Source organism: Paracoccus sanguinis (assembly GCF_012689545.1).
GTDB classification, from domain to species: Bacteria; Pseudomonadota; Alphaproteobacteria; order Rhodobacterales; family Rhodobacteraceae; genus Paracoccus; species Paracoccus panacisoli.
Genome location: NZ_CP051543.1, coordinates 57,672 through 113,442 on the forward strand (window position 1 = coordinate 57,672; position 55,771 = coordinate 113,442).

Genomic DNA, 55,771 nt, shown 5'->3' on the forward strand with positions numbered 1-55,771 from the left:
CGGGCGTATGTCGCCTCGTCGATCCCGGGGGGAAGGTCGTTCTCGTTGCCGATTTCAGGCGCCGAGAATGCGCCGGCCCGGTCCGACATGGCAGTAACGGTCGCTACGCGCGGCATGGACCGCGCGGCGGCCAGCATGTTGGGCAGCCAGCGGGGAGTCACCCGGGCATCGCTGTTCAGGATGACGACGTCGCGCATCCCGCTTTCGACCAATCCGCGATTGACCGTACGGGTGAACCCGAGGTTTTCGTCGTTCCGGAGAATCCGGAACCGGGCATGTCGGGACGCATCCTCGAGTATGGTGGCGATCCGCGGATCCGGGGAGCAGTCGTCGATCAGGATCACTTCGACTGACGCGTCGGTATAGTCCAGCAGACGTTGGATGCAGATCTCTACGTCATCGGCTGCGTTGTAGATCGGCACGACAATAGCGGTTCCCTCGGGTGAGAGGTTGTCGGCCACCAGTTCAGCGGGTTTGTGATCGCGATGTGCGACGATTGGCTTGGTGCAACTTGTGCCATCCGGCGCAATCACCGTTACCGTATGCGAGCCCGTTTCCAGATAGCGGACCGGCAGCTGCAGCTCAAAGCCGCCCTTGCCGTCCGTTTGGAAGCCGCGAAGAAGGTCCTTGCGCTCCCCGGTGTTCCTGATCGACGCATAAGGAACATCGTCGATCAAGACCTCGAGCGCGAATTGCGTCGTCGGTGCCGCCGGGTCCAAGGACCAACCGCCCAACCGGCCTTCCGTCGTCAGCTTGTCGATGTGGACGCGGAAGCTTGGCTTTATTTCCTGGGCAGGCGAGGGTTCCGGAAGAGAAATGACCGAAGCCGTGTCATCATCAACACCAGGCTCTTCAGCCACAGGGATGGAAGGCGATTGATCGTCAAGCATTTTGCTGAGGAGCATGGCTCCCGACACGCTGTCACGGATGTAAACCGTCAACTCGGAGGCGGGCTCGATGTCAGAACGCAGCCAGCCTGGATCGAGCGTCACATCGAATCCGTGTCGGCCATTGCCTACACCCGCGGCTTCCAAATCCTGGCGGTGGAGATCGGCAACGACATTTCTGGCAACGACCTGATCACCGATCAGGACATCGACTGTGATCGGCGCGTCGCTGCCTGGCCACCGCACCCATCCGTTGATCCGGCCGCGATCGGCGAAGTCGATGGACCCCTGAGGTGACTGCAATACCGCTCTGCGGGACAATCTCGGCAATAAGGTTCCGATAGCGCGTTTCACGACAAGAGTACCTTTCCAAAAGCTCGGAATTATAGGCGACACGGGCTCAGGTTCCGGCGCAGAATCTCTGACCTGCCACTGAACTTTCATCCAACGGCGACCTGAGCCCGGTTTTTGTTTACGCCTGTTGGCGCGGGTTGAGCAATCGCCCGGCGCGCGGAGCTTTCATCTCGCGCAGCGGGGCGGGCGATTGCGGGGTTCAGGTTCGCGGCAAACCCTACAGGGGTCTGGTAGCCCAAGGCCGAGTGGGGCCTTTCGGTGTTGTAATCCGTGACCCAGGCAGCGATCAGGTCACGGGCATGGGCGATGTTGCGGAACAGGGCCTCGTTCAGAAGCTCGTCCCGCATCCTGCCGTTGAAGCTTTCGACGAACCCGTTCTGCATCGGCTTGCCCGGCGCAATGTAATGCCATTCGACCTTGTGCTCGGCGCACCACTTCAGGATCGCGTTCGATGTCAGCTCTGTCCCGTTATCGCTGACAATCATTCCAGGCCTGCCGCGGCGTTCGATCAGCGCCGTCAGTTCCCGAGCCACGCGGCGGCCCGAAATCGAGGTGTCCGGGATCGCCGCCAGACATTCGCGGGTGACGTCGTCAACCACGTTCAGCACCCGGAAGCGCCGCCCGCAGGCGAACTGGTCATGGACGAAGTCCAGCGACCACCGTGCATTGGCTCGTGTCTCGATCAGGATCGGTGCCCTCGTTCCGAGGGCCTTGCGGCGCGCTTTGCGTTTACGCACGGTTAAGCCCTCTTCTCGGTAAAGCCGATAGATGCGGTTGATCCCGGATGGCTCTCCCTCGCGCCTGAGCAGCACGAACAGCCGCCGGTAGCCGAACCTGCGCCGCTCGTTGGCCAGATCCCGCAACCGCCCGCGCAGCGCCGTGTCCGGCGCTCGCTGGGACTGGTAGCGCACCATCGTCCGGTCCGCCCCGGCAATCTGGCACGCCCGCCGCTCCGACAGCCCGAGATGGGCCTTCAGGTGCGCGACAGCCTCGCGCTTCACGGCGGGCGTTACCACTTTTTTGACAGCAGTTCTTTCATCGCAGCCATGTCGAGCATCTGGTCAGCCAGCAAGCGCTTCAGCCTGGCGTTCTCGTCCTCGAGTGCCTTCAGCCGCTTCGCCTCCGACACCGTCATCCCGCCATACTTCGCCTTCCAAGCGTAAAATGTGCCTTCCGACATGCCGTGCTTGCGGCACAGATCTGCGCACTTCGCGCCGGCATCATGCTCCTGAAGGATACCGATAATCTGTTCCTCGGTCCGTCGTGCCTTCTTCATCTTCGTCCGTCCTCTCGTTGGGCCGGACTCTAGTCACAGATGGAGGAAAAAGCCCGTGGCAGGTCATCCCAGGCTGGTTTTTCTTTGTGAAATACAGCGATGGGCTACAGCCAGTGGCGCAAAGCTTTCCCGATGCCTGATACTCCCGTCAGCGAGTCGATTTTCAAAGCGAGGCAAGAGGTTGCGGCAAACTACAGTCTCAGGTCACTGGCCTGCATGTCATAGGCAGCCTTCATGTCGAAGAGCACACCTCCGTGCCGGAGCAGCCCCCGCAGCAGGTCAGGACCGGCGCGCACGATATCGTCATGGGCAACCGCCAGGATGACGGCATCATACTCCCCGGCCGTGGGCATCGTCGTCTCCAATGAAACGCGATATTCTGCCGCCGCCTCGACCGGGTCGGCCCACGTGTCGACGATGTCGACCTGCATGCCGTAGCTCTTCAGATGCCCGACCAGATCGACGACCTTGGTGTTACGGGTGTCGGGGCAGTTTTCTTTGAAAGTGAAGCCCACCACCAATACCTTCGCATCCTTCACAGGCAGGTTGCGGTGGATCATAGCCTTGACCAGCCGCGTGACTGCGTTGCGGGCCATGCCATCGTTGATCTCGCGGGCAGTGCGGATGATGTCGGGAATGAATCCGGCAGCGGTGGACTTGTGTACGAGGTAATACGGGTCCACGCCGATGCAGTGCCCCCCGACCAGTCCGGGCCGCATGCGGATGAAGTTCCACTTGGTCGCGGCTGCATCGAGCACCTCGTTGGTGTCGATGCCCAGGTGCGAGAAGATGATCGAAAGCTCGTTGATCAGGGCGATGTTCACGTCGCGCTGCGTGTTCTCGATGATCTTGGCGGCTTCAGCAACTCGGATCGAACTTGCCTTGAAGGTGCCGGCCTCGATGATGCGGGCGTAGAGTTCGTCGACGAACGAGGCGACTTCCGGCGTGGACCCGGAGGTGACCTTGACGATCTTCGTCAACGGCCGGTCTTTGTCGCCCGGGTTGATCCGTTCGGGGCTGTAGCCGGCGAAGAAATCCGTATTGTAGCGGAGGCCTGACACCTGCTCGACCACGGGAAGGCAATCTTCCTCGGTGGCGCCGGGATAGACGGTGGATTCATAGATTACGACGCCACCTTTTCCGATCACCCTCCCCACCGTGTTCGAGGCCGATATAAGCGGCCTCAGGTCCGGCTGGCGGGAGGCGTCGATGGGCGTCGGAACGGCGACGATGAAGACGTTGCAGCCTCTGAGATCCGCCTCGTCGGCGCTGAACGTCAGCCGCTCTGCCTGAGCGAGCCCGGCGCCATCGACTTCACCGGTGCCGTCCTCGCCATTGCGCAACTCATCAACGCGGCGGGCATTGAGGTCGAAGCCGATCGTTTCAAATACGCCCCCCAGTGCTACCGCCAGCGGCAAACCGACATAACCTAGGTCATGTTGACAAATGGCGGAGCCAGAGGCGGATCGACGTGATGTCGATGAAGCCCAGGAAGCTTTCGGCGGTCTTGTCGTAGCGGGTGGCGACGCGACGGGCATTCTTGAGCTTGTTGAAGCACCGCTCAACGAGATTGCGCAGGCGGTAGAGCCTGCGGTCAACGGCGACCCGTAGCTTCCGGGTTTTGCGCATGGGGATGACCGGCACCACGTCGCGCACCTCCATGGTCTTGCGGATGTTGTCGGAGTCGTAGCCGCGGTCTGCGAGCAGAACGCTTGGCTCGGGCAGGTTGTCAGCCATGACCAGATCGAAGCCGAGGTAGTCCGATGTCTGCCCGGCCGTGATCTCGGTTCTCATGGGCAGGCCTGCCGCATTGACCCGCAGATGGATCTTGGTCGTGAAGCCACCTCGCGAGCGGCCGAAACCTTGGCGCGGAGTCCCCCTTTTGCGCCCGCTGCCTGATGATGAGCGCGAACCACGGTGCTGTCGATCATCTGCAGCGCATCCGGCACGATCCGGCTCTCGTTCAGCGCCTCCAGGATCTGTTCCCACAGCCCCGCCAACGTCCAGCGCCGGAACTGCCGATAGACAGACGACCATTTGCCGAACTCTTCCGGCAGGTCGCGCCAGGGCGACCCCGTTCGGGCGATCCAGAAAATCCCATCCAGAACAAGCCGATGGTTCGTGGGCTTGCGGCCGTTCGGAGAACGGACAGCCAGGATGAAGCGTTCAAAGAACGCCCACTCGTCGTTCGACATCAGGTTTCGTGCCACGCTGGTCTCCATTGCAGATACCAGCTTGAATCACGATCACCGCGCCCGGTGAATCCCTTTTGTCAACACGCCCTAGCCCAATTACGGCCACACGCGGCGTTGCCGGTGGAATGAATTTCGTCATGAAAGCTGCCTAATTGTTTAAAGGGAACGTGATGCGGCTATGGCAGCCGGCTGCCGTTCGGTCGGCCGGACCATATACTTGGAGTGTGACGATCTCAAGGCAGCGGCGACTCGGCCCGGATCTGGAAGAAACGGGGTAGTCTGAGCGGGCTGGTTTGGCAGAACTTGCGGGAGGATTTCCGCGCGTATGCGGAGGGTTGTAGCTCGGCTACATGAGCATTCCGACACCGCCGACCTGCAAGCCGATAAGCTGATCCGCCCGAGACGACGCGCCGAAGTGCCAAGCAGTCCCGCAGCAGGTGACCGAGACGCGCCGCCCGCGATTCCCGTCTGGTGACCGAAGTCGCGAGCAGCCGCGCCATGAGCTCCCGGCACTCGATCATGGACTCCCCGTGATGGGACAGCGCTCGAGGTGGCGATGACTGCTCATAAAAATCAGTCCGACCGCCCCATGACGCGAAACCCACCGATATTCCCCTCACAATCACCTTGTTCGTGAGCCGAATACGCCCCACAATCCCCTCATGGAGATCTGGGACACCCCCGCCTGGCCGCGCTTCACCCACGACCCCGCCCGGACCGAGGGGCCGCTGGCGGCGTTCTCCGCGCGGCTCGGGGCGATGTCCGGCCTGCACGAGGCGCTCTCGGCCGACGAGCGGCGCGAGGCGTTCCTGCGCGCCGTCACGCATGAGGCCGTCTCGTCCTTCGCGATCGAGGGCGCCACGCTGCCCGCCGCCCAGATCGAGGCCTCGGTGGTGGCCTCGCTGGCGCATCGCGGGCGCGAGCCGCAGCGGCGAAGCGATGCCATCGCCACGCTCATGCTCGAGGCACGGGCGGGGCAGGGGGTGCTGGACGCGCCGACCCTGTTCCACTGGCACCGGCTGCTCTTTCACGGCACCGAGGTCGAGGACAAGGGCCGCTGGCGCAGCTTCGCCATGGTGATCGCAAGGACCGCCGCGGCCGGGCGCGACGAGGTGCTGTACCGCGCGCCCCCCGCCGCGCAGGTGCCCGCGATGATGGAGGATTTCCTCACCGCGCTGCCCCGCGACACCCGGCCGCTGCCGATCCGCGCGGCGCTGGCGCATCTGTGGTTCGAGTCGATCCACCCGTTCTCGGACGGCAACGGCCGGCTGGGCCGCGCCATCGTCGAGCACGTCTTTGCCCGCGATTCCGCGCTGCCCTTCTCGCTCTCGCGCTCGATCGAGGCCGACAAGCGCGGCTATTACGCGGCCCTGCAGGCCGGCCGCACGGTCGCCGGCGACCGCATCGATGCGACCCCGTTCGTGCTGTGGTTCCTCGAGCGCCTGATCGCGGGGGTCGAGGACGCCATGGCCGAGGCGCGCTTCCTCGTCGCGCGCAACGGCTATTTCCTGCGCTTCCCGGACCTGCCCCCGCGCGGGCAGGCGGTGCTGCGCCGCCTCTTCGCCGAGGGCCCCGACCGGGTCGCCCAAGGCATCAGCGCTGCGCCTTACGCGCGCATCGCCCGGGTCTCGCCCGCAACGGCCACGCGCGACCTCGCCGAGCTGGAGCGCCTCGGCGCGATCCGCAAGGGCCCCGAGGGCGGGCGGTCGACGCGCTATCATATCGCCCATGATTCACGCGCTCGCGCGCCGGACAGGCCGTGACGAGAAGGAGACGAGGCCATGACCAACCACCTTCATGACGCGCTGCTCGGCGCGCGGGCCGGATCGGACCGGGCCTTCCTCATCGCCGCCGACGGAACCGAGACGAGCTATGCGGCGATCGAGCGCCAGTCGGCGCGGCTGGCCAACGCGCTCGTCACGGCCGGGGTGGCGCCCGGCGACCGGGTCGCCATGCAGGTCGAGAAATCGGCCACCGCGCTCACGCTCTATCTGGCCGCGGTGCGGGCGGGGGCGGTGTTTCTGCCGCTGAACACGGCCTATACCTCTGACGAGGTCGGCTATTTCCTGAACGACGCCCGCCCGGCGCTGGTCGTCTGCGACCCGGCGCGGGAGGCGGCGACACGGGCGCTCGGCGGCGCGGGGCAGGTGATGACGCTGGCCGCGGACGGCCTGTCGGGCAGCCTCGTCGACGCCGCGCGGGCCGAGCCCGAGAGCCACACGCCGGTTCCCCGCGGGCCCGACGATCTGGCGGCGATCCTCTATACCTCGGGAACCACGGGCCGGTCCAAGGGCGCGATGCTGAGCCACGCGAACCTGCTGTCGAACGCCCGGACGCTCTGCGACTACTGGCGCGTGACGGGCGACGACGTGCTGCTGCACGCGCTGCCGATCTTCCACACCCACGGGCTCTTCGTGGCGACCAACACGCTGATGCTCGCCGGCGGGGCGATGATCTTCCTGCCCCGCTTCGACGCGGCCGAGGCGGTCGCGCTGATGCCGCGGGCCACGCTGATGATGGGGGTGCCGACCTTCTACACGCGGCTGCTCGACCGTGCCGACTTCACCCGCGACGCGGCCGCGGGGATGCGGCTCTTCATCTCGGGCTCGGCGCCGCTGCTGGCCGAGACGCATCGCGCCTTCGAGGCGCGGACGGGGCACAGGATCCTCGAGCGCTACGGCATGACCGAGACGAACATGAACACCTCGAACCCCTATGACGGCGAGCGCCGGGCCGGGACGGTGGGGTTCCCGCTGCCGGGGGTCGAGCTGCGGATCATGGGCGAGCACGGCCCGCTGCCCGACGGCGAGATCGGGATGATCGAGGTGCGCGGCCCGAACGTCTTTCAGGGCTACTGGCAGATGCCCGAGAAGACCGCCGAGGAGCTGCGCCCGGACGGCTGGTTCATCACCGGCGACCTGGGGCTGCGCGACGGCGACGGCTATGTCTCGATCGTGGGCCGCGGCAAGGACCTGGTGATCTCGGGCGGGTTCAACGTCTATCCGAAAGAGGTCGAGCTGCTGATCGACGAACTGCCCGGGGTGCTGGAAAGCGCGGTCATCGGCGTCCCGCACCCCGACTTCGGCGAGGCGGTGGTGGCGATCGTCGCCCGCGCCCCGGGCGCCGACCCCGATCCGGACGCGATCCGCGGGGCGCTCGACGGGCGGCTCGCGCGGTTCAAGCAGCCGAAATCTGTGGTGATCGTCGACGAGCTGCCCCGCAACACCATGGGCAAGGTGCAGAAGGCCGCGCTGCGGCAAGCCCATGCGGGGATGTTTGCGGCAGGGTAGGGGGGCGCGCGCTCTTCGCGCCTTCGGTGGCGACGTCAGCCTAACCGCGCTGACGCCCCAAGCACCTCGAGCGCCCCAACCACCAGTCCGCCGATCACCGCCGGCAGTTCGCCAGCTGAGCCTCGCCGGCCGCACTCTCCAGCGTGGCCTCGTCGCCCTTGGTCAAGAGCTGCGCCGACCCCTCCGGCCCGTAGATGGCGCCCGAGGCCGAGACGACTTGCGGCAGCGCCGTCAGCCGGCCGTCCTGCAGCAGCACCGCGAAGTTGGTGCCGTCCGCGCCCAGCACATAGGCCACCTGCAACCTCTGATCCCCGTCGCAGCGATACTCGACGATCTCGACCGAGGTGGACGCGGTCGCGCCGGCGGCCTGCTCCGGCGCTGCCGCAGGATCGGGCGGGCAGTTGCCGAGGCTCACGTTGGGATCGCATTGCCCCGCGATGCCGGTGTTCTCGGCCGACGTTCCCCCCGTCCGCTCCGCCAGCGGGATCACCGGGGCAGGGTTGGTGGTGGGGATCGAGGTCGACGTGCCGGGCCGCGGGTTGCCGCGCTCGGCCGTGGGCGAGCCGGCGGGTCCGCCGCTCAGATCCCCCATCATCTCGTGCGGGTTCGGCTGGCCGGTCGCGGCGCCCGGCGCGGCCTGCGCGGCAGGGGGCGGCACCTGCACGGCGGGCGGCGCGCCCGGGGCAGGGGCCGTCTGGGCCACGGCCGCTCCGGCGGTCAGGGTGGCCAGAAGCGCGGCGAGACCGAGGTTCCGTGTGACGATGCGTGACATGACCGCTCCTCTATCGGCTGGGGTTCCGGCGCCGCCTCAACGGCAGGGACGGGTCGGGGACACTGAACCTTACACCCGTTTTACGGTCCTTGACCTGTATCAATGCCAGCATAGCGGTCGCCCTCCATACCGCGTCAATAGACTGAGCGAGGTATTCGGAAATGACTGTTCAATTCTCCCGCCGCGGATTCCTGGGTCTGGGTGTGGCCGCGGTGACGGGCGTCACCGCCGCGCGGCTGATGAGCAGCACGGCCCTTGCGGCCATCGACCCGAACTCGTTCTCCGAGGGGCGGATCTTCCACGCCTCGCACTTCGGCCCGTTCGAGGCGATCGTGAAGGATGGCCGGATCGTCGACCTGAGCCCGGTCACGCAGCTCGACCGCCAGCCGACCGACATGCTGATGCTGGGCACGATCGACCGGGTCTATGACGAGACGCGGATCCTCTATCCGATGGTCCGCAAGTCCTATCTCGACGGCTGGCAGACCGGCGACACCAAGCCCGAGCTGCGCGGGAGAGAGGAATTCGTCCGCGTCGACTGGGACACGGCGCTGGCGCTGGCCGCCCACGCCATCGTCACCACCGCCGAGAAGCACGGGAACGAGGCGATCTTCAGCTCGTCCTACGGCGGCTGGTCGAACGCGGGCTCGTTCCGCCCCAACGTGCTGCAGCAGCGGTTCTTCAACCTCATCGGCGGATGCTCGATCACCCAGGGCGACTTTTCCGCCGGCGCGAGCCAGGTCGCGCTGCCCCACATCATCGGCGACATGGAGGTCTATTCCCCCCAGACGGCGTGGGAGGTGATCCGCGACAACACCCAGGTCTTCGTGCTCGTCGGCTGCGACCCGATCAAGAACAACCGGATCGAGTTCACCGTCGCCGACCACGGCATGTACGGACCCTGGGCCGAGATCCGCGACGCAGGCTGCCGCTTCGTGTCGATCAACCCGCAGCGCACCGCCTCGGACCAGTATCTCGACGCCGAGTGGGTGCGGATCATTCCGAACACCGACATCGCGCTGTTCCTCGGGATGGCGCACCATGTGCTTGAAAAGGGCCTCGAGGACCGGGACTACCTGGCGAAATACACGGTCGGCGCCGACCGCTGGATCGCCTACGTCAAGGGCGAGGACGACGGCACCCCGAAGATGCCCGACTGGGCGGCCGCCATCACCGGCATCCCGGCCGACAAGATCCGCGAGATGGCCGAGCTCTTCGCCAGCTCGCGCACCCAGTTCGCAGGCGCGTGGTCGCTGCAGCGCGCCCACCACGGCGAGCTGGTCCACCACGCGATCATCAACTTCGCCGCGCTGACCGGCAAGATCGGCAAGCCCGGCGAAGGCGTGGGCTTCAGCTGGCACTATGGCAACGGCGGGATGCCGCAATCGGGGCAGCCGACGCCCACCGGGCTTTCGGCGGGCAAGAACCTCGTGGACAAGCTCTGCCCCGCCAGCCGCATCGTCGAGATGCTGGAAAACCCGGGCAAGGAGTTCTTCTACAACGGCCAGACGCGGACTTATCCCGACGTCCACATGATCTACAACGCCGGCAACAACTTCATGTCCCACCAGCAGGACCTGAACCGGCTCGTCAAGGCATTCGCCAAGCTGCACACGATCGTCAGTCAGGACGTCTGGTGGACGGCCGCGGTCCGCTGGGCGGACATCGTGCTGCCCGCCTCCTCGACGATGGAGCGCGACGACATCTCGGTCGGGGGCACCTATTCGAACGACAAGATCTACGCGATGAAGAAGTGCATCGAGCCGCTGGGCGAATCGAAGAGCGACTACGAGATCTTCGAGGCCCTGTCCGAGAAGCTCGGCGTCTGGTCGCAGTTCACCGAAGGGCTGGAGATGATGGACCACATCCAGGCCGCCTATGGCCGGAGTGGGGCCGCGAAGACCGTGCCCTTCGAGGAGTTCTGGGCGAAAGGCTATGCCCTGCAGCCCGCCCCGCCCGAGGCGCGCAAGTGGGTCCGGCACGGCGCGTTCCATGACGACCCCGAGGCCAACCCGCTGCACACCGTCTCGGGCAAGATCGAGATGTTCTGCAAGACGATCGCGGACTACGGCATCGCCGACAACCCCGGGATGCCGGTCTGGCAGGAGCCGCTGGAATATCTGGGGAATGCCGCCGAGGGGCAGGTCCACGTGGTCAGCCCGCACCCCTGGTACCGGCTGCACAGCCAGATGGGCAACTCGGCCCGCCTGCGCGAACTCTACATGATCGACGGCCGCGAGCCGGTCCGCATCAACCGCGAGGATGCCGCGGCGCGCGGCATCGCCGACGGGGACCTGGTCGAGATCCGCAACGACCGCGGCGCCGTGATCGCCGGCGCCGTCCTGTCGGACGAGATCATGCCCGGCGTGATCTCGCTCTACGAGGGCGGCTGGCCCGATCTGGACAGCAAGGGGCGCTGCAACTCGGGCCTGATCAACTGGATCACCTCGGAGCGCCCGGCCTCGGGCCTGACCCAGGCGACCATCGCCAACACCTGCGTGGCGACGATCAGCAAGTGCGAGGACGCCGAGCGGCCGAACCGCGCCTACCAGCCACCCGCGATCCTGTCCGACTACCAGTTCGCGGCGATCGACGAGGACGCGCTGCACCTCGACCGCATGGCCGAGTTGGTCGAGGCCCTCTACGCCGAGATGGAGCCGGGCGAGCGCATCTTCTACCAGCGCTGCACCGTCTGCCACGGGCCCCGCGATCCGAAAGGCTTCACGCAGCTGCAATGGCGCGGGATCACCCCGTCGATGTTCCCGCGTGCCGGGCTGGACGAGGAGGAGGCGGCGCTGGTCACCGACTTCCTGATGCGCAACGCCTCTGACGCGGCGGTGAACTGAGGCGGTTGCGGGGGTCGGCGCGCGGTGCGCGCCGATCGGTGGGTCGTCGGGTTCGCTGAGGCGGTGGGGATGGGCCGCGGGCTTGCTTCGGCGGCGAGCAGGGAAGGCTGCTGTTGATGGGTTCGCCAACCCCATCTCGGCCCGGATGGCCGCATGGAGGCGCACGGGCCAGCTCCGCGTTGCGGCAGCGGTGAGCCGCTCAGCGATTGGCGTCCGCACCTGCAGATAGCCATCAATTGATTCGGAAATACGTGTCTGCCTATCGCGAAAGATATCGTACCTTGCCAGCTCGATTAGGTCATGTTGACAAATGGCGGAGCCAGAGGCGGATCGACGTGATGTCGATGAAGCCCAGGAAGCTTTCGGCGGTCTTGTCGTAGCGGGTGGCGACGCGACGGGCATTCTTGAGCTTGTTGAAGCACCGCTCAACGAGATTGCGCAGGCGGTAGAGCCTGCGGTCAACGGCGACCCGTAGCTTCCGGGTTTTGCGCATGGGGATGACCGGCACCACGTCGCGCACCTCCATGGTCTTGCGGATGTTGTCGGAGTCGTAGCCGCGGTCTGCGAGCAGAACGCTTGGCTCGGGCAGGTTGTCAGCCATGACCAGATCGAAGCCGAGGTAGTCCGATGTCTGCCCGGCCGTGATCTCGGTTCTCATGGGCAGGCCTGCCGCATTGACCCGCAGATGGATCTTGGTCGTGAAGCCACCTCGCGAGCGGCCGAAACCTTGGCGCGGAGTCCCCCTTTTGCGCCCGCTGCCTGATGATGAGCGCGAACCACGGTGCTGTCGATCATCTGCAGCGCATCCGGCACGATCCGGCTCTCGTTCAGCGCCTCCAGGATCTGTTCCCACAGCCCCGCCAACGTCCAGCGCCGGAACTGCCGATAGACAGACGACCATTTGCCGAACTCTTCCGGCAGGTCGCGCCAGGGCGACCCCGTTCGGGCGATCCAGAAAATCCCATCCAGAACAAGCCGATGGTTCGTGGGCTTGCGGCCGTTCGGAGAACGGACAGCCAGGATGAAGCGTTCAAAGAACGCCCACTCGTCGTTCGACATCAGGTTTCGTGCCACGCTGGTCTCCATTGCAGATACCAGCTTGAATCACGATCACCGCGCCCGGTGAATCCCTTTTGTCAACACGCCCTAAGCGCAGCCCAGGTCTGCCGTGATCTTTGGTCAGAGATTAAAGAGATTCTTCGGGAGGAGAACGACGAATGAGTGACGTTGAGAAGAGTTCTGTTGTGCCCCTGACGGAGCGAGGTCCGGGCTTGAGGTTGCGTCGTGCAGGGCCGAGGCCGACGGCCGAGCAGCTGATGGCGGGATCTGCGAAGTTCTCGGAGACATTTCCCGAGTCAGGCCCGCCTGAGCAGATCAGTGGGGCGGGGGACGAGAGCGGTCCGGCCGCTGCCGGAAAGGGCGAGAAAAGACGGCGGGCAGTTTCCAAGATGCCTGCTGACGCCGGCGAGGTAACGCGGTTCCAGCGCCGCAAGAAGAGCGAGCCCCGTTCTCACAACATGACGATCCGCTTCACATACGCGGAACGGGTGCGGCTCCAGGACGTCGCCGACAAGCTAGGTCATGCGTCGGCAACCGACTATCTCAGGGCCGGGATCGAACGTATGCTTGAAGCGGATGAGAAGAAGCTCGGCGCCTGAGGGCGCAGAGCATGATCGCCACCTTTCCGGTGATGGCCGTCATGGGCGTGTCCTCCTCTGATGTGGCAGGCGGCGGTCACGGATCCGCCATGGGCAGGTCGCAGGTCTCGCGGCGGTCGGTTCGGCGGCCTCGGCGGCGGGGGTACTCGCGTCGAGATTCGTGCCAGGGGATCCTACGCTCCTCCACCGTATTATCGAAATAATATTGCTTCGTCGTATGACGCAAGAGATTCTACATCTTCCATCCGCCGTGGGTCGGACCCTTCACGGCTGGGCCACGGCAGGGCAAGACCAGCGAACCACGAGGCGCTCATCGCGGCCTCGATCGTCCCGGTGGCAGTTACCGCCACCTCGCCGTCAGTGCGGGCCGTGACGTTGCCGCTCTGGCATCAGGGCCGCGCCAGAGGGGTTAGCGGCGTGCCGGGCGCGCTGGGTGGGCGCTGCGGTGACTCGGGGCAATGCCGATCACCTGCCACATCGACGCCGAAAGTGCCCCGCTGAGGCTCACAAGCTCCGCATGGACGGCGCCGCTCCGCGCCGCGCCGCGGGCCGGACGGTGCCAACAAGGGCCGTCACGGCAGAACCCCGCCATGCCGAGATCGCATACCAATGCGTACTGTAACGATACTATATCGTATTAACAGATCTCTGGCACATCGAGGACCATCATGACGCTTCCGCCACTCCCCGCCGCCGCGCTTGCGGCGATCCTGTGGGGCTTCACCTACATCATCACGACCACGATGCTTCCCGCCAACCCGATGTTCATCGCGGCGGTGCGCGCCCTGGGCGGCGGGCTGCCGCTGCTTCTGATCGCGCGCGAGATCCCGCCGCGCGCGTGGTGGGGGCGCATCATCATCCTCGGCACGCTCAACAGCGCGCTGTTCTTCGCCCTGCTGTTCGTCGCCGCGATCCGCCTGCCCGGCGGGATGGCGGCCACGTTCCAGGCGCTCGGGCCGCTGTTCATGGTCCTGATGGCCTGGCCGCTGCTGGGCGCCATCCCGTCACCGTCCAAGCTGGCCGCGGTGGGGCTGGGCGTCGTCGGCGTGGCGATGGTCGTGCTGAAGGGCAATGCGGCGCTCGACCTGATCGGCGTCGCCGCGGCGCTCGGCGCGGCGCTGTCGGTGGCGCTCGGCAGTTCGCTGGTGCACAAATGGGGCCGCCCGCAATCCATCGTCGGGCTGACCGGATGGCAGATGGTCGTGGCGGGGATCGAGCTTTCCGTCGTCGCGGCCCTGCTGGGCGACGTGCCGGCGAGCCTCGACCTCGTCAACATCGCCGGCCTCGTCATCATGGCGCTGGTCGTGACGGCGCTCGCCTTTGTGCTGTGGTTCGCGGCGGTGCAGGGGGCAGGGGGGCCGGCCGCCGTGGCGCCGATGATGCTGCTGACGCCGATCACCGCCTTCGCGCTCGACGCCCTCTTCCGCGGCTTCGTCCCGTCGCCGCTGCAGTCCCTCGGGGTTGTGGTCGTGATCGTCAGCCTGCTGTATGGCCAGCACGTGGATCGCCGCGCCTTCCGGGTCGCGCGGCACCACGCGCCGTCCGCCCGGCAACTGGCCAAGGGGATCCCCGCCGAATGACCGAGACGCCGCGGACGCCCCGGCTGAACATCCGGGGCGCCGCCCGCCACGAGCAGATCATCGAGGCCGCGACCGAGGCATTCCTCGGCCGCGGCTTCGACGCGACCAGCGTGGACGAGATCGTCCGCGCGGCCGGCGGGTCCAAGACCAACGTCTACCGCCAGTTCGGCGACAAGGAGGGGCTGTTCGCCGCCGTCGTCCGCCGCCTCGCGGCCGAGTTCCTGTCGCCGCTCGAGGTGCTCGACCTCGGCGGGGTCGGGACGCGCGCGGGGCTGGTCATCCTCGGGCGGACGCTGATGCGGCAGCTGATCCAGCCGCGCCACATCGCGTTCCAGCGCATGGTGCTGGCGGTGTCGGACCGGCTGCCGGCGCAGATGGCCGAATGGTACCGGGTCGGGCCCGAGACGAGCCAGTCCGTCATCGCCGCATTCCTGGGCGGCGGGGCCGAGGCCGCGCAGAGTGCGATCCTGTTTCACGACATGATCGTGACCGACGCGGTCAATCGCGCGCTGATGGGGACGCCGCCCCCCTGGGACGAGATCGAGGCCCGCATCGACGCCGCCGCCGCGCTCATCGCGACCCGGCACGGAGCCTGACGGGGCGAGCCGCCGCGATCCGCGGGGCAGGCAATATCTGGCGGGCTTCCCTGTTCATGCGATCAGGGTCGCGGGCGGGCGCCGGGCGGGACCGGCGCCCGACGATTGGTCAGCCCGCGTCTGCGGGCCGACCGGACGTTAGGGGGCGGGGCCGAGCGCCGGGGCCGCTGCACGAACCGCGCCGCGCCCCGCACCCTCCACCGATCAGGCGACCGGATCACCCTTGACCGGCCCCTCGGTGTTCGGCCGCCAGCCCAGGGCGGGGGCGACGTGCTTCGCGAAGGACTCGAGGATGTGCAGGTTGTAGTCCGGCCCGAGCTGGCTCGGGATGGTCAGCATCAGCGTGTCGGCGAGCGCGATGGCCTGGTCCTGCTTCAGCTCCTCGATCAGCCGGTCGGGCTCGGCGGCATAGGTCCGCCCCGAGGTCGCGCGGAACCCGTCCATCATGCCGCGGCTGTCGCGGGACTCGCCCCCGCCGCGGTGGCCGAAGTAGGCGACGTCCAGCTCGTTCACCAGCGGGATGATGCTGCGGCTGACCGACACGCGCGGCGCGCCGGTGTGGCCGGCGGCGCGGTACGCCGCGCGGAAGCGCAGGATCTGCTCGGCCTGCAGCTCGTGGAAGGGCTGGCCGGTATCCTCGACCAGCGCCGTCGACGACATCATGTTCAGCCCCAGCCGACCGGTCCATTCGGCGCTGTCGCGCGTGGCCGAGCCCCACCAGATGTGGTCGCGCAGGGTCGGCGACTGCGGCTCGATCGCCAGCATCTGCCCGCGGCCGACATGGTCGGGGTTGCCCGGCGCCAGGCGTTCGCCCTCGATCGCGCGCAGGAACAGGTCGAACTTCGCGCGGGCGATGTCGGCGCCGCGCGGGTCGGTCGAGCCGGTGTAGCCGAAGGCCTCGTAGCCGCGCAGCGCCGTCTCGGGCGAGCCGCGGCTGATCCCCAGCGCAAGCCGGCCGTCCGCGATCACGTCGAGGGCGGCGGCCTCCTCGGCCAGGTGCAGCGGGTTTTCATAGCGCATGTCGATGACGCCGGTGCCGACCTCGATCCGCTTGGTCTTCGCCGCGATGGCGGTGAGCAGCGGGATCGGGGCGGCCTGCTGGCGGGCGAAGTGGTGGACGCGGAAATAGGCGCCGTTGACGCCAAGCTCTTCGGCGCCGACCCCGATCTCGACCGCCTGCCGGATCATGTCGGCGGCGGTGCGGGCCTGAGAGCCGAAGGAATTGCCGTGGTGACCGAAACTGAGAAAGCCGAACGCGCGCATGGAACCCTCTTCGGGGGGCGCCGGGCCGGCAGGACGCACGGGGTCGATGGGCCGGGGACAGCGCCGCTGGTGTCTGGCCGGCACCCGAGCGGGGCCGGCGTTTGCATCCGATAAGGCGATGGGAGGGCCGTTGCGCGAGAGGCGGCGCGGCGAAGGCGGCGTTCGCCTGCGCCGAACGGGCAGGGGGTCAGGTGTCCGGCGCCTCACCCTTCGCCAGCGCCGCATCATAGCGCGCCTGCGCCGCCGCGATCCGCGCCTCGTTCCTGACGGCCCACGCGCCGATCGCCTCGACCGGCTCGCGCAGCGACCGGCCAAGGTCGGTCAGCGCGTATTCCACCCGCGGCGGGGTCGTCGGCAGGACCGCGCGGGTCACAAGCCCGTCCCGCTCCATCCCGCGCAGGGTCAGGGTCAGCATCCGCTGGGTGATCCCGGTCACCGCGCGCTTCAGCTCATTGAACCGCAGCGGCCCCGCGCACAGCGCCATCACGATCAGCACCGACCACTTGTCGCCGACCCGGTTCAGGATCGCCCGCACCGGCGCGCAGGCGTCCAGCAGGTTCGGCCCGGCCGCTTCGCGATCAGGTATCACGGATGTGCCTCCTTGCGCGGTCAAATCAGGTTTCAATATAGGTGCAGGTTACAAATTGATACCGGGCGCCGTCGAAAATTTCCGGCGTCGTGGATGTCAGGAGGAAACAACATGGAACTGGGAGTCTACAGCTTCGGCGACGTGCAGCGCGACCCGCAGACCGGGGCGCTGGGATCGACCGCCGCTGCGCAGCGCAACCTGCTCGAGGCGATCCAGCTCGCCGATCAGGTCGGGCTGGATTACTTCGGCATCGGTGAGCACCACACCCGCGAGATGCCGGCCTCGGCGGCCGCGGTCGTGCTGGGGGCGGCGGCGGCGACGACGACGAAAATCACCCTTGGCAGCGCGGTCACGGTGCTGTCCACCGACGATCCGGTGCGCGTGTTCCAGCAGTTCGCCACGCTCGACGCGCTGTCGAACGGCCGGGCCGAGATCACCGCCGGGCGCGGCTCGTCGACCGAAAGCTTCCCGCTCTTCGGCCACAGCCTGAACGACTATGACGAACTCTACGCCGAAAAGCTCGACCTGCTGCTGAAGCTGAACGAAAGCGAGGAGATCACGTGGGAGGGGCGGTTCCGCCCGGCGCTGGACCATGCGCTGGTGGTGCCGCGCCCCGAGCGCGGCAAGCTGCCGATCTGGCTGGCGACCGGGGGCAACCCGTCCTCGACCGTGCGGGCGGCGATGGCGGGGCTGCCGGTGAGCTATGCGATCATCGGCGGCGAGGCCGTGCGCTTCGCGCCGCTCGCCGCGCTCTACCGCAAGGCGGTCGAGCAGGTGAACGCGCCCGGCGCCGACACCCGCATCTCGGTCGCGAGCCCCGGCTTCATCGGCGACGACGCGCAGACGGCCAAGGACTTCTGGTGGACCCACTACCACGAGGCCTTCCGCGCCCTGGGCGAGATCCGCGGTTTCGCCGCGCCCCGTCGGGTCGGCTATGACTTTGAGGCCAACGGCCGCGGCGCGCTGTTCGTCGGCTCGCCCGAGGAGATCGCCGCGCGCATCGTCGAGCTGCACGGGGTGATGGGTCACGACCGGCATTTCTTCCAGATGGACCTGGGCCAGGTCCCGCAGAAGGACTTCCTGCACTCGATCGAGCTGCTGGGGACGCGGGTCAAGCCGCTTGTCGATGCCGCGCTGGCCAAGCCCGCCGCCGCGCCCGCGGCGGCCGTGTGAGAGGGGAAAGGCACATGACGGAGATCAGGACCATCGGCATCATCGGCGCGGGGCGCGTGGGCACCGCGGTGGCACGCCGCGCCGTGGCCGCCGGGTACGAGGTGCGCGTCGCCTCGGCCCGCCCGGCGGCCGAGACCGGGCTGCTGCTGCAATTCACCGCGCCGGGCGCGGTGGCCGGTGATCTGGCGGACGTGATCGCGGCCAGCGACCTCGTGGTGCTGGCGCTGCCGCTCTCGCGCTATCGCAGCCTCGCGCCCGAGGCACTGGCCGGCAAGATCGTCATCGACGCGATGAACTACTGGCCCGCAACCGACGGGACGCTTGCGGATTTCGAAGCCCCGCGGGCGAGCAGCGAGGTGGTCGCGGCGCATCTGCCGGGGGCGCGTCTGGTGCGCAGCCTCAACCACCTCGGCTATCACGAGATCGACGGCGCCGCCCGGCACAAGGGCGACGCCGACCGGCGCGCCATGGCGGTCGCCGGCGACGACCCTGCGGCGCGCGCCGCGGTGGCCGGGTTCATCGACCGGATCGGCTTCGATCCGGTGGACGCCGGGCCGCTGTCGGCTGCGCGCGCCTTTGCTATCGGCAGCCCCGTCTTTGGCGCGGTGCTGAACCAAGACGACCTGCGGGCGGCGCTGACGGCGCTGCGCGCGGCTTGAACCCTGAAAGGACGACGACATGGCCACCCCCATCAAGATCGACATCTGGTCCGACATCGCCTGCCCGTGGTGCTACATCGGCAAGCGCCGGCTCGAGGGCGCGCTGGCGCAGTTCGGCGACGCTCCGGTCGAGATCGAATACCACAGCTTCGAGCTGAACCCCGCGGCGCCGGTCGATTTCGACGGCACGCAGGCCGACTATCTGGCCCGCCACCTCGGCGCGACCCCGCAGCAGATCGCCGCGATGGGGCAGAACGTGACCGCGACGGCGAAGGCGGACGGGCTCGACTACCGCCTCGGCGACGTCAAGGTGACCAACACCGGCAAGGCGCATGAGCTGATCCATTTCGCCAAGGCCCACGGCAAGGGCGCCGAGATGAAGGAACGGCTGCTTCGCGCCTATTTCACCGAAGGCCGCCACGTCGGCCACGACGACGCGCTGGCCGATCTGGCCGCCGAGGTGGGGCTTGACCGCGCCGCGGCGCTGGCCGCGCTGACGGACGGGACCTACCGGCAGGCGGTCGAGGCCGACAAGGCGCAGGGCACCGCCATCGGCGTGCAGGGCGTGCCGTTCTATGTGGTCGGCGGCAAATACGCCATCTCCGGCGCCCAGCCGTCCGAGCTGTTCCTGCGCGCCCTGAAGCAGGTCGCCGCCGAGCAGGGGGGAGCGCGCGCATGAGCGGCCCGCTGATCCCCCTGGGCGAGACCGGCGCAACCTGCGACGGCGGGCTGTGCGAGATGCCCGCGAAGGATGGTGTAGCTGCAGCCTCGGCCGTTGTCCCGGCCCCGCGGCTGACGCTGATCAGCTTTCCGACCTGCCCCTTCGTCCAGCGCGCAGTGATTGCGCTGAAGGAGCGGGGCGTCGATTTCGACGTGATCTACATCGACCTCGCCGACAAGCCGGAGTGGTTCCTGAAGATCTCGCCCTTGGGCAAGGTGCCGGTGCTGAAGGTCGAGGCCGAGGGCCGCGCGCCCGCGATCCTCTTCGAAAGCACCGTGATCCTGCAGTATCTCGACGAGACGCTGCCGGGCCCGACCCTGTTCGCGGCCGACCCGCTCGACCGGGCGGTGCAGCGGGCGTGGGTGGAATACGCGGGCAGCCTGCTTGGCGACGTCTACCGGCTGGGCATGGCGCCGGACCGGGCCGGCTTCGACGAGGCCCGCGCCGCGGTGCGCTCCCGTCTCGTCCCGCTGGAGGAGGCGCTCCGCGGGCCCTATTTCTCAGGCGCGGCGTTCTCGGCGGTGGATGCCGCCTGCGCCCCGGCCTTCCGCCAGCTCGATGCGCTCGAGACGCTCCGCCCGCTCGCCCTGTTCGACGGGTTGCCGCGCCTGGACGCCTGGCGCCGGGTCCTCGCCGACCGCCCCAGCGTCCGCGCCGCGGTCCCCGCCGACTTCCGCGAGACGTTCCTGGGGCGGCTGCGGTCGGCTGGGAGTTTCGTGACGACGGCGGCGTGAGCTGGCCCCGCCCGGCATCGGGCGGGGTTTTTCTCTGGGGGACACCGAGACGTCCGGGCTCGGAGGCAATGCCCGCACGTCGGAGGTTCTGGCGACGGCCTGACGGGTGACTGTCGCGCGGCCGCCAGAGCCGCAGAGCGCACCAATGAATTACATAATTCGCGTTATAGCCAGGTTTGCCGACGCCGGCACCCGATGCGCGGCCACGCCGATCACCCGACCTCCACAACCACGAGCAGACTACCGAAAAAACCAGCTTGCGCGACGGGCCGCGCTGGGGCCCTCTACCGATGAGTGACGTCTGCGCGTCGACCTGAGAGCGCCGCGCGCCGTCACATCGAGGACGGGGGACGGCACGCAAGACGCAGACGGCTCTCTCGTTCCGAGAGCCGGCACACCACGACGGCAGGTCGCACCGGGTCCGCTGCCTCCGAACGTGGTGATACGACCCAACTGTTGAAGATTTCGGCGCGTTACGAGTGATAAGGTGATCTGGGAAAATGCCGGCGATCAGCATTGTCAGGCTGGACGAGAGCCCGTTTGAGTTCGTCAATGGACTACGGGCCGACACCGTTTCGCGCGGGGTCGATCTCGAAGGGGCCACGATCACGGCGACATATGCCGACGGGTCGGTGGAAATCCTCACGTGGCACGCGACCGACCCCTATACCAACGGGGCGGCGGTCGGCACGGACATCTCGATGTCCTACGGGTTCGATTGGCACCATCTGGCGACGACCAAGCTTCTGACCTCGCTTCAATTCGACCTTCAGCCCGCCATATCGGCCTTCGATACGGTGGTCAGCACCGACAGTGCAGTCTCGACCCCGGGCTCGTCGAGCGGCTATCCGTTCCGGCTGAACCCCGATGGCCCCGACCCCGACGGCACGATCACGGTGACCTATACAGGCATCGTCAACCTCTCCGGCGCGTCGGCCGTGGGCGATCTCTACACGACCATGATCATCGACTTCTCCGGCCTCTCGGCCGGGGGGTTGCTGGGCGAGCTGAGCTGGCAGTCCGACATCGACACGATGGACCCGTTCTGCTTTGCCGCGGGCACGCGGATTGCGACGGACCGGGGCCAGGTGGCGGTCGAGGATCTGCGCGCGGGGGACCTCGTCCTCACCCGCGACCGCGGGATGCAGGCGATCCGCTGGATCGGGTCGCGCCGGCTGTCGGCGGCCGACCTGGCGGCGCGCGCACAGATGCGCCCGATCCGCATCCGCCGCCACGCGCTCGGCACCAACATCCCCTCGGCCGATCTGCTGGTGAGCCCGCAGCACCGGGTTCTCGTCCGCTCGAAGATCGCGCAGAAGATGTTCGGCACGCCCGAGATCCTCGTCGCCGCCAAGCAGCTGTGCGAGATCGACGGGATCGAGGTCGCCCGCGACGTGACCGAGGTCACGTATTACCACCTGATGTTCGACCGGCACGAGGTGGTGATCTCGAACGGCGCGGAAACCGAGTCCCTCTATACCGGCCCCGAGGCCCTCAAGACGGTCGGCGCGGCGGCGCGCCGGGAAATCTTTGCGCTGTTTCCCGAATTGGCGGATCGGGATCATGTCCCGTCACCCGCCCGCGTTCTGGTTCCGGGCTGGATGGGCCGCAGGCTCGCCGCCCGCCATGTCCGCAACGGCAAGCTGCTGGTGAACTGACGCGTGGCCTGACCGGCCGGCGCAGCCCCCCCTCCCCCGCTTGCACAGCGCGCGACGCCTCGCTAACCCCGCCAGATCACGGGAGGGCGGGGTTTGCGCGACCACGGGGGCAATCTGGACGCGGCCGTGGCCCGCTTCGGCGCGGGCGACTGGATCGACCTGTCCACCGGCATCAACCGCCGCCCCTGGGCCCTCCCCCCGCTCGAGGCCGAGGTCTGGCGCCACCTGCCGACCCGCGCGGCGCAAGAGGCGCTGGTGGCGCAGGCCGCGCGGGCCTGGGGCGTCGCGGCGCCGGCGGCGGGGGTCGCGCTCGGCGGGGCACAGGCGGCGATCCAGCTGCTGCCGCTGCTGCGCCGGCCCGGGCGGGCGGCGGTGCTCGGGCCGACCTACAACGAACACGCGGCGAGCCTCGACCGGGCGGGCTGGACGGTGGCGACCGTGACCGACCTCGACGCGCTACACGGCGCCGATCTGGCGGTGGTGGTCAACCCGAACAACCCCGACGGGCGCGCCCATGCACCGGCCGAGTTGCTCGCGCTGGCGCAGAGAGTCGGGCTGCTGGTGGTCGATGAAAGCTTCGCCGACGTCGCGCCCGCGCTGTCGCTGCTGCCGCAGGCGGGGCGGGACAGGCTGCTGATCCTGCGCTCGTTCGGCAAGTTCTACGGCCTCGCCGGGCTGCGGCTGGGGTTCGCCTTCGGCGCGCCCGCCGACATCGCCGCGCTGGCGCAGCTGGCCGGGCCGTGGCCGGTCTCGGGCCCGGCCATCGAGATCGGGCGGCAGGCGCTCTCCGACGACCGCTGGGCCGCAGCGATGCGCGAGCAGCTTGCGCAGGACGCGGCGCGGGCCGATGGCCTCGCGCTTGCGGCGGGGTGGCGGCTGGCGGGCGGCACGACGCTCTTCCGCCTCTATCAGACGCCGGACGCGCGGGCCGCGCAGGACCGCCTCGCCCGGCACCGGGTCTGGAGCCGGATCTTCCCCTGGTCCGACCGCCTGCTGCGCCTCGGCCTGCCGGGGCCCGAGGCGGAGTGGCACCGCCTCGCCGCCGCGCTCAGCCCCTAGCGGGCGAGCGCGAGCAGCCCCGGCACGTCCAGATGCGCCTCGAGGTGATCGGCGAGGGCGTCCAGCGTCCCCTCGACCGCCGCCGCGTGGCTGCGCGGCGCGGCGGCGATGCCGAGGCGGGCCAGAAACGCGGCGCGGAACGCGTCCGACAGGAACATCCCGTGCAGATAGGTGCCGCCGATCCGGCCGCAGGCGCTTTGCGCGCCCTCGGGGCGGCCCTCGACCAGCGCGAAGGGCCGCGCGCAATCGGGGCCGGTGGTCCGGCCGATGTGAATCTCGTACCCCGACAGCGGCAGGCCGCTTTCGAGGTGCTGACCCGTCACCCGGCTCAGGCGCTTGTCGGGCGACATCACCGTGTGAACGTCCAGAAGGCCGAGGCCCGGCGTCTGCCCGGCCGCCCCCTCGATCCCCTCGGGGTCGGCGATCAGCCCGCCGAGCATCTGGTAGCCGCCGCAGATGCCCAGGACGTGGCCGCCGCGCCGGACATGGGCGGCCAGGTCCACGTCCCAGCCCTGATCCCGCAGGAAGGCCAGGTCGCCGCGCGTCGATTTCGTCCCAGGCAGGATCACCAGCCGCGCGTCGCCGGGGATCGGCTGGCCGGGCGCGACCATCACCAGATCGACCCCCGGCTCGGCCCCGAGCGGGTCGAGGTCGTCGAAGTTGGCGATCCGCGACAGGCACAGCGCGGCGATCGTCACCCCGTCCCGGCGCCGCCCGCTGCCGAGGTCCAGCGCATCCTCGGCCGGCAGCAGATGCGCGCCCGAAAACCACGGCACGACGCCGAAGCCGCGCCAGCCGGTCCGCTCGGCCACGAAGCGGTAGCCGTCGTCGAAGAGCCGCGGGTCGCCGCGGAACTTGTTGACCAGAAACCCCGCGATCAGCGCGGCATCGGCGGGGTCGATCACCGCCTGCGTGCCCACGATCTGCGCGATCACCCCGCCGCGGTCGATGTCGCCGACCAGCACCACGGGCACGTCCGCGGCGCGGGCAAAGCCCATGTTGGCGATGTCGTTCGCGCGCAGGTTGACCTCGGCCGGGCTGCCGGCGCCCTCGACGATCACGAGGTCATGGGCGGCCGCGAGGCGGTGGAAACTCTCCAGCACCGCGCCCATCAGCCGCGGCTTCAGCGCCGCATAGTCGCGGGCGCGGGTGGTGGTCAGGCGCCTCCCCTGCACGACGACCTGCGCGCCGGTGTCGGTCTCGGGCTTCAGCAGCACCGGGTTCATGTCGGTCACCGGGTCCAGCCCGCAGGCCATCGCCTGCAGGGCCTGCGCGCGCCCGATCTCGCCCCCGTCCGCCGTCACGGCGGCGTTGTTCGACATGTTCTGCGGCTTGAACGGGGCGACGGTCAGCCCGCGCCGCCGCGCCGCCCGGCAGAGGCCCGCGACCAGCATCGACTTGCCGACGTTCGACCCGCAGCCCTGCACCATGAGCGCGGGCATGGGGTCAGAACTCGACGCCGGGCTGGCCCTTGATCCCCGACCGGAAGGGGTGCTTGACCAGCGTCATCTCGGTGACCAGATCGGCCGCCTCGATCAGCGCCGGGCTGGCGTTGCGCCCGGTCAGGCAGACGTGGGTCAGGGGCGGGCGCTCGTCGCGCAGGAAGGCCAGCACCTCGTCCAGATCGAGGTAGTCGTAGCGCAGCGCGATGTTGATCTCGTCCAGCAGGACGAAGCGGATCGCGGGGTTGCGGATCAGCTCTTTCGCTTTCTCCCACGCGGCGCGGGCGGCGGCGATGTCGCGGGCCTTGTCCTGCGTTTCCCAGGTGAAGCCCTCGCCCATGGCGTGAAACGCGCACAGATGGCCGAACTGCCCCTCGATCAGCCGCCGCTCGCCCGTGTCCCAGGCGCCCTTGATGAACTGCACCACGGCGCAGGGCATCCCGTGGGCGATGCAGCGCAGGATCATCCCGAACCCGGCCGAGGACTTGCCCTTGCCCGACCCGGTGTGGACGATCAGCAGGCCCTTGTCGCCCGACTTCCCGGCCATGATCCGGTCGCGGGCGGCCTTCTTCTTCGCCATCTTGCCGGCGTGGCGGGCGAGGTCGTCGGGCGCATCGAGCGTGGTCGTGTCGGCGGTGTCGGGCATCGGGCGCCTCCTTCGTTCTTGACAGCAAGGCCCGGGTCGCAGACTAGGTGCGCAGGCGCAGGTGCCTGTCTTAGGGCAGGTGAAAAGGGAATGCGACAGGGTTCGCGGCACGCCTGCCGCACCGCCCCAAGCGCAGCCGCCCCCGCGACCGTGACCGGAAAGGTCTGCCGCATGTCACTGGCCGCAAGGTTCGGGAAGACGGGCAGAGCGCCGGGTCAGGCCCTCGCGCCTGCCCCGATATCCGCAAGCCGGGAGACCTGCCAGCGCCTGAACTGAATGCGCGGACGGGGTGTTCCGTGACCTTCGGCATCCGGGCCGACGCGCGCGCCCATGCTGCAGGCTGACCCCGTTCGTTTTTGCGGGAGAAGGCCATGACCACGGTTCTGCACGTCTGCACCACCTGCCGCGCCGGGCAGCCCGTGACCGAGGGCGAGGCCTGCGCCGGCCAGCGCCTGCACGACCGCCTCGCCCGGTCCCCCGCGCCCGCGGGGGTGACCCTGCGCGCCGTCGAGTGCCTGTCCGCCTGCGATCACGGCTGTTCCGTCGCGCTGACGAAGCCCGGCGGCTGGTCCTATGTCTACGGCCGCATGACCCCCGACGACGCACCCGAGATCCTGCGCGGCGCCGGGCTCTTCGCCGCGACGCCCGACGGTCTCGTGCCGTGGCGCGACCGGCCGGTGATCTTCCGCAAGCAGAGCCTTGCCCGCATCCCCCCGATCGAAAGCTGACCCATGTCCGACCTGACCAAGATCCCCGTCACCGTCATCACCGGCTTCCTCGGGGCGGGCAAGACCACGCTCATCCGCCACCTGATGCAGAACCCGCAGGGCCGGCGCCTCGCGATCCTCGTCAACGAGTTCGGCACCGTGGGCGTCGATGGCGAGATCCTGAAATCCTGCGCCGACGCCAACTGCCCGGCCGAGAACATCGTCGAGCTGGCCAACGGCTGCATCTGCTGCACGGTCGCCGACGACTTCATCCCGACGATCGAGGCGCTGATGGCGATGCCGCAGCGCCCCGACCACATCCTGATCGAGACCTCGGGCCTCGCGCTGCCGAAGCCGCTGCTCAAGGCGTTCGACTGGCCGGCGATCCGGTCGCGGATCACCGTGGACGGGGTGATCGCGCTCGCCGATGCCGAGGCGGTGGCGGCGGGGCGCTTTGCCCCCAACCTCGCGGCGGTGGCGGCGCAGCGGGCGGCCGACGACAGCCTCGACCACGACACCCCGCTGGCCGAGGTGTTCGAGGACCAGATCGCCTGCGCCGACCTGATCCTGCTGACCAAGGCCGACCTGGCCGGCCCTGCGGGGGTCGAGGCCGCGCGCGCGGCGATCGAGGCCGAGAACCCGCGCCGCCTGCCGATCCTCCCGGTGGTCGAGGGGGCGGTGGACCCGCGCGTCGTCCTGGGGCTGGATGCCGCGGCCGAGGATGACCTCGCCGCCCGGCCCAGCCACCACGACGGCGCCGACGACCACGAGCACGACGACTTCGACAGCGTGGTGATCGACCTGCCCGAGATCGCCGACCCCGCCCTTCTCGCCGCCCGCATCGAGCGTCTGGCGCGCGAGCAGCAGGTGCTGCGCGTCAAGGGCCACGTCGCCGTCGCGGGCAAGCCCATGCGGCTGCTCGTGCAGGCGGTGGGCGAGCGGGTGCGCCACCAGTTCGACCGCCCGTGGGGCGCGGCACCCCGGCAGGGGCGGCTGGTGGTGATCGCCGAGCATGACCACATCGACCCGGCGGCGATCCGCGCGGTGCTTGTGGGCTAGCCACGGATGCACGTCGTCTTCCGCGACAGCCGGGGGCTGGACGAGGCCGAGGCGCCCTTCGATCCGGCGCAGGACCCGGCCGACCTCGTGGTGCTGTCGTTCTCGGACAGCGACCTCGGCGCGTTCGCGGCGGGATGGCGGCGGGCGGGCGGCACCCTGCCCGCGCTGCGGGTGCAGAACATCGTGGCCCTGCGCCACCCGCTGTCGGTCGATACCTATGTCGAGCGCACGCTGGCCGGGGCGAAGGCCATCCTGATCCGGCTGATCGGCGGCACGGCCTACTGGCCCTACGGCATCGCCTCGATCCAGGACCTCGCGCGGCGGCGGGGGATCGCGCTCGCCGTGCTGCCCGCCGACGGGCGGCCCGACCCGGCGCTCGAGGCGGCCTCGACCCTGCCCGGCCCGGTGCTGCGGCGGCTGGCCAGGCTGTGTGATGCAGGCGGCGCGGTGGCCGCGCAGGCGGCGCTGGCGGAACTGGCGCGGGCGGCGGGGCTCGACGCCGCGCCGGTCGAGGGCGAGCGGCTGGTGCCCGAGATGGGGCTTTACGACCCCGATCTGGGCGTGGTGGGCGAGCTGCCGCCGGGCCGGGTGGTGCTCGTCTGCTTCTACCGCAGCTACCTCACCGCCGCCGACACCGTCCCGGTCGATGCGCTGATCCGCGCCCTGCGCGCTTCGGGGCTGGCGGCGATCGGCGTCTTCGCCGCCTCGCTCAAGGCGCCGGGCTTCGCCGCGTGGCTGCGCCCGATACTGGCCGCGGCCAACCCGCCCGCCATCGTCAACGCCACCGCCTTTTCCGCCCGCTCGGACGCGGGCGAGGCGCCCTTCGACCCCGCCGACTGCCCGGTGTTCCAGGTCGCGCTCTCGACCGCGCGGCGCCGCGACTGGGCCGGGTCCGAGCGCGGATTGTCACCCGCCGACCTCGCCATGCACGTCGTCCTGCCCGAGGTGGACGGGCGCCTGTTCGCGGGCGTCGTCTCGTTCAAGAGCGCCGGCCGGCGCGACCCCGCCCTGCAATTCGCCCGCTTCGCCCACCGCGCCGAGCCCGAGCGCGTGGCCGCGGCGGTGGCCCGCATCGCGGGCTGGCTGCGGCTGGCCGCGGCCGCCCCCGCCGACCGGCGGCTGGCCGTGGTGCTCTCGACCTATCCGGGGCGCGCGCACCAGATGGCCCATGCGGTGGGCCTCGACGCGCTCGCCTCGACCGAGGCGCTGCTGGCTGATCTCGCGGCCGCGGGCTACGCCGTGGCCCCCCGCCCCCTCGCCCCCGCGCTGCGGACCGAGACGCTCGCCTGGCCGCTCGCCGACTATCGCGCCGCGCTCGGCGCCCTGCCCGCGGCGCTGCGGGCCGACCTCGACGCCGCGTGGGGCGATCCGGCCGACGATCCCGCCTGCCGCGACGGCGCCTTCCGCTTCGCGGCCACCCGCTGCGGGGCGGCGCTGGTCGCGCTGCAACCGGAACGGGGCGAGGTCGCGCGCCGCGACGACGACTATCACGACCTGTCCCGCGTCCCCCGCCACGGCTACGTCGCCTTCTACCTGTGGCTGCGGGCGCAGGGGCTGCACGCGATGCTGCACATGGGCGCGCACGGGACGCTCGAATGGCTGCCGGGCAAGTCGGTGGCGCTGTCGGCGGCCTGCTGGCCCGAGGCGCTCGCGGGCGACCTGCCGGTGATCTATCCCTTCATCGTCAACGACCCCGGCGAGGCCGCGCAGGCCAAGCGCCGGATCGGGGCGCTGACGCTCGGCCACCTGCCCCCGCCCCTGCGCGCCGCCGCGCTGCCTGCGGGGATGGCGCGGCTGGAACGGCTGCTCGACGAATATTCCACCGCCGACGGGCTCGACCCCGCCCGCCGCGACCGGCTGATCGGCGACATCCGGGCCGAGGCGCAGGCCTCGGGCGTCGAGGCCGACCTCGGCATCCCGGCCGGCGCCTCGGCCGCCGAGGCGATGACCCGGATCGACCGCTTCGTCTGCGACATCAAGGAAAGCAGCTACGGCGACGGGCTGCACGTGCTGGGCCGCGGCCCCTGCGGCGCGGCCGAGCGCGATGGGCTGCGCCGCGCGCTCGCCGGCCTGCGGGTGGCGCCGGGGCCGTCGGGCTCGCCCGCGCGGGGGCGGTCGGACGTGCTGCCGACCGGGCGCAACCTCTTTGCCGTCGATCCCCGCGCGGTGCCGAGCCGAGCCGCCCACGCGCAGGGCGTCCGGCTGGCCGAAGAGCTGCTGCGCCGCCATTTGCAGGACCACGGCGACTGGCCGCAGGGGCTGGTCGTCGATCTGTGGGGCAGCGCCACCATGCGCACCGCGGGTGAAGAGTTCGCCATGGCGCTGCACCTCGCCGGGCTCGCCCCGGTCTGGGATGCGGGCTCGGCGCGCGTCTCGGGCGTCGAGGTGCTGGCGCTCGCGCAGCTCGGCCGGCCCCGGATCGACGTGACGCTGCGCGTCTCGGGCCTCTTCCGCGACGTGTTTCCGGGGCTTGCGACGCTGTTCGAGACCGGCGCCGCGATGCTCGCCGCCCGGGACGAGGGCGCCGCCGACAACCCCTATCGCGCCGCCGCCGCCGCGCGCGTCTTCGGCCCCCGACCGGGGCAGTACGGGCTGGGCATGGGGGTGGCGATGGACGATTTCACCCCCGCGGCGCGGGCCGCGGCGGGCGAGGCGTGGCTTGCCGCCTCGAGCTGGGCGATCGGCGCCGACGGGCAGTCCCGCCCCGACCGCGCGGGGCTCGAGGCACGGCTGCGCGGGGCGGACAGCTTCGTCCACGCGCAGGATCTGCCCGAAAGCGACCTGCTGCTGGCCGCCGACTATGCCGCGCACGAGGGGGGGTTCGCCGCCGCGCGGGCCCGGCTGGGCAGCGCCACCCCCGCGCTCTACCATCTCGACGCGACCCGCGCGGACCGCCCCCGCGCCCGCAGCCTGACCGAAGAGATCGCCCGCGTGGTCCGCGCCCGCGCCGCCGACCCGGCCTGGGCCGACGGGATGATGCGGCACGGCTTCCGCGGCGCGGCCGAAATCGCGGCCACCGCCGACCACATGGCGGCCTTTGCCCATCTGGCCGGGGTGGTGCCGCCGCATCTCTTCGACCTCTACCATGACGCGACCCTCGGCCGCGACGATCTGGTGGCCTTCATGGCGCGCGAGAATCCCGCCGCGCTGGCAGCGCTGCGCGACCTGTTCCAAAGGCTCGCCGAGGCCGGGCTGTGGGTCACCCGCCGCAACTCGATCGCCGCCACGCTGGGGGTGGGGGGATGAGCGGGTTCCAGGTCCAGGGCTGGTGCCCCGGCGCGCTGCGCCCGATGCCGACCGGCGACGGGCTGGTGGTGCGGGTGCGCCCGGCGCTCGGCCGGCTGACGGGGGCGCAGGCCCGCGGCCTCGCGGCAGCCGCCGGCGCCTTCGGCAACGGCTGGATCGAGCTTTCGGCGCGCGGCAACGTCCAGCTGCGCGGGGTGTCCGAGGCGGGCCACCCGGGCCTGATCGCCGCGCTCTCGGCGCTGGGGCTGATCGACCCCGACGCCGAGGCGGAACGGCGCCGCAACATCCTCGTGACGCCCTTCGCCGATGCCGCGACGCTGGCGTTCGCGGCCGCGGTGCAGGGGGCGCTGGCGCAGATGCCCGCGCTGCCGGCGAAGTTCGGCTTTGCCGTGGACACCGGCCCGGCCCCGGCCCTCTCGGCGGTCGCCGCCGACATCCGCCTCGAGCGGTCCGCCGACGGCCGGCTGCTCGTCCGCTGCGACGGCGCGGCGCTCGGCGCGCCGGTCGAGGATGCGGCGGCGGCCGTGGTCGCGCTGGCGCGCTGGTTCGTGGCGGCGGGCGGGGTAAGCGGGGGGCGCGGCCGGATGGCGCGGCTGATCGCCCGCGGCGCGGTGCCGCCGGGCGCGCTCGCCGGGCGCATCGCCCCGGCCGCGCCTGCCCCAACCCCGGTCCCCGGCCTTGGCCCCGAGGGCGCGCTCGTCGCCGTGGCCTTCGGCCGGATGCGCGCCGGGACGCTCGCCGCCCTCGGCGCGCTGGGGCCCCTGCGCGTCACGCCGTGGCGGATGCTGCTCATCGAGGGCGCGACCCGCCTGCCCGCCCTGCCCGGGGTCATCACCGACCCCGCCGACCCGATCCTGCGGGTCGCCGCCTGCCCCGGCGCGCCGGACTGCCTGCAGGGCCTTGCCCCGGTGCGGGGGCTGGCCCGGCGGCTCGCGCCCGGGGTGCCCACGGGGCGGGTGCTGCACGTCTCGGGCTGCGCCAAGGGCTGCGCCCATCCGGGCCCGGCCGACGTGACGCTGGTCGCCACCGGCGCCGGCTTCGACCTGATCCGCGACGGCGCCCCCGGCGCACCCCCGATGAAGCGGGGGCTTGCCGCCGCCACTCTCGATCCCAAGGATTTGTTCTGATGCCCCATGCTTACGAGACGGACGGGGCGGCGATCTATCGCCAGTCCTTCGCCACCATCCGGGCCGAGGCCGACCTGGCCGCCTTCACCCCCGAGGAAGAGGTCGTGGTGGTCCGCATGATCCACGCCGCGGGCCTCGTGGCGCTGGCGCGCGACGTGCGCTTCACCCCCGGCATGGCCCTCGCCGCCCGTGCCGCGCTGGAGGGGGGCGCGCCGATCCTCTGCGACGCGCGGATGGTGAGCGAGGGGATCACCCGCCCGCGCCTGCCGGCCGGGAACGAGGTCATCTGCACCCTGCACGACCCCGCCGTGCCCGCCCTCGCCGCGCGGATCGGCAACACCCGCTCGGCGGCGGCGGTCGAGCTGTGGCGGCCGCATCTCGCCGGCGCCGTGGTCGCCATCGGCAACGCGCCGACCGCGCTCTTCCACCTGCTGAACCTGCTCGAGGATCCCGCCTGCCCGCGCCCGGCCGCCATCATCGGCTGCCCCGTGGGCTTCGTCGGCGCGGCGGAATCCAAGGCCGCGCTGATCGAGGCCCCCCCGGCCCCGGCGGTGGTGGTCGCGGGGCGGCTTGGCGGGTCGGCGATCACGGTCGCCGCCGTCAACGCGCTGGCGAGCCGCGTCGAATGAGCGGCCCCCTGCCCCATCCCCTCCCCCCTGGCCGCATCATCTGCGCCGGGCTCGGCCCCGGCGACCCCGAGCTGATGTCGGTGCGCGCCGACCGGGCGATCCGCGCCGCCCGCCACGTCGCCTATTTCCGCAAGCCCGGCCGGCAGGGTCAGGCGCGGCGCATCGTCCGGGGGATGCTGGCCCCTGACGCCGTCGAATACCCGATGGAATACCCCGTCACGACCGAGCTGCCCTTCGACGGGGCCGACTACAACGACCTGCTGTCGGGGTTCTACGACGACTGGACCGCGCGGTTGCAGTCCCTCGTGGCGCAGGGGCAAGAGGTGGTGGTGCTTTGCGAGGGCGACCCGTTCTTCTACGGCTCGTTCATGCATCTCTACGTCCGGCTGCAGGGCCGGGTGCCGGTCGAGGTGATCCCCGGCATCCCCGGCATGGTCGGCTGCTGGAACGCCACGCAGGTCCCGATCAGCTGGGGCGACGACGTGCTGACGGTGCTGATGGGCACCCTGCCCGAGCCCGAGCTGATCCGCCACATGCGCGGCGCCGACGCGCTGGCGATCATGAAGACCGGGCGCAACCTGCCCCGCGTGCGCCGCGCGCTGGCGGCGGCCGGGCGGCTCGAGGACGCCTGGCTGATCGAGCGCGGGACGATGGAGGATCAGCGCCTGGCCCGGCTGGTCGAGGTCGATGCCGCCGACTGCCCCTATTTCGCCATCGTGCTGGTCCACGGCCGGGGCCGCCGCCCCATCGCCGCGGTGCGCAGCGCATGAGCGGGGGGTGGGTCACGGTGGCGGGCCTCGGCCCGGGCGATGCGGCCCTCGTCACGCCCGAGGTCACCGCGGCGCTGGCGCAGGCGACCGACGTGGTGGGCTATATCCCCTATGTCGCGCGGGTGGCGCCCCGCCCGGGGCTGACCCTGCACGCCACCGACAACCGGGTCGAGCTGGACCGCGCCCGCCACGCGCTCGACCTCGCCGCGGCGGGGGCGCGGGTGGTGATCGTGTCGTCCGGCGATCCGGGTGTCTTCGCCATGGCCTCGGCGCTGTTCGAGGCGCTCGAGGCGCACCCGGACCGGCAGGGCGCCGACATCCGCATCCTGCCCGGCATCACCGCGATGCTGGCGGCCGCGGCCCGCGCCGGGGCGCCGCTCGGGCATGATTTCTGCGCCATCAACCTCAGCGACAACCTCAAGCCCTTCGCCGAGGTCGAGCGGCGCGTTCGCCACGCCGCCCGCGGCGGGTTTGCGATGGCGTTCTACAACCCCCGCTCGCGCGCGCGGCCGCATCAGTTCGGGCAGGTGCTCAGCCTGCTGCGCGCCGAGTGCGAGCCCGCGCGGCTGATCCTTTTCGCCCGCGCCGTCAGCACGCCCGAGGAAAGCCTGACCTGCGTCACGCTCGCCGAGGCGGCGCCCGAGATGGCCGACATGAGGACGGTGGTGATCGTCGGCAATCAGGCCACCCGCCGGGTGGGGCGCTGGGTCTATACCCCGCGCGGGGTGCAGGCATGACCGAGCCACGCCATCACCCCGGCGACCGTCGCGGCGACCGCGCGCGGCGGCAGCACGGGCCGGTCGATCAGGATCACCGGCAGGCCGAGCGTGCGGGCCGCGGTCAGCTTGGCCGCGGCGCCGGTGCCGCCGGCGTTCTTGGCGACCACATGGGTGATCGCGTGGGCGCGCAGCAGCGCGGTGTCGGCGGCCGCATCGAACGGCCCGCGGGCAATGACCACCGACGCCTGCGGCAGCGGCAGGGGCTCGGCCGGCGGATCGACCAGCCGCAGCAGGTAGTGGTGCTGCGGGCGAGCGGCAAAGGCGGCGAGCCCCTGTTTCCCGATCGCGAGGAACACCCGCGCCGGGGCCTCGGGCAGCGCCGCGACCGCCGCGGCGGGGTCGGCCACGGGGCGCCAGGCGTCGCCGGGCCCGGCCTGCCACGGCGGCCGTTCGAGCCCGATCAGCGGGGTGGCGGTGCGGGCGCAGGCCTCGACCGCATTGCGGCTCATCTGCGCGGCAAAGGGGTGGGTCGCGTCGATGACGTGGCTGATGCCCTCGGCGCGCAGCCACCGGGCCAGCCCCGCCGCGCCGCCGAACCCGCCCACCCGCACCGGCAGCGGTTGCGGCACCGGCTGGTGGGTGCGCCCGGCGTAGGAAAACACCGCCTCCACCCCGGCCTCGGCCAGCGCGCGGGCCATGAGGCTCGCTTCGGTCGTGCCGCCCAGCAGCAGGATGCGCGGCATGACTGAACCTTGGCTTGCCATCATCGGGTTGGGCGAGGATGGGCCGGCGGGCCTGTCGGAGGCAAGCCGCGCCGCGCTGGCGCGGGCCGAGGTCGTGTTCGGCGCCCCCCGGCATCTGGCGCTGGTCGGCGCCGGGGCGCGGGGGCAGGCGTGGCCGGTGCCCTTCGACCTCGGCCCGCTGCTCGCCCGGCGAGGCGAGCGGGTGGCGATGCTCGTCTCGGGCGATCCGTTCTGGTTCGGCGCGGGCGGGTCGGTCGCAGCCCAGCTGTCCCCGGCCGAGTGGGTCGCGCACCCCGTCGCCGGCAGCTTCTCGCTGCTCGCCGCGCGGCTCGGCTGGCGGCTGGAAGAGGTCGCCTGCCTCGGCCTGCACGCCGCCCCGTTCGAGCGGTTGCGCCCGGTGCTCGCGCCGGGGGTGCGGGTGCTCTGCACGCTGCGCGACGGGCCGGCGGTGGGGGCGCTGTCGGCGTGGCTGGGCGCGAACGGCTTCGGTGCCGCGCGGCTGACCGTGGCCGAAGCGCTCGGCGGCCCGCGCGAGCGGCTGCGCGAGGGGGCCGGCTGGCCCGACATCGCCGCGCCGGTGACAGTGGCGATCGACGGCGCGACGCTGCCGCCGGGCGCGGGCCTGCCACGGGCGGCCGGGCTGCCCGACGAGTTCTTCCAGCACGACGGCCAGATCACCAAGGCGCCCGTCCGGGCGGTGACGCTGTCGGCGCTCGCCCCCCGGCCCGGGGCGCTGCTGTGGGATCTGGGCGCGGGGTCCGGCTCGGTCTCGGTCGAATGGTGCCTCGCCGGCGGCCGCGCGGTCGCGGTCGAGGCGCGGGCGGACCGGGCCGCCACCATCGGCGCCAACGCGCGTCACTTCGGCCTCTCGCACCGGATCGAGGCGCGGGCAGAGCGGGCGCTCACGGCCCTCCCCGCCCTGCCCCGCCCCGACGCGGTCTTCGTCGGCGGCGGGGGCGAGGCGGCGCTTTACGACGCGCTCTGGTCGTGCCTGCCGCCCGGAACCCCGGTCGTCGCCAACGGCGTGACGCTCGAGGCCGAGGGCCTGCTGTCGGACCTGCACGCCCGCCACGGCGGCACGCTGCTCAGGATCGAGATCGCCGCCGCCGGCCGGCTGGGGCGGTTTCGCGACTGGCAGGCGGCGCGGCCGGTGGTGCAGTGGCGGGGGCAGCGATGAGGGTCGCCGGGATCGGCTACCGCGACGGCGCCCCGCCCGAGGCGCTGGCGGCGGCGCTGCGCGAGGTGCTGGCCCGCGCCGAGGCCGCGGGCGGCCCGGTCGCGGCGCTCGCCACCCTGCCCGGCAAGGTCGCCGGGCTGCGCGCGCTCGGGCAGGCGCGGGGGCTGCCGGTGCTGGGGGTCGCGGTGGCGGGCGTGCCGACCCCGACCCGCTCACCCCGGATCGAGGCGCTGCACGGCACCGGATCGGTGGCCGAGGCGGCGGCACTTTCCGCGGCAGGACCGGGGGGGCGGATCACCGTGGCGCGGATCATCGCGCCGGGCGGCATGGCGACCTGCGCCATCGCCGAAACCAGGGGACAGGACGCATGACGGTTCATTTCATCGGCGCGGGGCCGGGGGCCCCCGACCTCATCACCCTGCGCGGCCGCGACCTGATCGCCGCCTGCCCGGTCTGCCTCTACGCCGGGTCGCTGGTCCCGCCGGCGCTGCTCGCCCACTGCCCGCCGGGCGCGCGGATCGTGAACACCGCGCCGCTGTCGCTCGACGAGATCATGGCCGAGATCGCCGCCGCCCACGCGGCCGGGCTGGACGTGGCGCGGCTGCACTCGGGCGACCTGTCGATCTGGTCGGCGATGGGCGAGCAACTCCGCCGGCTGCGGGCGCTCGGCATCCCCTTCGACGTGACGCCGGGGGTGCCGTCGTTCGCCGCCGCCGCCGCGGTGCTCGAGGCCGAGCTGACCCTGCCGGGCGTCGCGCAATCGGTGGTGCTGACCCGCACCTCGGGCCGCGCCTCGGCCATGCCCGCGGCCGAAACGCTCGAGAACTTCGCCCGCACCGGGGCGACGCTGGCCATCCACCTGTCGGTGCAGGTGTTGGACGAGGTCGTGGCCCGGCTGACGCCCTTCTACGGCGCCGACTGCCCGGTGGCGGTGGTGTTCCGCGCGAGCTGGCCCGACCAGCAGGTAATGCGCGCGACGCTCGGCACGCTCGATCCGGCCATCGGGCGGGGCGAACGCACCGCGCTGATCCTCGTCGGCCCCGCGCTCGGGGCCGAGGGGTTCGACGAGAGCCGCCTTTACGCCGGAGACTACGACCGCCGCTATCGCCCGGTCGGCCCCGCGCCGCGGTTCCCCGAATGACTCCGCCCGGGCTGCTGGTCGCGGCCGCCGGATCGGGCAGCGGCAAGACCACGGTGACGCTGGGGCTGATCGCGGCGCTGCGGGCCGAGGGCGTGGCGGTGCAGCCCTTCAAGTGCGGGCCGGATTACATCGACCCGGCCTTTCACGCGGCCGCGGCGGGGCGGGTGTCGCTCAACCTCGACAGCTGGGCGATGGGGCCGGGGCGGATCGGCGCGTTGGTCGGGGCGGCGCGCGGGGCCGATCTGGTGATCGCCGAGGGGGCGATGGGGCTTTTCGACGGCGTGGCCCGGCCGGGCGCGGCGGGGACCGGGGCCAGCGCCGACATCGCCGCGCTGACCGGCTGGCCGGTGGTGGCGGTGATCGACTGCGCGGGGCAGGCGCAGACGGCGGCGGCGGTGGGGCTGGGGCTCGCCCGCTTCCGCGCCGACGTGACGCTGGCGGGGGTGATCCTGAACCGCGTCGCCTCGGCCCGGCACGAGGCGCTGGTGCGGGCGGGCTTCGCCAGCGCCGGCATCCCGGTGCTGGGCGCCCTGCCGCGCCGCCCCGACGTGACGCTGCCCGCGCGGCACCTGGGGCTGGTGCAGGCCGAGGAGCTGCCGCGCCTCGACGCAACGCTGGCGGCGCTCGGCGCCTTCGTCGCGGCGCATTGCGACCTCGCCGCGCTGCGGGCGCTGGCCCGCGCGGGGGCGCCGACCTCGGGCGGCCCGCCCGTGCCCCCGCCGGGTGAGCGGATCGCGCTGGCGCGGGATGCGGCGTTCTCGTTCATCTATCCGCATCTGCTCGCCGACTGGCGGGCCGCGGGGGCGACGATCCTGCCGTTCTCGCCCCTGCAGGACGAGAGCCCCGACCCCAGCGCGACCGTCTGCTGGCTGCCCGGCGGCTACCCCGAGCTGCACGCGGGCGCCCTCGCCGCCGCCGAGGGGTTCCGCGCCGGGCTCGCCGCCTTCGCCCGGACCCGGCCGGTGCATGGTGAGTGCGGCGGCTACATGGCGCTGGGGGCGGGGCTCGTGGCCGCGGACGGGACGCGGCACCAGATGGCCGGGCTGCTGGGGCTCGAGACCAGCTTCGCCGCCCGGCGGATGCACCTCGGCTACCGGCTGGCGCGGCCCCTGCACCCGCTGCCGGGCCTCGGCCGCGCGCGCGCCCTGCGCGGGCACGAGTTCCACTATGCCACGATCCTGTCGCAGCCCGACCCGCCGCTGGCGTCGGTCGAGGATGCGACCGGCGCCGCGGTGGGCGAGACGGGCTCATGCCGGGGGACCGGGAACGCGAGGGTCAGCGGCAGCTTCTTCCACCTGATCGACCTCGGCGCGGGCCCGGCCGGCTGAGCGGCACCCCTCGCGGGAACGGCCCGATGTCGCGGCGGGCCGGGCGATTTCCGCTTGCCTGCCCGCGCCGATCGGCCGATGAGTGGCCCCACAAGGTGCCCCGCGGCCGAACGCGCCAAGGGGCTGAAACGGGAATGGGGAAGGGCAGACCAAGTTGCGGTGCCCCGACCCCAGCCGCCCCCGCGACTGTCAGCGGTGAGCGTCCTTTCAACAGCCACTGGCCCCCGGGCCGGGAAGGCGAAGGGACGCATCGACCCGCCAGCCAGGAGACCGGCCTTGTGCGACGACAACCCAACCTCCGTCGGGTGTGACGGAAAGGAGCACATATGCATATCGAACCGGGCCTGGTCGATCCCAGCAAGATCGCCCTGAGCTATGCCACCGCCGCCGCTGCCGGCGCCACCGGCCTCTACTTCGCCGGGCAGGCGCTGACCGAGCGCGGCCTGCCGTCGCTGGTCCTGCGCAGCCTGACCGCGACCGTTCTGACCTTCGTCTTCTTCGAGGTGCTGCCGCACGTCCCCGTCGGCGTCTCCGAGGTGCATCTCATCCTCGGCTCGACGCTGTTCCTGCTGCTCGGGGCCGGGCCCTCGGCCATCGGGCTGGCGCTGGGGCTGCTGATCCAGGGGCTGTTCTTCGCCCCCTCGGACCTGCCGCAATACGGCATGAACCTGACCACGCTGCTGGTGCCCCTCTTCGCGCTGCACGAGGTCGCGCGCCGCGTGATCGCTCCGGGCACGCCCTACGTGGACCTGCGCTATGCCCAGGTCATGCAGATGTCGCTGATCTATCAGGGCGGCATCGTGGCCTGGGTCGCGTTCTGGGCGCTCTACGGGCAGGGGTTCGGCGCCACCGCCGCCATCGCCTCGTTCGGGCTCGCCTACATGAGCGTCGTGCTGCTTGAGCCGCTGGTCGATCTGGCCGTCCTCGCCGCCGCCAAGGCGCTGCGCGGCCGGCTGCCCGAGGCGCTCGTCGCACGCCGCCTCTACGCCGCCTGACCCTGACCGCATCGCCGGGCGCGCCCCTTCGCGGCGGCGCCCGGTCCCTGACGGGGACCCCGCATGATCCAGCTTTCGCTCATCGGGATCGGCACGGGCAATCCCGACCACGTCACGCGCGAGGCGCAAGCGGCGATGGACGCGGCCGACCTGATCCTCATCCCGCTGAAGGGCGAGGACAAGGCCGACCTCGCCGGACTGCGGCTGCGGATCTGCCGGACCTGCGTCACCAACCCCACCACCCGGATCGAAACGTTCGACCTGCCGGTCCGCGATCCGGCCAACCCCGATTATCTCGCCCGGGTGAGCGACTGGCACGACGCCATCGCCGCCCGGTGGGAGGACGCGATCCGCGCCCATCTGACCCGCGGCGGCGGCCCCCGGGTGGCGCTGCTCGTGTGGGGCGACCCGTCGCTCTACGACAGCAGCCTGCGCATCGCCGCGCGGGTCGGGCAGAGGCTGCCGCTGGCGCTGACCGTCATCCCCGGCATCACCGCCATCCAGATGCTGTGCGCGGCCCATGCCATTCCGCTGAACGACCTCGGCGCGCCCGTCACCATCACCACCGGCCGGGCGCTGCGCCGGGACGGCTGGCCCGCGGGGGCCTCGACCGTCGTGGTCATGCTCGACGCGGGCGGGGCGTTCGCGGCGCTCGATCCGGCGGGGGTGACGATCTGGTGGGGGGCCTATGTCGGCATGGCCGAACAGATCCTGCGCGCCGGCCCGCTGGCCGAGGTGCAGGACGAGATATTGGCCACCCGCGCCGCCGCTCGCGCCGCGCAGGGGTGGATCATGGACATCTATCTGCTGCGCCGGGGCTGAGGATGGGCGGAATCGAGGGGGTGAGGGTGTGTGACACGGTGACGTTTGCCGCGCCGTCGCGGCCGCCCGCATCTCCCCCGGCGCGGCCCTGCGGCTGAGCCATGGTCTTCGTCGCGGGACATCTCGGTGAGTGGCTTCAGGGCCTTTGCGGGCCCGAGGGGCGGGTCGCGCTGGTGACGCTCGCCTGTCCGATGGCCGGCGTGCACGCCACGTGGCGCCCGGCCCGCGATCTGCGGATCGAGCAGAACGCCCCCCTGCTGGACGCGCCGCGGTGCCGCGCGTTCCTTGCGGCGCTCGGGCGGCCGACTAGGGGTGAGGTGCGGCTGCGCGCCGACCTGCCCCCCGGCGGCGGGGCGGGAATGTCCACCGCCGCGCTCGTGGCGCTGGCCCGCGCCAGCGGGGCGGCCGAGGATGGCGTTGCCGCCGCCTGCCTGACGATCGAGGGCGCCACCGATCCGCTGATGCTGCCCGCGCCCGACGCCGTGCTGTGGGCCCCGCGCGCGGCGCGGGTGCTGACGCCGCTCAGCCCCCCGCCCGCGGCCGAGATCGTCGGCGGGTTCTGGGGACCCCCCTGCCCCACCGATCCGGCGGACACGGCGTTTCCACGCATCGACGACCTGGTGGCCGAGTGGCGGCGCGGCCCCGACCTGCGCGCCGCGGCGCAGCTCGCCGCGCTCTCGGCCGCGCGCACCACCGCGCTGCGCGGCCCGCAGGACGACCCGACCCCCGCGCTGGCCCGCGCCCTGGGCGCGCTCGGCCATGCCCGCGCCCACACGGGATCGGCCCGGGCGCTGATCTTCGCCCCCGGCACCGCCCCGCCCGCGGCCGAGGCGCGGCTGCGCGCGGCGGGCTACGGCGGCGTCCTGCGCTTCCGCACCGGGGGGCGGGGATGAGCCTCGCCGCCGCCATGGCCCTCGCCCTCGCCCTCGATGCCGTCATGGGCTGGCCGGATCGGCTTTATGCCCGGATCGGGCACCCGGTCACCTGGATCGGTCGTCTCATTTCAGCGCTGGAGGCGCGCCTCAACCGCGGCGGCATGTGGCGGCGGCGCGTGGCCGGCGCGGCCTGCGTCGCGGTGGTGCTGGCCGTCGCGGTGGCGCCGGCGGTGCTGGCCCAACGCCTGCTGCCCCAAGGGCTGGCCGGCGTGGTGGTCGCCGCGATCCTCGCCTGGCCGCTGGTCGCGGTGCGGTCGCTCTACGATCACGTCGGCGCGGTCGCGCGCCCGCTGGCCGCGCGCGACCTCGAGGCCGCGCGGCGGGCGGTCGCGCTGATCGTCGGCCGCGATCCCGCCCGGCTCGACGCCGCCGGCGTGGCCCGCGCGGGAATCGAGAGCCTGGCCGAGAACGCCTCGGACGGGGTGGTGGCGCCGCTCATCTGGGGGGCGGTGCTCGGGCTGCCGGGGCTTGCGGCCTACAAGGCGGCCAACACGCTCGATTCGATGATCGGGCATCGCAGCGCCCGCTACGAGGATTTCGGCAAGGCCGCGGCGCGGCTGGACGACCTGATGAACCTGGTCCCGGCGCGGCTGACGGGGGTGCTGTTCGCGGTGGCCTCAACCCGGCCGCGGGCGGCGCTGGGGGTCATGGCCCGCGACGCGCGCCGGCACCGCTCACCCAACGCCGGCTGGCCCGAGGCCGCCATGGCCGGCGCGCTCGGCATCCGCCTGTCCGGCCCGCGGACCTACGGCACCACCGTGGCGGAGGAGCCCTGGGTCAACGCGGGCGCCCCCGATCCCGGCGCGGCCGGGATGGGCGCGGCGCTGGCGCTTTATGTGCGGGCGATGGTGCTGTTCGGGGTGGGGCTGGGGGTGGTGGGGGTGGTGTGAGGGTGGGGGGGCCTCGGCCTTCGGCAGGATCGGCCATTTGCCGGGGTTTTACTGAGCCTTGCGGCAACCCCATCAAGCCGGACGGCGACGTGCCCCGCTCGCGCCACGGCCGCCCGGCACCTTGAAGCAGACCCCCGCTCACGCTGATGAGGAGACGGCGCTCAACTCCATCGTCACCAGCCTGATCCGCCCGCGGGTGTTCAGGGGGTCGAAGCGCAGCCGCCGTCCCCGGCCTTCCGCCTTGAGGGGAAAAACCATGTCATTCAGACCGATCCCGACCGGCGTGCTGATCGAATATTGTTCGTGAAACGCCTCGTCCGGCGTCCCTGACCATCCCCAGAAGAGCTGCGCGATCGCGTCGACCGTACTCTCCATGACGATCCGCAACTCATAGTCCCGACCCGGTTCCATCGCCACGTCGGAAAAGACGAGACGCGGATCGTTTCCGGTCGCTTCGAACCAGCCGGGCGCACCCGGATGGTCGCTGAGCTGGGCGCCGGCCTCAGCGACCCCCAGACGGTCGAAGGTCCGAGCCGCCATCCGTTCCGCCCATCCCCGATAGACGGCCGGATAGGCACGCGCGGAGAGCTGCGCGCGCAACGCCGTCACGAAGGGCGCGGTGGGGCGATAGTCCGCCCGGCCATAGCCTCGCATCACGACGCTGTCGGCCTCGGCATCCGGACGAACCCGTGCGAGGTACCGTTCGGCATTGGCGGTCACGACATCGTCGGGGCCGAACAGGTCAAGCAACTCGGGCTGGAAGAGGTCCGAGCGGACATAGAGGATGTCGCGATAGAACGTCGCGAGCGCAAAGAGGCCGTCCCGCAGGAAGCTGTCCCCAAGGGCCAGAAGTCGCAACCCGCTGGCGGATCGGGGATTGTGGGCAATGGCGACGTTGTCTGTGTTGCTGGGCAGAAAGGGCCGGTTGTCCAGAATCTGAATGCTGCGGTGGCTGTCGATCAGAAATGTTTCCGGCAATCGGGTGCCCGTCGCCGCCATGTCGGACAGATCACCGCGCCGGGGACGGGTGTCCGCGTCCATGCAAGCTTGGGGATCATGGTCGTGGCCGAGAGCCCGCAGCATGTCCCGCGCGACGATCGCGTTGCCCACCGCGGTCATGTGGGTGTCGTGACGGCTGAACACCTGGGTGGTGCGGCTGGCCTCGATCAAGGTCTCACGCGGGTAGAGCGGGGCCACGGCGTCGGGGCCGAGGGCGGGGCTGTAATGGCGCTGAAAGAGGCTCTGCACCGTGGGGCGCAGCCCCTCCGGCAGGAACTCGGTCATCACAACCGGCTTCGAAGGGTAGACCACGTGCACATACGACAGGCCCCGCGCGTCGCAGATCGCGTGGCGTGCGGCCAGGTTGGCGGCGAAGTTCTGGACCGACGCCGGCGCGGGCGCGCGGGCCCCCGTCAGAAAGTCGAACTGCGCCTGCCCGCCCTTCCAAAGGTACAGCCAGCCGTCCTCGCCGAACAGGACGTCGTTCTCGACCTCGCCAGAGCCATGGCAAGCCGAGGGTAGATGACCGGCGTGTGCTGAGTGGCATAATCGTCATCAACCGCAATGGCTTGCGTTGGTGTGACGCGCCTCGTGAGTATGGTCCGCCCAAGACCCTTTACAATCGCTGGACGCGGTGGGGCGACATGGGGGTCTTCGCCCGGATGATGGAGGGGCTGGCCTCCGAAGGCGGCGAGGAGCAGGTCGTCATGATCGACGCGACCTACCTCAAGGCGCACCGCACGGCTTTGAGCCTGCGGGCGAAAAAGGGGGGCCCGAGGATCAGCGCGGGCGTCTGATCGGGCGCACGAAAGGCGGATTGAACACCAAGCTGCACGCCGTCACGGACGCGAAGGGCCGCCCGCTGCGGTTCTTCATGACGGCGGGCCAGGTGAGCGACTACACCGGCGCGGCGGCTCTGCTGGGCAGCCTACCCGCCGCCGAATGGCTGATCGCAGATCGGGGATACGACGCGCACTGGTTCCGGGAAGCGTTGAAAGACAAGGGGATACGCCCATGCATCCCGGGCCGTAAGTCGCGAGGCAAGGCTGTCCACTACGACAAGCGCCGATACAAGCGCCGCAACCGCATCGAGATCATGTTCGGCAGGTTTAAGGACTGGCCGCATCGCCACCCGCTACGACAGGTGTCCGAAGACCTTCCACTCCGCCGTCGCCCTCGCCGCAACAGTCATCTTCTGGCTTTGACGATCAATGAGTCTGGAGCCTATGACCTGCCACGGGCTTTTTCCTCCATCTGTGACTAGAGTCCGGCCCAACGAGAGGACGGACGAAGATGAAGAAGGCACGACGGACCGAGGAACAGATTATCGGTATCCTTCAGGAGCATGATGCCGGCGCGAAGTGCGCAGATCTGTGCCGCAAGCACGGCATGTCGGAAGGCACATTTTACGCTTGGAAGGCGAAGTATGGCGGGATGACGGTGTCGGAGGCGAAGCGGCTGAAGGCACTCGAGGACGAGAACGCCAGGCTGAAGCGCTTGCTGGCTGACCAGATGCTCGACATGGCTGCGATGAAAGAACTGCTGTCAAAAAAGTGGTAACGCCCGCCGTGAAGCGCGAGGCTGTCGCGCACCTGAAGGCCCATCTCGGGCTGTCGGAGCGGCGGGCGTGCCAGATTGCCGGGGCGGACCGGACGATGGTGCGCTACCAGTCCCAGCGAGCGCCGGACACGGCGCTGCGCGGGCGGTTGCGGGATCTGGCCAACGAGCGGCGCAGGTTCGGCTACCGGCGGCTGTTCGTGCTGCTCAGGCGCGAGGGAGAGCCATCCGGGATCAACCGCATCTATCGGCTTTACCGAGAAGAGGGCTTAACCGTGCGTAAACGCAAAGCGCGCCGCAAGGCCCTCGGAACGAGGGCACCGATCCTGATCGAGACACGAGCCAATGCACGGTGGTCGCTGGACTTCGTCCATGACCAGTTCGCCTGCGGGCGGCGCTTCCGGGTGCTGAACGTGGTTGACGACGTCACCCGCGAATGTCTGGCGGCGATCCCGGACACCTCGATTTCGGGCCGCCGCGTGGCTCGGGAACTGACGGCGCTGATCGAACGCCGCGGCAGGCCTGGAATGATTGTCAGCGATAACGGGACAGAGCTGACATCGAACGCGATCCTGAAGTGGTGCGCCGAGCACAAGGTCGAATGGCATTACATTGCGCCGGGCAAGCCGATGCAGAACGGGTTCGTCGAAAGCTTCAACGGCAGGATGCGGGACGAGCTTCTGAACGAGGCCCTGTTCCGCAACATCGCCCATGCCCGTGACCTGATCGCTGCCTGGGTCACGGATTACAACACCGAAAGGCCCCACTCGGCCTTGGGCTACCAGACCCCTGTAGGGTTTGCCGCGAACCTGAACCCCGCAATCGCCCGCCCCGCTGCGCGAGATGAAAGCTCCGCGCGCCGGGCGATTGCTCAACCCGCGCCAACAGGCGTAAACAAAAACCGGGCTCAGGTCGCCGTTGGATGAAAGTTCAGTGGCAGGTCAGAGCTCCTGATGGATGATCCCGATCCCGAGGTCGCGCGCGGCCTTGGGGCTGGGCAGCGTCACCGCCTGCCCGTCCAGCGTCACGGTCCCGCCGTCGGGCTGATAGACGCCCGAAAGCACCTTCATCAGCGTCGATTTTCCGGCGCCGTTCTCGCCCATGAGCGCGTGCACCTCGCCCGCGCGCAGGTCGAAGTCCACGGATCTGAGCGCGTGGACGCCGGGAAAGCGCTTGTCTATGGCGGTCATGCGGACGAGGTCGGTCACGGCCCCACCCCATAGAGGCGCGCCGCGTTGCCGCCCATGATCGCCGCCCGCGCGTCGGGCGTGAGGTCGGCGAGCGCCGCCGCGGTCAGCGCGTGCCAGTCGGCGTATTGCGCGGCGAGCGTCAGCACCGGCCAGTCGCTGCCCCAGATCAGCCGCTCGGCCCCGAAAAGGGCGACGAGCGCGTGGATCGCGCGCGTCACCTCGGCCCGGTCGGGCAGTTCGGTCATCAGCCCCGAGAGCTTGCAGGCGACGTTCGGCCGCCGGGCAAGCGCCGCCATCCCCTCGCGCCAGTCCGCGCCAAAGCCCGGCTGCGGCTTGGCGCCGTGGTCGATCACGATGGGCAGGTCGGGGTGGGCGTCCGCAAAGCGCGCCAGCATGGGCAGGTGCCGCGTCGTCACCAGCGCGTCGAGCACCAGCCCGCGGGCCGTCACACGCTCCCACACGCCCGGCGCGGGCGCGGTCAGCAGCCAGTCGGTGTCGGCTATGTCCTGCAGCATCGGCCGCAGGCCCACGAGCCGCGGGTGCGAGAGGTCGCCCGGCGCGGTGAGGTCGGTCCAGCCCACGACGCCGAGGATGCGCGGATCGTCGAGGCCCAGCAGATACGCGGTTTCGGCCTCGGTGGGCGCGGCCTGCACCGCGATCACCCGGCCCGCGCCGGGATAGTCGGCGGGGGCGAAATCGCGGCGGATCGGGGCCACCGCCGCGGCGTCGAGCCAGCCATAGTCGCCCCGCGCCACGGCCCAGAAATGCACATGGGCGTCGATCGGCAGGGCGTCGGGCCGGGGGTGCGCCATCAGATCGTCACGCCGCCATCGACCAGCATCGCCTGGCCGGTGACGAAGCGGCTTTCGTCCGACAGCAGATAGACGATCATCGGGGTCATGTCGTCCACGGTGGCGAGCCTGCCCATCGGCTGGCGGGCCACGAAGTCACGCTCGGCCTGCGCGGGGTCGGGCGCGGCGGCGATCCGGCCGCGCAGGCTCGGCGTGTCCACCGTGCCCGGGCACAGCGCGTTGCAGCGGATGCCCTGGCGCACGAAATCCGCCGCGATCGCCTTGGTCAGCCCGATCACCGCCGCCTTCGAGGCGCCATAGACGAGCCGGTTCGGGAAGCCTTTGATCGAGGAGGCCATCGACGCCATGTTCAGCACCGACGCGCTGCCCGTCTCGGCCGCGCGCGCGATCATCCCCGGCAGGCAGGCCCGCGTCAGCCGCATCATCGCGGTGACGTTCAGCTCCATGCTGAAGGCCCAGTCCGCGTCGGTCACCTCGAGGATCGTGCCGTGATGGACGAACCCCGCGCAGTTGAAGAGCCCGTCGAGCGGCCCGACCCGCCCGGCCATGTCGATCACCGCCGCGGGGTCGGTCACGTCCAGCGCGTGGGTCTCGACCGTGAGCCCCTCGAGCAGCGCCGGGTCGCGGTCGGTGGCGATGACGCGGGCGCCCTCGGCCGCGCAGGCGATGGCGGCGGCGCGGCCCATCCCCTGCCCCGCCGCGGTGATCAGGATCGTCTTGTCCTTCAGGCGCATTGCCCCCTCCCGGTCAATTCGCATATGAACAGACTATTCACTTGTGATCTTGTGACGCAAGGTCATTTCTGCGCCCCCCAGTCCGCGGCCCGCGAGGAACCCCCGATGAACCGTCCCGATCCGGACACCCGCTACCGCGCCCCGGCACTCGACAAGGGTCTGGATATCCTCGAGATTCTGGCCGCCCAGGACGAGGCGATGACGCGGGCGGAACTGGTCGCCGCGATGGGGCGCAGCGCGTCCGAGATCTACCGGATGCTCGAGCGGCTGGTGGCGCGCGGCTATGTCGCCCGGCTGGGCGGCGGCGACCGCTATGCGCTGACGATGAAGATGTTCCTGCTCGCGCACCGCCACCCGCCGCTGCGCCGGCTGGTGGCGCAAGCGCAGCCGCTGATGGACGGCTTCGCGCGCCAGACGCGGCAGTCCTGCCACCTCGTCGCGCCCGATCGCGGCATGGGCGTCGTCGTGGCGCAGGCGAGCCCGGTGGACACGTGGGAGTTCCGGGTCCGCATCGGCGCGCCGCTGGACCTGACGCGGACCGGCTCGGGCCTGACGCTGCTGGCCTTTCAGCACCCCGACCGCGCCGCCGACACGCTGTCCCAATGGGGGGTGGCCGAGGCCGCCGCGGTGCTGGCGCCCCTGCGCGACCACCTCGACGCGATCCGCGCGCAGGGGTGGCGTGAGGCGCCCTCGGCGCAGGTGGTGGGGGTCGTGGACCTGAGCGCGCCGGTGCTGGGGCCGGACGGGGACGCGGCGGCGGTCCTGACCTGCGCCTATGTGCTGCACCCGGGCGACGACGCGCGCACCGACCGCGCCGGCGCGCTGGCCATGCTGCGCGAGACGGCCGCCGCGCTTTCCTTCACGGGTTGATGACGCCCTTGCGCAGCAGGAAATTGCCGTAGGGCCGCGTCTCGGCCGTGCGGATGACGGCGAAGCCGCGCCGGGCGCGGTCGTAGAAGACGAAGCGTTCGAGCCCCGCGGACGTCACGCCGAGCGCGGCGAGCTGCGGGGCGGCGGCGGCCACCACGTCGGGGATGGCGGCGGGGTCGCCCACCACCTGCATGGTCAGCACCGGGTCCGGCTCATGCGCGTCGAGCGGCAGGACCGAGAGCACCGCGGAAAGCACCCGCAGCGCGTCCGCCTCGATCCTGAGCGCGGTGCCGGTGACGGTGCCGCGCGCCACCGATTCGGCGGGGAAATTGGCGTCGACGAGGGCGATCTCGTCGCCGTGGCCCATCGCCGCAAGCGCGCGCAGCACCTCGGGCCCCAGCAGCGGATCGATCCCCTTCAGCATGGCGTGGCTCCCTCCCCTATGGCGCGCGGTGTCCGGGGCCGCGCGACCCCCCTGCCCTCTTGCCGCTCAGGCGCCCTCGACCGCGACGCCGCGGATCGAGGGGTCGGCGGCCTGCACCGCCATCAGCAGCCGATGGGCGAAATGCGTGTGGATGTAGCTGGCCTGAAACCGGGTCGGCGCGACGAGATGCAGGCAGCCCTCGCGCAGCCCCGCCTCGGCCAGCCCCGCGAACCACGCCGAGAAGAGCGCCGCGTCCTCGGCCCGCAGCCGTGCGGCGGCGGCGCCCCAGACCCCGCCCTCGGGGGTCGCGTCGGGGCGGCGGAACGGGACCACGGTGCTGTCGGCCGGGGTCGCCGGCTCGGGTGCCTCCCCTCCCCCGGCGCGGGCCACGAAATCCGGGCCGATGTTGTCCCAGACCGGCCGCGTGTCGGCCATGATCCGCGCCCAGTCGAGCGCCAGCTGCGCCACCCGGCCCCGCGTCCCCTGCCGGCGCAGCTGCACCCAGCCCAGGGCCCGCAGCCGCGCCATGTCGCGCTTGACCGTCCGCTCGTCCACGCACCAGAGCCGCGCGATCTCGCGCTGGCCCATCGCCAGCTCGTTGCGCTGCCAGTTGTAGCGGGTGGTGATCAGCGCCATGAGCCGCAGCACCAGCCGCTGCCGGTTCGGATCGCCCGCAAGCGCGAACGCCATCAGCGCCGACAGCGCGTCATACTTGCGGACCGCGGCATCGCGGCCCACGGCACTCGTGCCGGGACGGATCACCTGCATCACTGCTCCCGCCGGTTGACCCGGCTGCCCTTGTGCCCGCGCGACCGACGCGCACCGACGGCGCCCCGGCAAGCGCGCGGGCTTGCCCTGAGCCGGCGTGATGATCTTGTGCCATCCGCAACGCTTTTCGCCGACCTGTCCGCATTAGCGTTTGCGATCGCGATTCTGTCAAGCCGTTGCGCGGCGGACGGTCGTTGCCGATCCGTCCTCGATCGAAAGAAAGGGTAACACTGGTATAGGGGGACACGCTGGGCGTCCCCTGTTCGGGCCGCGATGTCCCCTGATCGGCCCCTGCCCCGCCCGGCGCGTCCCCTGATCGCGGGCGCAGCACCCCTCCCCGCCGCGGTGCCCGCCCGCCCTGCCCTGCGGGCGTTGCCGGGCCGATTCGCGCAACAGGGGCTGCGATCTGGTAATTCCCCAAGACAGCAAAGCGCATCTTTACCCAAGCTGCAAATTCGGCGTAAATCTGGATCGAGCCATATTTTGCGTCCGGACAGGCAGGCACAAGATGTATACGCACGACGACCTCGCGCAGCTTCAGGCGCAATCCCTCAAGATGCAGGGCTGGATTCGGCGCCAGACCTTCAGCCCGCAGAACGAAAAGACCCTTCGCCGCTTCTCGAGCTGGGAGGTGGCCGAGCTGATCTTCGGCATCAACCAGTCGACCTTCCGCGGCAAGCTGGCCGCCGACCCGAACCTTCCCCTCGGGGAAGTCGAGGAGGACGGCCGCCAGCGCTGGTTCAGCCTCGAGGAGATCAACGAGCTGCGCCGCCGCATCCGCATCGGCCGCCGCTCGCTGCTGCCGCCACGCCCCGAGGGCAAGCGGGCGCTGCGGGCGGCCATCGCCAACTTCAAGGGCGGCGCGGGGAAATCCACCGTGGCGCTGCACTTCGCCCACGCCGCGGCGCTCGACGGCTATCGCGTGCTGGCCGTGGACTTTGACCCGCAGGCGACGCTGTCGCACAGCATGGGGCTGAACGACGTGGGCGAGGATCACACCGTCTGGGGCATCATGGCCCGCGACCTCGAGCGTGAGACGGACCGGATGAACAGCGCGGCCAAGGGCGCCGAGTCGGGCACCGCCCTGCCCCGGCGCAAGCTGCCGGCCTCGATCCGCGACATGGGGCTGGGGGCGCTGCGGCCCGGCGACTTCATCAAGCCGACCGCCTGGGCCACCATCGACATCATCCCGAGCTGCGCCAACGCCGCCTTCGTCGAGTTCGCCAGCGCCCAGTACCGGCACCTGAACCCGGAATGGACCTTCTTCGGCGCCGTCTCGCGCTTTCTCGACGCGCTGCCCGACGAGGCCTATGACCTGATCCTCTTCGACTGCCCGCCGGCGATCGGTTATCAGTCGATGAACGCGGTCTTCGCCGCCGACATGCTCTATATCCCCTCGGGCCCCGGCTACTGGGAATACGACTCGACCACCAGCTTCATCGGCCAGCTGGCCGAGGCGCTGGCCGACCTGTCCCACGGCTTCGCTGACTTCCCCGCGGGGAAGATCTCGCTGCCCAAGGCCTTCGCCGACATCCGTTTCCTGATGACCCGCTACGAGCCCTCGAACGAGCTGCACCAGGCGATGTTCAACGCCTTCCGCCAGGTCTTCGGCGACCGGCTGGCGCAGCACCCGATCGAGCTGACCCGCGCCGTCGAGCAGTCCGGCCGCTTCCTCAGCTCGATCTACGAGATCGACTATCGCCAGATGACCCGCGGCACCTGGCGCCGCGCCCGCGCCAGCTTCGACCAGGCCTACGAGGAATTCCGCACCCACGCGCTCACTGCCTGGGACAAACTGGAGGACGCCGCATGACCCGCAAGCGCCGCATGTTCGACATCGAGCTGCCCGAGGGCGACGACGAAACCTTCCCCGCGGGGAATGTGGCGCCGGCGCGGCGCGGGCCGATGGCGGCCGCGATCACCGAGACCGCCGAGTCGAGCCGCGACCGCGCGCGGATCGAGGCGCAGATCCGGGCCGAGAACGACGCGCTCGCCGAAGAGCACGTGCGGCTGAAGCAGGCCGGGCTGATCACCGACCTGATCTCGCTCGATGCGATCGACACCACGCGGCTGATCCGCGACCGCGCGCCGGGGCCGGACCCCGAGCTGGGCGAGCTGGTCGAATCGATCCGCGACATCGGCCTGTCGAACCCGATCCGGGTCGAGAAGGCGGGCGAGGGGCGCTATGAGCTGATCCAGGGCTGGCGCCGCCTTACCGCCTATCGTCAGCTTCTGGAGGAAACCGGCGACGCCGCCCGCTGGGGCACGATCCCGGCGGGGATCGTCGCGCGGGGCGCGGAACTGAGCGAGCTCTACCGGCGGATGGTGGACGAGAACATGGTCCGCAAGGACATCTCGTTCGGCGAGATGGCGCAGCTGGCGCTGCACTATGCGATGGACCCGCTGACCGAAGAGCATGACGCCGACAAGGCCGTGGCGATCCTGTTCCGCTCGGCCGGCTACCAAAAGCGCAGCTACATCCGCAAGTTCATCCCGGTGGTCGAACGCCTGGGCGAGACGCTGCAGTTCATCCACGAGATCCCGCGGGCGCTGGGGCTCGCGCTGGCCGACCGCATCGACGAGGTGCCGGGCACGGTCGCGGCGATCAAGGCCGACCTCAAGGGCTGGGACAACCGCTCGGTGAAGGACGAGCTGGACGTGCTGCGCCGCTATGCGGGGCAGGGGGCTTTGGTGCGGGAAGGGCAGGGGGCTGCCGCGCCCGCGGGCCCCGCGCACCCGCCCGCCGCCCCCGAGGCGCGCGCCCGCACGACGTTCCAGCTGACCCGTCCGCAGGGCAAGGCGAAGTGCGTGGCCGCGAACGGGCGACTGGAAATCCGCCTGCCGCGCGACTTCACCGCCATCGACCGGCGGCGGCTCGAGGCGGCCGTGGCGTCGATGCTGGACCAGTTGGAGTGACCTTCCCCGCGGGGAAGGAACTTAGAAAACTCGCGTTTAATCAATAGGTTACATGTCTTCCCAGATGCGCTTTCGAAGGGTCATACCTTCCGAAGCGCTCTGGGGGTCACGCTGAACCGCGACTTGATCAGGAGAAGATCGGCCCCTGCCGCCCGCATAAGACGGGGCAGGGCACGCATCCCGCGCCGAACGGTGTGAGCCGCCCGCAGGCCGGAACCCCGCGGGAAGCCCCGACCTACCGCACCACCAACCGCGCCGCGCTGAAATAATCCGCCAGCGCCCGGATCGCGGCGTCGTCGAGCGCCGCGGCCACGGGTTCCATCACCGCGCTGCTGCGCTTGCCCGACCGGAACGCCTTGAGCTGGGTGTCGAGGTACATCGCCGTCTCGCCCGCAAGGTTCGGGGCGTCGGGGATCACCGCGATCCCGTTCGCGCCGTGGCAGGCGACGCAGGCGGGCGGGGCGGGTTGGGCGGCGGGGGCATCGGCCGTGGCGGTGAAGCCGGCGTAATAGGCGGCCACGTCGGCGATCTGGCGGTCGCTCAGGCCCTGGGCCACCACGCTCATCATCTCGTTCTCGCGCGCGCCGCTGCGGAAGGCGGCGAGCTGGCGGTTCAGGTAGCTGGCGGACTCGCCGCCGATGTTCGGCGCGACCGGGATCACCGCCACCCCGTTCGCGCCGTGGCAGGTGCGGCACTGGACGGCGATCCGGCCGCCCGCCGCGGCATCGCCGGGGACCACCCCCTCATCAGCCCACCCCCCGCCAGCCCACCCCCCGCCGACCCACAGGCCGGCGAGGAGGACGGCGACACGCCGCGCGGTCATGGCCCGTCGTACGAGATGCGGTAGATCGCGCCGGCCAGGTCGTCCGAGACGAGCAGCGAGCCGTCCTTCAGCATCGCCACATCGACCGGGCGGCCCAGATACTCGCCCGAGGGCGTCAGCCAGCCCTCGGCGAAGGGCTCGGTCGTGGCGGTGCCGTCGGCGGCGATCCGCGTGACCATGACGCGGGCGCCGACCGGCTGGGTCCGCTTCCACGAGCCGTGCTGGGCCGAGAAGATCGCGCCCTTGTAGCTGTCGGGGAACTGGTCGCCGGTATAGAACACCATCCCGAGGTCGGCGGCGTGCGGCGCCATTTCGACCACCGGGGGGACGGCGTCGGTGGGGGGCGTCTCGTCCTGGTACTCGACCGTGCGGACCGTCCCGCCGCCGTACCCCGGGAAGCCGAAGTTCTGGCCTTGGGCGGTGGCGCGGTTCAGCTCTCCGGGCGGGGTGTCGTCGCCCATGCCGTCGACCTGGTTGTCTGTGAACCACAGCTCGGTCGTGCCGGGGCGGAAGTCCATGCCGACCGAGTTGCGGATGCCGTCCACATAGACCTCGCGCTCGGCCCCGTCCTGGGTCATGCGGACGATCCCGCCGATGCCGTGGCTCTTGAAGACCTCGCGCTTGTCCTTGGGCTGGACGTTGAAGGGCTGACCGAGCGCCACATACAGCTTGCCGTCCGGCCCGATCCGGCAGACGCGGGCGGTGTGGTTGTAGCTTTCCTCGCTGGCGGGGATGAGCGCGCCCTTCGGCACCGCCTCGAAGGCCGCGACGTCCGGGCCTTCATAGAAGAACTCGGCGGCGGGGAACTTGAGGATGCGGTTCTGCTCGGCGATGAACAGCACCCCGTCGGGCGAGAAGCAGGGGCCGTTGGGGATCGAGAACTGCAGCGAGGGGGCGAAATCCTTGACCTCGTCGGCGACGCGATCCTTGTTGCGGTCGGTGACCGCCCAGACCTTTTCCTTGCGGGTGCCGACGAAGGTGACGATGCCCTGCGTGCCCACCGCCATGTGCCGCGCATCCGGGACGATGGCATAGAGCGAGATCCTGAACCCGTCGGGCAGGGTGATCGCCTCGAGGTTCTTGCGGATGCCGTCGGCGAAGGGGCCGTCCTGCGTGACGTTGCCCCCGACTTTTATCCAGCGTGAGCGAGACTCCGGGTTTGAGATTTGCCTATTTGGGCGGGTTGGGCAACGGGGGCTGGCGCGGAGCTTTGCGGATTGCGCAGCGTCAGGCCCCGTTGCGGGGCGAAGGTCTGGGCGAACTCGGCAGGTGTCTGCCAGCCGAGGCGGGAGTGGGGGCGTTCGGTGTTGTAGTCCTTGCGCCAGGCGGCCAGCGTGGCGCGGGCGTGGTGCAGGGACGGGAACAGGGTCTCGTTCAGCAATTCATCCCGCAGGCGACCGTTGAAGCTTTCGATGAAGGCATTCTGGGTCGGCTTGCCGGGCGCGATGTAATGCCAGTCGATCTTGCGATCATCCACGAACTTCAGGACCGCGTTCGAGGTGAACTCGGTCCCATAGCATGTTGGGAATGACGCGCTGAAGAAGGCTATGGCCGCGCGCGAAGCCCGCAAATCGCGCGAGCCGTGCGGCCATAGCCGTGGCTCAGGTCTCTATGGTGGTTTTGCGAACCACACCACAGAGGAGACCGGCCATGACCAAGGCCCACGATACGACGGATGCCCGCGTTCTGGTAGGCATCGACATATCGAAGCACCGCCATGAGGTGCTGATCGCCGCGCCCGGCAAGACGCGTCGGCGGCGGATGACGGTGATGAACACCGCGGCCGATTACCGGCGCCTGATCGAGATCCTGCGGAGCCTCGGACTGCCCGTCACGATCGGGTTCGAAGCGACCGGCAAATATCACCGCGCCCTGATGTTCGCTCTCGGCGCTGCCGGTTTCGAGTTGAAGCTGGTTTCCTCAGTCGCGCTGGCCCGGACCCGAGAGGCGCTGCACAACAGCTGGGACAAAAACGATCCGAAGGACGCGCAGGTCATCCTGCACATGCTCCAGATCGGCGCCGTCCAGGTCTTTCACGACCCTCTGGTCGCCGGCACCAGCGACATCCAGGAGCTGTCAAAGACCTATGAGATGGTCGCGCGCGCCAAGACCGAGTTGTGGCATCGCATCCTGACCCATTACCTGCCGCTCTATTTCCCGGAGGCGGACCGGTTCCACCGCAGTTCGCGTGGCGACTGGTTCCTGGCCTTCCTCGAGGCCTTCCCGTCGCCGCACATGATCACGGCCATGGACAAGGAGAGCTTCATCCAGGCGGCTTGGCCGGTGATCGGCCGGCGCGTGAGCAAGGCCGCTCTACTGGCAGATATCTACGAGACGTCAAAGGCTTCCGTAGGCCTGCCCGTGGCGCCGGACTCGGATGCGATCCGCATGTTCCGCCTCGTTCTGGCGCAGGGGCGCAGCCTGGTCCAGCAGCGCAACGCGATCGAGGCGCGCGCCGTCGAGCTTCTCGGCGACCATCCCGATTATCAGCTCCTGCGCTCGATCCCGGGCATCGGCCCGATGAACGCGCTCGCCGTCATGGCCGAGGCCGGTGACCTGCGGCGCTTCCGCCATCACCGGCAGTTCCTGAAGTTCTGCGGCATGGATCTGGCCACCGTGCAGTCCGGCCTGTTCCGCGGCAGAAGCAGGATCTCGAAGTATGGCAACGCCCGGCTCAGGCGCACGCTCTGGCTGGCGAGCCAAGCGGCGGTGCTCAAGCCAGCCAACAGCTTCCGTGACAAGTTCGAGCGCTATATCGCGCAGGACCGGCACAATCCGGATCTGCGCCGCAAGGCCTACACCGCCATCGCCGCCAAGATGGCGCGCACCATTCACGCCGTGATCAAATCCGGCGAACCCTATCGCCCCTTCTTCGAGGGGGCGAGCCCAGGCGGAAGGACCCCTCTCTATAGAGCCGTGGAGGCAGGATCCTGACCTCGTAGATAATGTTCGGGCCTTCCGCTTGGGAAACAGGATCTCGTCTTGAGGACGG

Annotated in this window: 50 protein-coding genes, 3 pseudogenes and 2 riboswitches (1 of these 55 running past the window's edge); of the genes and pseudogenes, 33 read left to right on the forward strand and 20 right to left on the reverse strand. The window is 70.7% G+C overall.

The window, feature by feature from the left end; translation table 11 throughout:
- The 4 genes from HGN31_RS15680 to HGN31_RS15695 form a co-directional block, all read right to left on the reverse strand.
- Positions 1–1,241, reverse strand: partial view of a glycosyltransferase gene (locus tag HGN31_RS15680; protein WP_168784015.1) — the start only. 2,680 nt of this gene lie to the left of the window's left edge; the window shows 1,241 of its 3,921 coding nt (coding positions 1–1,241); its start codon is at positions 1,239–1,241; its stop codon lies off the left edge, out of view.
- A gap of 86 nt (positions 1,242–1,327) precedes the next feature.
- A protein-coding gene (locus HGN31_RS15685; RefSeq protein ID WP_168781936.1) for an IS3 family transposase occupies positions 1,328–2,517 on the reverse strand; the annotation gives its coding sequence in 2 pieces (ribosomal slippage) (positions 1,328–2,265 and positions 2,265–2,517; 1,191 coding nt in all).
- Between the two features lie 191 nt (positions 2,518–2,708).
- Entirely contained in the window at positions 2,709–3,935 is a 1,227-nt protein-coding gene (locus HGN31_RS15690) for a nucleotide sugar dehydrogenase (protein WP_342355810.1), read from the reverse strand.
- Positions 3,936–3,951: 16 nt separating this feature from the next.
- A protein-coding gene (locus tag HGN31_RS15695) for an IS5-like element ISPme2 family transposase (RefSeq protein WP_088238952.1) occupies positions 3,952–4,739 on the reverse strand; the annotation gives its coding sequence in 2 pieces (ribosomal slippage) (positions 3,952–4,403 and positions 4,403–4,739; 789 coding nt in all).
- A 635-nt stretch (positions 4,740–5,374) separates the two neighbouring features.
- On the opposite strand from HGN31_RS15695, the gene HGN31_RS15700 reads away from it, so the two are divergent.
- Together HGN31_RS15700 and HGN31_RS15705 are read left to right on the forward strand one after the other, a co-directional pair.
- A complete protein-coding gene (locus tag HGN31_RS15700) occupies positions 5,375–6,475 on the forward strand; it encodes a Fic family protein (RefSeq protein WP_168784017.1) in 1,101 nt (366 codons plus the stop codon).
- A gap of 18 nt (positions 6,476–6,493) precedes the next feature.
- Positions 6,494–8,002: a malonate--CoA ligase gene (locus tag HGN31_RS15705; RefSeq protein WP_168784018.1), complete on the forward strand. Its 1,509-nt coding sequence runs from the start codon at positions 6,494–6,496 to the stop codon at positions 8,000–8,002.
- A gap of 94 nt (positions 8,003–8,096) precedes the next feature.
- On the opposite strand, the gene HGN31_RS15710 is transcribed toward HGN31_RS15705, so the two are convergent.
- A complete protein-coding gene (locus HGN31_RS15710; protein ID WP_168784019.1) occupies positions 8,097–8,774 on the reverse strand; it encodes an MliC family protein in 678 nt (225 codons plus the stop codon).
- 161 nt (positions 8,775–8,935) lie between these two features.
- Between HGN31_RS15710 and HGN31_RS15715 the strand changes: the two genes are divergently transcribed.
- Positions 8,936–11,620: a molybdopterin-dependent oxidoreductase gene (locus HGN31_RS15715; protein ID WP_168784020.1), complete on the forward strand. Its 2,685-nt coding sequence runs from the start codon at positions 8,936–8,938 to the stop codon at positions 11,618–11,620.
- Between the two features lie 298 nt (positions 11,621–11,918).
- Here the strand turns inward: HGN31_RS15715 and HGN31_RS15720 are convergent.
- Positions 11,919–12,706, reverse strand: a protein-coding gene (locus HGN31_RS15720) for an IS5-like element ISPme2 family transposase (protein WP_088238952.1) whose coding sequence is annotated in 2 segments (ribosomal slippage) — positions 11,919–12,370 and positions 12,370–12,706 — 789 coding nt in all. Because the reading frame shifts where the segments join, the coding sequence is not laid out codon by codon here.
- A gap of 131 nt (positions 12,707–12,837) precedes the next feature.
- Here HGN31_RS15720 and HGN31_RS15725 point away from each other — a divergent pair.
- From HGN31_RS15725 to HGN31_RS15735, 3 genes are all read left to right on the forward strand, one after another.
- Positions 12,838–13,278 (forward strand): hypothetical protein, encoded by a 441-nt coding sequence (locus HGN31_RS15725; RefSeq protein ID WP_168784021.1) that lies wholly within the window; start codon positions 12,838–12,840, stop codon positions 13,276–13,278.
- A gap of 668 nt (positions 13,279–13,946) precedes the next feature.
- Positions 13,947–14,858, forward strand: coding sequence for a DMT family transporter (locus tag HGN31_RS15730; RefSeq protein WP_168784022.1), 912 nt, complete (start codon positions 13,947–13,949; stop codon positions 14,856–14,858).
- Positions 14,855–15,454: a TetR/AcrR family transcriptional regulator gene (locus tag HGN31_RS15735; protein ID WP_168784023.1), complete on the forward strand. Its 600-nt coding sequence runs from the start codon at positions 14,855–14,857 to the stop codon at positions 15,452–15,454. Before HGN31_RS15730 ends, HGN31_RS15735 begins: the two co-directional genes overlap by 4 nt.
- A 204-nt stretch (positions 15,455–15,658) precedes the next feature.
- Here HGN31_RS15735 and HGN31_RS15740 read toward each other — a convergent pair whose 3' ends face one another.
- Both HGN31_RS15740 and HGN31_RS15745 read right to left on the reverse strand, forming a co-directional pair.
- Positions 15,659–16,717 carry an LLM class flavin-dependent oxidoreductase gene (locus HGN31_RS15740; RefSeq protein ID WP_168784024.1) on the reverse strand — a complete coding sequence of 353 codons (1,059 nt, stop codon included), beginning with the start codon at positions 16,715–16,717 and terminating at the stop codon, positions 15,659–15,661.
- A gap of 187 nt (positions 16,718–16,904) precedes the next feature.
- The gene (locus tag HGN31_RS15745; RefSeq protein ID WP_425325342.1) at positions 16,905–17,306 is read right to left on the reverse strand and encodes a winged helix-turn-helix transcriptional regulator; all 402 of its coding nucleotides are present in this window, start codon (positions 17,304–17,306) and stop codon (positions 16,905–16,907) included.
- A 111-nt stretch (positions 17,307–17,417) separates the two neighbouring features.
- Here HGN31_RS15745 and HGN31_RS15750 point away from each other — a divergent pair, with 111 nt between their 5' ends.
- From HGN31_RS15750 to cobD, 6 genes are all read left to right on the forward strand, one after another.
- Positions 17,418–18,479, forward strand: a complete 1,062-nt coding sequence (locus HGN31_RS15750) for an LLM class flavin-dependent oxidoreductase (protein WP_168784025.1) — start codon at positions 17,418–17,420, stop codon at positions 18,477–18,479.
- 14 nt (positions 18,480–18,493) lie between these two features.
- Positions 18,494–19,138 carry an NADPH-dependent F420 reductase gene (locus tag HGN31_RS15755; protein WP_244961230.1) on the forward strand — a complete coding sequence of 215 codons (645 nt, stop codon included), beginning with the start codon at positions 18,494–18,496 and terminating at the stop codon, positions 19,136–19,138.
- Positions 19,139–19,157: 19 nt separating this feature from the next.
- Positions 19,158–19,817 (forward strand): DsbA family oxidoreductase, encoded by a 660-nt coding sequence (locus tag HGN31_RS15760; protein WP_168784027.1) that lies wholly within the window; start codon positions 19,158–19,160, stop codon positions 19,815–19,817.
- Positions 19,814–20,593, forward strand: a complete 780-nt coding sequence (locus HGN31_RS15765; protein WP_244961231.1) for a glutathione S-transferase family protein — start codon at positions 19,814–19,816, stop codon at positions 20,591–20,593. The genes HGN31_RS15760 and HGN31_RS15765 overlap by 4 nt, the downstream gene beginning before the upstream one ends.
- A gap of 500 nt (positions 20,594–21,093) precedes the next feature.
- Positions 21,094–22,251, forward strand: coding sequence for a Hint domain-containing protein (locus tag HGN31_RS15770; RefSeq protein WP_244961232.1), 1,158 nt, complete (start codon positions 21,094–21,096; stop codon positions 22,249–22,251).
- Between the two features lie 93 nt (positions 22,252–22,344).
- The gene (gene cobD / locus HGN31_RS15775) at positions 22,345–23,310 is read left to right on the forward strand and encodes a threonine-phosphate decarboxylase CobD (protein ID WP_168784028.1); all 966 of its coding nucleotides are present in this window, start codon (positions 22,345–22,347) and stop codon (positions 23,308–23,310) included.
- Here the strand turns inward: cobD and HGN31_RS15780 are convergent.
- Positions 23,307–24,752 carry a cobyric acid synthase gene (locus HGN31_RS15780; RefSeq protein ID WP_168784029.1) on the reverse strand — a complete coding sequence of 482 codons (1,446 nt, stop codon included), beginning with the start codon at positions 24,750–24,752 and terminating at the stop codon, positions 23,307–23,309. The genes cobD and HGN31_RS15780 overlap by 4 nt on opposite strands.
- A 4-nt stretch (positions 24,753–24,756) precedes the next feature.
- Entirely contained in the window at positions 24,757–25,398 is a 642-nt protein-coding gene (cobO, locus tag HGN31_RS15785) for a cob(I)yrinic acid a,c-diamide adenosyltransferase (protein ID WP_168784030.1), read from the reverse strand.
- 42 nt (positions 25,399–25,440) lie between these two features.
- Positions 25,441–25,677, forward strand: a riboswitch (cobalamin riboswitch).
- A 92-nt stretch (positions 25,678–25,769) separates the two neighbouring features.
- Here cobO and HGN31_RS15790 point away from each other — a divergent pair.
- From HGN31_RS15790 to cobJ, 7 genes are read left to right on the forward strand one after another with little or no spacing between them, the layout of a single operon-like run.
- A complete protein-coding gene (locus HGN31_RS15790) occupies positions 25,770–26,126 on the forward strand; it encodes a DUF1636 family protein (protein ID WP_168784031.1) in 357 nt (118 codons plus the stop codon).
- A gap of 3 nt (positions 26,127–26,129) precedes the next feature.
- Positions 26,130–27,164 (forward strand): cobalamin biosynthesis protein CobW, encoded by a 1,035-nt coding sequence (cobW, locus tag HGN31_RS15795; protein ID WP_168784032.1) that lies wholly within the window; start codon positions 26,130–26,132, stop codon positions 27,162–27,164.
- A 6-nt stretch (positions 27,165–27,170) separates the two neighbouring features.
- Entirely contained in the window at positions 27,171–30,410 is a 3,240-nt protein-coding gene (cobN, locus tag HGN31_RS15800) for a cobaltochelatase subunit CobN (protein WP_168784033.1), read from the forward strand.
- Entirely contained in the window at positions 30,407–31,537 is a 1,131-nt protein-coding gene (cobG, locus tag HGN31_RS15805; RefSeq protein ID WP_168784034.1) for a precorrin-3B synthase, read from the forward strand. Before cobN ends, cobG begins: the two co-directional genes overlap by 4 nt.
- Entirely contained in the window at positions 31,537–32,166 is a 630-nt protein-coding gene (locus HGN31_RS15810; protein ID WP_168784035.1) for a precorrin-8X methylmutase, read from the forward strand. The genes cobG and HGN31_RS15810 overlap by 1 nt, the downstream gene beginning before the upstream one ends.
- The gene (locus HGN31_RS15815) at positions 32,163–32,936 is read left to right on the forward strand and encodes a precorrin-2 C(20)-methyltransferase (RefSeq protein ID WP_168784036.1); all 774 of its coding nucleotides are present in this window, start codon (positions 32,163–32,165) and stop codon (positions 32,934–32,936) included. Before HGN31_RS15810 ends, HGN31_RS15815 begins: the two co-directional genes overlap by 4 nt.
- Positions 32,933–33,673, forward strand: a complete 741-nt coding sequence (cobJ, locus tag HGN31_RS15820) for a precorrin-3B C(17)-methyltransferase (protein ID WP_168784037.1) — start codon at positions 32,933–32,935, stop codon at positions 33,671–33,673. Before HGN31_RS15815 ends, cobJ begins: the two co-directional genes overlap by 4 nt.
- Here cobJ and HGN31_RS15825 read toward each other — a convergent pair.
- Positions 33,646–34,398, reverse strand: coding sequence for a cobalt-precorrin-6A reductase (locus HGN31_RS15825; RefSeq protein ID WP_168784038.1), 753 nt, complete (start codon positions 34,396–34,398; stop codon positions 33,646–33,648). The two genes, cobJ and HGN31_RS15825, sit on opposite strands and share 28 nt — an antisense overlap.
- Here HGN31_RS15825 and cbiE point away from each other — a divergent pair.
- The 8 genes from cbiE to cbiB all read left to right on the forward strand — a co-directional run bounded on the left by cbiE (position 34,397) and on the right by cbiB (position 41,686).
- Complete coding sequence (gene cbiE, locus HGN31_RS15830) at positions 34,397–35,575, forward strand: precorrin-6y C5,15-methyltransferase (decarboxylating) subunit CbiE (protein ID WP_168784039.1); 1,179 nt, start codon at positions 34,397–34,399, stop codon at positions 35,573–35,575. The genes HGN31_RS15825 and cbiE overlap by 2 nt on opposite strands.
- On the forward strand, positions 35,572–35,946 hold the full coding sequence (locus HGN31_RS15835) for a cobalamin biosynthesis protein (protein WP_168784040.1): 375 nt from the start codon (positions 35,572–35,574) through the stop codon (positions 35,944–35,946). Before cbiE ends, HGN31_RS15835 begins: the two co-directional genes overlap by 4 nt.
- Complete coding sequence (gene cobM / locus HGN31_RS15840; protein ID WP_168784041.1) at positions 35,943–36,716, forward strand: precorrin-4 C(11)-methyltransferase; 774 nt, start codon at positions 35,943–35,945, stop codon at positions 36,714–36,716. The genes HGN31_RS15835 and cobM overlap by 4 nt, the downstream gene beginning before the upstream one ends.
- Complete coding sequence (locus HGN31_RS15845) at positions 36,713–38,044, forward strand: cobyrinic acid a,c-diamide synthase CobB (protein ID WP_168784042.1); 1,332 nt, start codon at positions 36,713–36,715, stop codon at positions 38,042–38,044. The genes cobM and HGN31_RS15845 overlap by 4 nt, the downstream gene beginning before the upstream one ends.
- A 76-nt stretch (positions 38,045–38,120) precedes the next feature.
- Positions 38,121–38,337: riboswitch (cobalamin riboswitch) on the forward strand.
- 33 nt (positions 38,338–38,370) lie between these two features.
- A complete protein-coding gene (locus HGN31_RS15850) occupies positions 38,371–39,039 on the forward strand; it encodes an energy-coupling factor ABC transporter permease (protein WP_168784043.1) in 669 nt (222 codons plus the stop codon).
- A 63-nt stretch (positions 39,040–39,102) separates the two neighbouring features.
- The gene (cobF, locus tag HGN31_RS15855; RefSeq protein WP_168784044.1) at positions 39,103–39,861 is read left to right on the forward strand and encodes a precorrin-6A synthase (deacetylating); all 759 of its coding nucleotides are present in this window, start codon (positions 39,103–39,105) and stop codon (positions 39,859–39,861) included.
- A 101-nt stretch (positions 39,862–39,962) separates the two neighbouring features.
- On the forward strand, positions 39,963–40,754 hold the full coding sequence (locus tag HGN31_RS15860; protein WP_168784045.1) for a propanediol utilization protein: 792 nt from the start codon (positions 39,963–39,965) through the stop codon (positions 40,752–40,754).
- The gene (cbiB, locus tag HGN31_RS15865) at positions 40,751–41,686 is read left to right on the forward strand and encodes an adenosylcobinamide-phosphate synthase CbiB (RefSeq protein ID WP_168784046.1); all 936 of its coding nucleotides are present in this window, start codon (positions 40,751–40,753) and stop codon (positions 41,684–41,686) included. The genes HGN31_RS15860 and cbiB overlap by 4 nt, the downstream gene beginning before the upstream one ends.
- Positions 41,687–41,824: 138 nt before the next feature.
- On the opposite strand, the gene HGN31_RS15870 is transcribed toward cbiB, so the two are convergent.
- Complete coding sequence (locus HGN31_RS15870; protein ID WP_168784065.1) at positions 41,825–43,162, reverse strand: alginate O-acetyltransferase AlgX-related protein; 1,338 nt, start codon at positions 43,160–43,162, stop codon at positions 41,825–41,827.
- A 20-nt stretch (positions 43,163–43,182) separates the two neighbouring features.
- Between HGN31_RS15870 and HGN31_RS15875 the strand changes: the two are divergent.
- Both HGN31_RS15875 and HGN31_RS15880 read left to right on the forward strand, forming a co-directional pair.
- Positions 43,183–43,890, forward strand: a pseudogene (locus tag HGN31_RS15875) (IS5 family transposase); the annotation flags it as partial.
- Positions 43,891–43,978: 88 nt separating this feature from the next.
- Positions 43,979–45,168 (forward strand): IS3 family transposase gene (locus HGN31_RS15880; protein ID WP_168781936.1). Its coding sequence is split into 2 segments (ribosomal slippage): positions 43,979–44,231 and positions 44,231–45,168, totalling 1,191 coding nucleotides; the frame shifts between segments, so codons are not numbered across the junction.
- A gap of 18 nt (positions 45,169–45,186) precedes the next feature.
- Here the strand turns inward: HGN31_RS15880 and HGN31_RS15885 are convergent.
- From HGN31_RS15885 to HGN31_RS15895, 3 genes and pseudogenes are all read right to left on the reverse strand, one after another.
- Positions 45,187–45,432 (reverse strand): annotated as a pseudogene (locus tag HGN31_RS15885) (ATP-binding cassette domain-containing protein); the annotation flags it as partial.
- 14 nt (positions 45,433–45,446) lie between these two features.
- Positions 45,447–46,244, reverse strand: a complete 798-nt coding sequence (locus tag HGN31_RS15890) for an amidohydrolase family protein (protein ID WP_168784047.1) — start codon at positions 46,242–46,244, stop codon at positions 45,447–45,449.
- Positions 46,244–46,978, reverse strand: coding sequence for an SDR family oxidoreductase (locus HGN31_RS15895; protein WP_168784048.1), 735 nt, complete (start codon positions 46,976–46,978; stop codon positions 46,244–46,246). The genes HGN31_RS15890 and HGN31_RS15895 overlap by 1 nt, the downstream gene beginning before the upstream one ends.
- Positions 46,979–47,083: 105 nt before the next feature.
- Here HGN31_RS15895 and HGN31_RS15900 point away from each other — a divergent pair, with 105 nt between their 5' ends.
- The gene (locus HGN31_RS15900; protein ID WP_036734624.1) at positions 47,084–47,848 is read left to right on the forward strand and encodes an IclR family transcriptional regulator; all 765 of its coding nucleotides are present in this window, start codon (positions 47,084–47,086) and stop codon (positions 47,846–47,848) included.
- On the opposite strand, the gene HGN31_RS15905 is transcribed toward HGN31_RS15900, so the two are convergent.
- Together HGN31_RS15905 and HGN31_RS15910 are read right to left on the reverse strand one after the other, a co-directional pair.
- Positions 47,838–48,272, reverse strand: a complete 435-nt coding sequence (locus HGN31_RS15905; protein ID WP_168784049.1) for an RbsD/FucU family protein — start codon at positions 48,270–48,272, stop codon at positions 47,838–47,840. The two genes, HGN31_RS15900 and HGN31_RS15905, sit on opposite strands and share 11 nt — an antisense overlap.
- Positions 48,273–48,338: 66 nt before the next feature.
- The gene (locus HGN31_RS15910; RefSeq protein WP_168784050.1) at positions 48,339–49,040 is read right to left on the reverse strand and encodes a DnaA N-terminal domain-containing protein; all 702 of its coding nucleotides are present in this window, start codon (positions 49,038–49,040) and stop codon (positions 48,339–48,341) included.
- 508 nt (positions 49,041–49,548) lie between these two features.
- On the opposite strand from HGN31_RS15910, the gene HGN31_RS15915 reads away from it, so the two are divergent.
- A complete protein-coding gene (locus HGN31_RS15915; RefSeq protein ID WP_168784051.1) occupies positions 49,549–50,853 on the forward strand; it encodes an AAA family ATPase in 1,305 nt (434 codons plus the stop codon).
- The gene (locus HGN31_RS15920; RefSeq protein WP_168784052.1) at positions 50,850–51,956 is read left to right on the forward strand and encodes a ParB N-terminal domain-containing protein; all 1,107 of its coding nucleotides are present in this window, start codon (positions 50,850–50,852) and stop codon (positions 51,954–51,956) included. The genes HGN31_RS15915 and HGN31_RS15920 overlap by 4 nt, the downstream gene beginning before the upstream one ends.
- 235 nt (positions 51,957–52,191) lie before the next feature.
- Here the strand turns inward: HGN31_RS15920 and HGN31_RS15925 are convergent, their stop codons facing one another.
- The 3 genes and pseudogenes from HGN31_RS15925 to HGN31_RS16595 all read right to left on the reverse strand — a co-directional run.
- Positions 52,192–52,779, reverse strand: coding sequence for a c-type cytochrome (locus HGN31_RS15925; protein ID WP_168784053.1), 588 nt, complete (start codon positions 52,777–52,779; stop codon positions 52,192–52,194).
- Positions 52,776–53,945 carry a PQQ-dependent sugar dehydrogenase gene (locus tag HGN31_RS15930; RefSeq protein ID WP_168784067.1) on the reverse strand — a complete coding sequence of 390 codons (1,170 nt, stop codon included), beginning with the start codon at positions 53,943–53,945 and terminating at the stop codon, positions 52,776–52,778. The genes HGN31_RS15925 and HGN31_RS15930 overlap by 4 nt, the downstream gene beginning before the upstream one ends.
- A pseudogene (locus tag HGN31_RS16595) lies at positions 53,912–54,292 on the reverse strand (integrase core domain-containing protein); the annotation flags it as partial. The pseudogene HGN31_RS16595 and the gene HGN31_RS15930, both read right to left, overlap by 34 nt.
- Positions 54,293–54,429: 137 nt before the next feature.
- On the opposite strand from HGN31_RS16595, the gene HGN31_RS15940 reads away from it, so the two are divergent.
- Positions 54,430–55,713 carry an IS110 family RNA-guided transposase gene (locus HGN31_RS15940; protein WP_168784054.1) on the forward strand — a complete coding sequence of 428 codons (1,284 nt, stop codon included), beginning with the start codon at positions 54,430–54,432 and terminating at the stop codon, positions 55,711–55,713.
- The last annotated feature ends 58 nt before the right edge of the window (positions 55,714–55,771 follow it).

Excerpts from the sequence above, each read along its gene's own strand:
- HGN31_RS15700 (WP_168784017.1), top strand. The coding sequence starts at position 5,375 with ATGGAGATCTGGGACACCCCCGCCTGGCCGCGCTTCACCCACGACCCC.
- HGN31_RS15705 (WP_168784018.1), top strand. The coding sequence starts at position 6,494 with ATGACCAACCACCTTCATGACGCGCTGCTCGGCGCGCGGGCCGGATCG.
- HGN31_RS15710 (WP_168784019.1), bottom strand. The coding sequence starts at position 8,774 with ATGTCACGCATCGTCACACGGAACCTCGGTCTCGCCGCGCTTCTGGCC.
- HGN31_RS15715 (WP_168784020.1), top strand. The coding sequence starts at position 8,936 with ATGACTGTTCAATTCTCCCGCCGCGGATTCCTGGGTCTGGGTGTGGCC.
- HGN31_RS15725 (WP_168784021.1), top strand. The coding sequence starts at position 12,838 with ATGAGTGACGTTGAGAAGAGTTCTGTTGTGCCCCTGACGGAGCGAGGT.
- HGN31_RS15730 (WP_168784022.1), top strand. The coding sequence starts at position 13,947 with ATGACGCTTCCGCCACTCCCCGCCGCCGCGCTTGCGGCGATCCTGTGG.
- HGN31_RS15735 (WP_168784023.1), top strand. The coding sequence starts at position 14,855 with ATGACCGAGACGCCGCGGACGCCCCGGCTGAACATCCGGGGCGCCGCC.
- HGN31_RS15740 (WP_168784024.1), bottom strand. The coding sequence starts at position 16,717 with ATGCGCGCGTTCGGCTTTCTCAGTTTCGGTCACCACGGCAATTCCTTC.
- HGN31_RS15750 (WP_168784025.1), top strand. The coding sequence starts at position 17,418 with ATGGAACTGGGAGTCTACAGCTTCGGCGACGTGCAGCGCGACCCGCAG.
- HGN31_RS15755 (WP_244961230.1), top strand. The coding sequence starts at position 18,494 with ATGACGGAGATCAGGACCATCGGCATCATCGGCGCGGGGCGCGTGGGC.
- HGN31_RS15760 (WP_168784027.1), top strand. The coding sequence starts at position 19,158 with ATGGCCACCCCCATCAAGATCGACATCTGGTCCGACATCGCCTGCCCG.
- HGN31_RS15765 (WP_244961231.1), top strand. The coding sequence starts at position 19,814 with ATGAGCGGCCCGCTGATCCCCCTGGGCGAGACCGGCGCAACCTGCGAC.
- HGN31_RS15770 (WP_244961232.1), top strand. The coding sequence starts at position 21,094 with ATGCCGGCGATCAGCATTGTCAGGCTGGACGAGAGCCCGTTTGAGTTC.
- HGN31_RS15780 (WP_168784029.1), bottom strand. The coding sequence starts at position 24,752 with ATGCCCGCGCTCATGGTGCAGGGCTGCGGGTCGAACGTCGGCAAGTCG.
- cobO (WP_168784030.1), bottom strand. The coding sequence starts at position 25,398 with ATGCCCGACACCGCCGACACGACCACGCTCGATGCGCCCGACGACCTC.
- HGN31_RS15790 (WP_168784031.1), top strand. The coding sequence starts at position 25,770 with ATGACCACGGTTCTGCACGTCTGCACCACCTGCCGCGCCGGGCAGCCC.
- cobW (WP_168784032.1), top strand. The coding sequence starts at position 26,130 with ATGTCCGACCTGACCAAGATCCCCGTCACCGTCATCACCGGCTTCCTC.
- cobN (WP_168784033.1), top strand. The coding sequence starts at position 27,171 with ATGCACGTCGTCTTCCGCGACAGCCGGGGGCTGGACGAGGCCGAGGCG.
- cobG (WP_168784034.1), top strand. The coding sequence starts at position 30,407 with ATGAGCGGGTTCCAGGTCCAGGGCTGGTGCCCCGGCGCGCTGCGCCCG.
- HGN31_RS15810 (WP_168784035.1), top strand. The coding sequence starts at position 31,537 with ATGCCCCATGCTTACGAGACGGACGGGGCGGCGATCTATCGCCAGTCC.
- HGN31_RS15815 (WP_168784036.1), top strand. The coding sequence starts at position 32,163 with ATGAGCGGCCCCCTGCCCCATCCCCTCCCCCCTGGCCGCATCATCTGC.
- cobJ (WP_168784037.1), top strand. The coding sequence starts at position 32,933 with ATGAGCGGGGGGTGGGTCACGGTGGCGGGCCTCGGCCCGGGCGATGCG.
- cbiE (WP_168784039.1), top strand. The coding sequence starts at position 34,397 with ATGACTGAACCTTGGCTTGCCATCATCGGGTTGGGCGAGGATGGGCCG.
- HGN31_RS15825 (WP_168784038.1), bottom strand. The coding sequence starts at position 34,398 with ATGCCGCGCATCCTGCTGCTGGGCGGCACGACCGAAGCGAGCCTCATG.
- HGN31_RS15835 (WP_168784040.1), top strand. The coding sequence starts at position 35,572 with ATGAGGGTCGCCGGGATCGGCTACCGCGACGGCGCCCCGCCCGAGGCG.
- cobM (WP_168784041.1), top strand. The coding sequence starts at position 35,943 with ATGACGGTTCATTTCATCGGCGCGGGGCCGGGGGCCCCCGACCTCATC.
- HGN31_RS15845 (WP_168784042.1), top strand. The coding sequence starts at position 36,713 with ATGACTCCGCCCGGGCTGCTGGTCGCGGCCGCCGGATCGGGCAGCGGC.
- HGN31_RS15850 (WP_168784043.1), top strand. The coding sequence starts at position 38,371 with ATGCATATCGAACCGGGCCTGGTCGATCCCAGCAAGATCGCCCTGAGC.
- cobF (WP_168784044.1), top strand. The coding sequence starts at position 39,103 with ATGATCCAGCTTTCGCTCATCGGGATCGGCACGGGCAATCCCGACCAC.
- HGN31_RS15860 (WP_168784045.1), top strand. The coding sequence starts at position 39,963 with ATGGTCTTCGTCGCGGGACATCTCGGTGAGTGGCTTCAGGGCCTTTGC.
- cbiB (WP_168784046.1), top strand. The coding sequence starts at position 40,751 with ATGAGCCTCGCCGCCGCCATGGCCCTCGCCCTCGCCCTCGATGCCGTC.
- HGN31_RS15890 (WP_168784047.1), bottom strand. The coding sequence starts at position 46,244 with ATGGCGCACCCCCGGCCCGACGCCCTGCCGATCGACGCCCATGTGCAT.
- HGN31_RS15895 (WP_168784048.1), bottom strand. The coding sequence starts at position 46,978 with ATGCGCCTGAAGGACAAGACGATCCTGATCACCGCGGCGGGGCAGGGG.
- HGN31_RS15900 (WP_036734624.1), top strand. The coding sequence starts at position 47,084 with ATGAACCGTCCCGATCCGGACACCCGCTACCGCGCCCCGGCACTCGAC.
- HGN31_RS15905 (WP_168784049.1), bottom strand. The coding sequence starts at position 48,272 with ATGCTGAAGGGGATCGATCCGCTGCTGGGGCCCGAGGTGCTGCGCGCG.
- HGN31_RS15910 (WP_168784050.1), bottom strand. The coding sequence starts at position 49,040 with ATGCAGGTGATCCGTCCCGGCACGAGTGCCGTGGGCCGCGATGCCGCG.
- HGN31_RS15915 (WP_168784051.1), top strand. The coding sequence starts at position 49,549 with ATGTATACGCACGACGACCTCGCGCAGCTTCAGGCGCAATCCCTCAAG.
- HGN31_RS15920 (WP_168784052.1), top strand. The coding sequence starts at position 50,850 with ATGACCCGCAAGCGCCGCATGTTCGACATCGAGCTGCCCGAGGGCGAC.
- HGN31_RS15925 (WP_168784053.1), bottom strand. The coding sequence starts at position 52,779 with ATGACCGCGCGGCGTGTCGCCGTCCTCCTCGCCGGCCTGTGGGTCGGC.
- HGN31_RS15940 (WP_168784054.1), top strand. The coding sequence starts at position 54,430 with ATGACCAAGGCCCACGATACGACGGATGCCCGCGTTCTGGTAGGCATC.